Here is a 56,305-nt window from a genome sequence, read left to right on the forward strand (position 1 = left end):
GGCGAAACCGGCAAGGCGGCTGGTGCGCTTAAGTCTGCGATCGCCGCGAATCCTGCTCAGGAAAAGCGCCTGCGTAGCGAAGCCGCGCTCCTTTCCGTGCCGGGCGCCTGACGCGCACATCCACGGCTCTTGTGTCCGCCCCCCACCAGGCCTAGATTACACTCATGGGTCAGCACCATCATCACCACGAATTTTCCGGCGATTCGCTTGCCGCTGCCGCGCAACGGGCGCTGGAGGACAAGGGCGAGCAATGGACGCCTATGCGGGCCGCCATCTTCGATGCGCTTGCCGGAGAGAGCAAGCCCGCCTCCGCCTATGATATCGCCGATGCCGTGTCGAAGGCGCGCGGCAAGCGTGTTGCCCCCAACAGCGTTTACCGCATCCTCGACCTGTTCGTGACGACCAACCTCGCGACGCGGGTCGAAAGCGCCAACGCCTATCTCGCCAATGCGCATCCCGGTTGCTTGCACGATTGCATCTTTCTCGTCTGCAAGAGCTGCGGGCAGACCACCCATGTTGATGACGACGCGCTTACCTCGAACGTGCGCGCCCGCGCCGGGGCGGAGGGTTTCGCTGCCGACCGCCCGGTTATCGAAGTGCTCGGGACGTGTGTGGACTGCGCCTGACGCCCCCTTTTTTCAGGCAACTTCATTCGACAGCGGCAGGCAAAAGGGCTATTGGGGGCTTTGGAGACCGAAATTTCGATGGACCATCGCCCCACTACGCCCCTGCTTGATCAGGTGAACGTTCCCGCCGATCTGCGTGCATTGAAGCCCGAACAACTTCGCCAGCTTGCTGATGAACTGCGGCAGGAAACGATTTCGGCGGTGGGCGTCACCGGCGGCCATCTGGGTTCCGGTCTGGGTGTGGTAGAGCTGACGACCGCTATCCATTACGTCTTTAACACGCCGCAGGACAAGCTGGTGTGGGACGTCGGCCACCAATGCTATCCGCATAAGATTCTGACCGGCCGGCGCGACCGCATCCGTACACTGCGGCAGGGTGGGGGGCTGTCCGGCTTCACAAAGCGGTCCGAGAGCGAATATGATCCGTTCGGCGCTGCGCACAGCTCGACCTCTATCAGTGCTGCTCTGGGCTTTGCGATCGCCAATAAGATGCAGGGCCGCCCCGGCAAGGGCATCGCCGTCATCGGCGACGGCGCGATGTCGGCAGGCATGGCCTATGAGGCGATGAACAACGCGCGCGACGCGGGCAACCGCCTGGTTGTCATCCTCAACGACAACGACATGTCGATCGCCCCGCCGGTCGGTGGCCTGTCCGCCTACCTCGCCCGTTTGGTGTCGAGCCGGGAATTCCTGACCGTGCGTGACGTGCTGCGCAAGCTCGCCCGCAAGTTGCCCCGTCCGCTTCATAGCGCTGCGAAGAAGACCGATGAATTCGCGCGCGGCATGGCGATGGGCGGCACCCTGTTCGAGGAACTGGGCTTCTATTATGTCGGGCCGGTCGACGGGCATAATCTCGATCAGCTTATCCCCGTGCTGGAAAATGTGCGCGACGCCGCCGAAGGGCCCTGCCTCGTCCATGTCGTCACGCAAAAGGGCAAGGGCTATGCCCCGGCGGAAAACGCCGCCGACAAATATCATGGCGTGCAGAAATTCGATGTCGTCACCGGTGCGCAGGCGAAGGCCCCGCCGGGACCGCCCAGCTACACCAATGTCTTTGCCCAGGCGCTGATTGCCGAGGCCGCACGTGACCCGAAAGTCTGTGCCATCACAGCGGCCATGCCGTCCGGCACGGGTCTCGACAAATTCGCCGACGCTTATCCTGATCGAACTTTCGATGTCGGGATTGCGGAGCAGCATGCCGTCACCTTCGCGGCGGGCCTCGCAGCCGAGGGGATGCGCCCGTTCTGCGCGATCTACTCCACCTTCCTGCAGCGCGCTTACGATCAGGTCGTGCATGATGTGGCGATTCAGAATCTGCCGGTACGCTTCGCGATGGACCGCGCCGGTCTGGTGGGCGCGGACGGATCGACCCATGCGGGCAGCTTCGACATCACCTATCTCGCCACGCTGCCCAACATGGTGGTGATGGCGGCCGCCGACGAAGCCGAACTGGTCCACATGGTCCACACCTGCGCGCTGCACGACAGCGGGCCGATCGCGGTCCGCTATCCGCGCGGTAACGGTACGGGCGTTGCGCTGCCTGCCACGCCGGAACGGCTCGAAATAGGCAAGGGCCGCATCGTGCGCGAAGGCAAGAAGGTCGCGATCCTCTCGCTGGGCACCCGTCTGGAGGAAGCGCTGAAGGCTGCCGATGCGCTCGACGCGCGCGGGCTTTCCACTACGGTTGCCGACCTGCGGTTCGCCAAGCCGCTGGACGAGGCGCTGATTCGCCGTCTGCTCACGATCCATGACGTTGCCGTGACGGTGGAAGAGGGCGCGATCGGCGGCCTTGGTGCTCATGTGCTGACGCTCGCCAGCGATGAAGGGCTGACCGACGCGGGGCTGAAGCTGCGCACGCTGCGCTTGCCCGACATCTTCCAGGATCAGGACAAGCCCGAGAAGCAATATGCCGACGCAGGGCTGGACGCCGCCGGGATCGTCACCACTGTGCTCACCGCGCTGCGCCACAACAACACCGGCATCGAAGAAGCGGGAGCCCGCGCCTGATCGGCGACCGCACATGCTGAACACCCTGCGTACCGTCGTCCGTTTCTGGCTTAGTCGGTTGGAACGTTGCACCGGCCGTTCTCTGTTGCCCGCCCGGGTGGAAGCGATCACCAACTATCACCGGATCGACGACCGGCTCGCGACGGGTGGTCAGCCGAATGTGGCGCAGATTGATGCGATCGCGAAAGCCGGTTATCGCACGGTCATCAATCTCGCCCCCTCTTCCTCCCCCAATGCGCTCCCGGACGAGCAGGCGCTCATTGAAGCGGCGGGGATGGCCTATATCCACATTCCCGTCGTTTGGGCGGATCCGACGCAAGCGGATTTCGACCGCTTCTGTACGGTGATGGCCGAACATTCCGGCGAGCGCGTATTCGTCCATTGTGCCGCCAACATGCGAGTCTCCGCATTCATCTATCGCTATCGTCGGGACGTGCTGCGCGAGGTTGATGCGATCGCGCGCGCCGATCTCCATCGCCTGTGGCAACCGACCGGCGTGTGGGCAGAATTCATCGCGCTTCGCGGCTCGTCGCAATGAGCAGCGCGCGCCGCATCGGCCTGCTCGGCGGATCGTTCAACCCGGCGCATGGCGCGCACCGGGCAATCTCGTTGTTCGCGTTACAGGCGCTGGCGCTCGATGAAGTCTGGTGGCTGGTCTCTCCCGGAAATCCGCTGAAACCCGGCAAGGACATGGCGCCGTTGCCTGCTCGACTCGCCCGCGCCCGCGCGGTCGCGCGCCGTGCGCCAATACGCGCAACTGCGATCGAGGCGCAGCTTGGCACGCGCTACACCGTCGACACGCTGCGCGCGCTCCAGCGTCGTTACCCCCGCAAGCGCTTCATTTGGCTGATGGGCGGCGACAACGAACAGCAGTTCGGCCAGTGGAAGGACTGGCGCGGCATAGCCCGCACCATGCCCATTGCCGTGATCGCCCGTCCGGGCTATGATGGGCGCGTTCAGGGTTCATCGGCCATGAACTGGCTGCGGCGCTTCGTCCGGCCCGCGCGCCATTGCAGGAACTGGACGGACTGGAGACCGCCGGCGCTCGTGCATTTGCGCTTTCGCCCTGATCCACGATCGGCGACCCTGCTCCGGCAGGCGGACCCCCTCTGGCATCGCGAATATGATGGGGTGTGGGTGCGCGATCCGCTCACCCATGCCCTTGTAACGCCGGTTTCCGGCACCATGTCCGGGAATGCCCCGGCCAACCACAGGAGTGACATTGACTAGCGCCCAACCCGCCGCTCACCCGGCACCCACGGCTTCCCCGGCCCGCGCACCCGCTGCGCAAGACGATTCGGTCGCCGCCCTGCACGCCCTCGTGCTGCAATCGCTCGACGACGATCAGGCGCAGGAAATGGTCACCATCCCGCTCGAAGGCAAAAGCAGCATCGCCGATCATATGGTGATAGCGAGCGGCCGTTCGTCGCGGCAGGTCGCGACCATGGCGCAGAAGCTCGCCGAACGGATCAAGCGCGAGACCGGCCGCATCGCGCGGATCGAGGGACTGCCCGTCGCCGACTGGGTGCTGGTCGATGCGGGCGATGTCATTGTCCATCTTTTCCGCCCGGAAGTGCGCAGCTTCTACAATCTCGAACGCATGTGGGGCTTCGTCGACGACGCGCCGGGGGCGGTTGCGAATTGAATCCAAGCCCCGTTCGGGCTGAGCCTGACGAAGCCCTGTACTTTCTGACACGAGAAGTGCAGCCCTTCGACAAGCTCAGGGCGAACGGTAAGGAGAGCAGGGGGCATGCTGCTGCACATCATTGCGCGGGGCAAGATCGGCCGCTCGCCTGAAAGCGAACTCGTTGACCGCTATCTGAAGCGCGTCACTTGGCCCACCCGCATCACCGAACTGCCTGACACCGGCGGCAAGGTTCCTCCGCCCACCACTCCCTCCGTCACGGTGCTGCTCGATGAAAAGGGGCAACAGCTCACCTCGATGGAACTGGCCCGTCGCATGGAGCAATGGCGCGATACGGGAATGCGCGAGTGCCGCTTCCTGATCGGCGCAGCGGATGGCTTCGGGGACGCCGAGCGAGCGGGGGCCGACCTTCTTATTGCCTTCGGTCGTATGACCTGGCCGCACATGATGGCGCGCGCCATGCTCGCCGAACAACTCTGGCGCGCAACAAGCATCCTTGCCAACCACCCCTATCATCGCGAAGGATGATACGATGCGGGGCGGGTGGATCTTGGCGGGCGGACTGGCGGGCAGCGCACTGCTCGGCTGTGCCGCGCTCGCGCAGGATATCGTCACCACCGGCCACGCCACCAGCATCGCGCGGGAACAGCAGGCGCTGCGCGACGCCAACGGGCAGGGCCGTGAAGCCCGCGCCCGCGCTCTGCGTCTTGATGCGCAGGCCAAGCGGGCCACCGCGCAGGCCGATCGCGCCCGCGCGCAGGCCGCAGCGCTCGCTGCCCGCATCCAGGAAAGCGAAGCCGCCATCCGCGCCGGGCAGGCGCGCATTTTCATCATCAACCGGCTGACCGCGCAGCAGGCCGCCCGCCTCGCCACGCAACAAGGACCAATCGTGCGCCTCACCGCGGCATTGCAAAGCCTTGCCCGCCGTCCTCCGGTGCTTGCGCTGCTCCAGCCGGGCAGCATGAGCGACGCGGTGCACATGCGCTCTGTTCTCGCCGTCACCCTGCCGGAGATCGAGCGCCGCACCGCGGGCCTTCGCGCCGAACTCGCCCGCAGCCGTCAGTTGCGCGCGATGGCGGTGCAGGCGAACGACGCCCTGGGGGCCAGTCAGCGCGCGCTCGCCAGCCAGCAGCAGCAGCTCCGCCGCATCGAGACCGAACGCCGCCTCGCGGCGCGTGGCCTGTCCTCCAACGCCACACTCGAAACCGAACGCGCTATCGCGCTGGGCGAGAAAGCGCGCGACATCGCGGAACTCATGGATACGCTGGAGGACGCAGGCGCGGTGCGAGACGACCTCATCAGCCTGCCCGGCCCGGAACTGCGTCCCGATCGCCCCGGCAGTACGGCCACGCCCTCGGGCGAGGTGCGGGTCACGAACAACCGCGCCCCGGCCTATCGTCTGCCGCTGGTCGGCGCGCTGGTTACCGGAATGGGGGAAATGTCCGACAGCGGTATCCGCGCGCGGGGCCTCACCATCGCTGCGCAGCCCGGCGCGCAGGTTGTTGCACCGGCCGGCGGTCATGTCGCCTTCGCGGGTTTTTACCGAGGCTTCGGCCAGATTGTTATCATCGACCATGGGCAGGGCTGGACCAGCCTTGTCACCAATCTTGGCCGCCTGTCGGTCGCGGCGGGGCAGGGTGTGGCGCAGGGCGACCCGATCGGCACCGCGACGACGGCCGTTGCCCCGTCCGTCACGGTCGAATTGCGGCGGCAGGGGCGGCCTGTGGATATCGTCGCGATGCTGGGCGCGCGGTAAGGGTATAGGCCTACGCTACCCCGTTCGGGCTGAGCTTGTCGAAGCCTCGTATTTTTCTTCAAAGTAAGTGCAACCCTTCGACAGGCTCAGGGCGAACGGGTATTTTTGATTCGGAGTGGAATCTCCAAACTCCCGCTTTGCGCCCGCGCGTTTATGTCCCTATATTGGCGCGCAGATCGTCATCAGGACCACCGCTTCATGAAATCCGTGCTGCTTCGTAATGCTATTGCTCTGGGCGCGCTGGCGCTGATACCCGCGACCACCGCCGCGCTCGCCGAAGCGGAGGGCAACAGCTATGCCGCGCTCGACGAGTTCATGGATGTGTTCCAGAAGGTCCGCAGCGACTATGTTGAGAAGGTCGATGACGAGACGCTGATCAAGGGCGCGATTTCCGGCATGCTCGCCAGCCTTGACCCGCACAGCAGCTTCCTCGACACCAATGATTTCGCCAATCTGCGCACCCAGACGGAGGGCAGCTATGGCGGTCTGGGGCTCTCCGTCACGATGGAGGACAGCGCGGTCAAGGTCATCGCGCCGACCGAGGATACCCCCGCGTTCCGCGCCGGGATCAAGGCGGGCGACTATATCACCCATCTCGATGGCGAGCTGATCTATGGCGGTACTCTCGATGAAGCGGTGCAGAAGATGCGCGGCAAGCCTGGCACGCCTATCAAGCTCACCATCGTACGCCCCGGCCGCGACAAGCCGATCGAGGTGACGCTGGTTCGGGAGATCATCGATATCAAGCCTGTCAAATGGCAGGTGAAGGACAATATCGGCGTCATCAAGATCATCAGCTTTTCCAATCAGACCGGCGCGGATGTGAAATCGGCGATCAACAGCATCAACAAGTCGCTGGGCCGCAGGCCGGTCGGCTATGTGCTCGACTTGCGGTCCAACCCTGGCGGCCTGCTCGACGAAGCTGTGTCGGTGTCCGACGTGTTCCTCGAACGCGGCGAGATCGTGTCCCAGCGCGGACGGCAGAAGGGCGACATCGAGCGCTATTACGCGAAATCGGGTGACGATACGCAGGGAGCGCCGGTCATTGTGCTGGTCGACAACGGATCGGCCTCAGCATCGGAAATCGTCGCGGGCGCCCTGCAGGATCAGCATCGCGGACTTGTCATGGGCGAACGGAGCTTCGGCAAGGGCAGCGTGCAGACGCTGCTGCCGCTCTCCGCCACCACCGCGCTGCGCCTCACCACTGCGCGCTATTACACGCCATCGGGCCGCAGTGTTCAGGAAGGTGGGATCAAGCCCGACATCCGCGTGCCGCAGATTTCCGATCCTGACTACAAGACGCGCCCCAAATTCCGCGAAAGCGACCTGCGCCGCCACCTGATCAACGAGATCAAGGCCAACGACCCGACGCTGGAAGAGGACGCCAAGGAAGATCCCCGCTTCGCGATGACTACCGAAGAGCTGAAGAAGAAGGGCATCGACGACTTCCAACTCTGGTACGCGACCCAGACGATCGGCCGCCTCGCCACCACGCCGGTGCCTGCTGCTAAAACGGCTGGAACCAAGGGCGCGGCGAAGAAGGTCGCATCGCGCTGAACGTCATGCCAGCGTGGGCTGGCACATCGGGCATTAATGCCCGCGTCAACCAGCCGTTCGCCCTGAGCCCGTCGAAGGGCCGTACTGTTCTTTAGGAAGGACTCGGCTTCGACAAGCTCAGCCCGAACGGGGGTGGGAGCCAGCCGGAGTTATGGGCCTGAGATACCAACCTGCGCTGGTATGACAAAGGTCACCCCAACGCCGCCTGCTTTTCCTCCGCCAGTCGGTCCAGCTCCGCGCGGCTCATTTTCTGCGCCTGCGTCTTCAGTTGCCCGCACGCCGCCGAGATGTCGCGCCCGCGGGGAGTGCGCACCGGGGCGCTGATCCCGCTTTCGAAGATGATCTCGGAAAAGCGTTTCACCCGTTCGGGGCTGGAACATTCGTAGATCGCGCCCGGCCACGGGTTGAACGGGATCAGGTTGACCTTAGCGGGCAGCTTGTAATGGCGGATCAGCCGCACCAGCTCGCGCGCGTCGGCATCGCTGTCGTTTTTGTCCTTCAGCATCACATATTCGAAGGTAATGCGCCGCGCGTTGTTCGCCTTGGGATAATCGGCGCACGCCTGCAGCAGCTCCTCAATCCCGTATTTGCGGTTGATGGGGACGATCTCGTCGCGGACTTCCTTGGTCACCGCATGAAGCGAGACGGCGAGGTTGACGCCGATTTCTTCGGCCGCGCGCGCCATCATCGGCACCACGCCGCTGGTCGACAGCGTGATGCGCCGCTTGCTGAGCGATAGTCCGTCGCCGTCCATCACGACCTTTAGCGCGTCGCGGACATTCTCGAAATTGTAGAGCGGCTCGCCCATGCCCATCATCACGATGTTGGTCAGCATCCGGCCATCGGCGGTGTATTGGGGGGCGTCGTCATCGTCCTCGTCGGTCCCCGCCGCCATCGTGCCTTTCGGCCATTCCCCCAGCGCGTCGCGCGCCAGCATGACTTGCCCGACGATCTCGCCCGGTGTCAGGTTGCGCACCAGCCGCATCGTGCCGGTGTGGCAGAACCGGCAGTTGAGCGTGCAGCCGACCTGGCTCGACACGCAGAGCGTCCCCCGGTCCGCATCGGGGATAAACACCATCTCGTAATCCTGCCCATCGTCGGAGCGCAGGAGCCATTTCCGCGTGCCATCGCTCGACACCTGCGCCTCGACCACCTGCGGCCGCCCGATGACGAAGCGTTCCGCCATCCACCCGCGCATCGGCTTGGCAAGATCGGTCATCCTCTCGAAGTCCGTTTCACCGCGATGATAGAGCCAGTGGAACAGCTGTTTCGCGCGCAGCTTCGCTTGCTTCGGCTCCAGTCCCTTGTCCTCCAGCTCCGCACGGATCTGCTCGCGTGACAGTCCGAGCAGGTCGCTGCGTCCATCGGCGCGGGGGGTAATCGTGCGGGGCACGGGAACTGGATCGATATGACCGGGTATTTGCATGGTGGGCATATAGAAGCGCGGAAGCCAACCCGCCACCCCTTTCACCCGTTGAAGGAAAGCCGCATGGATCGTTTCTTCACCCGCATCTCCACCGCTGTGTCTTCTGCCGTAGGCCAGCCCTGGGCGTTTATCGTCGCGCTGTTGTTCATTATCGTCTGGGCGCTGTCAGGCCCGCTGTTCGGCTTTTCGGATACGTGGCAGCTGGTGGTCAACACATCGACCACGATTGTTACCTTCCTGATGGTGTTCGTCATCCAGAACAGCACCAACCGGGATGCCGCCGCGATGCAGGCGAAACTCGACGAACTGATCCGCGCCGATGATGACGCGCGCGACGCCTTCATCGGCATCGAGCATATGACGGACGCGCAGCTCTGCAAGATTCGCGAGGCGCTGGAGAAGGAGGTGCAGGCCCGCGCCGAAGAGGCCGATGTCGCGCGCGACGCCGTGTCCCGCCTGATCCGCCGGTTTTAACCCCCCGCGCAGCCGATCGCCGCCGCGTCCATCGCCGTGGCCGCGCCGCGCAGCGTGTAGGTATCGGCAAAGCCACGACCGTCACGCCCAGTCGCCGCCACGCTCATGCTCTTGGCGCTGCGCATCGCGGCGAGGATGGCGGCATCAGCCCGCTTGTCCGGCGCCCAGGCATCGGCATTGCCCGCCACAAGCGCAAAGCGCCGGTCGCCGATGCTCAGCGTCGTCTGGGTATTGGGCGCGCGCTGGCGCGACAGCCGGATGTGAATCTGACCGCGCACGCCCTTGCGCGGCCATGTGCCGACGCTGGCAAAGGGACGCCACGCCGCTGAGGTTGACGCTTGTGCGGGCGCGGCAATCGCGTAGCAGCGCGGTACGGACGCATCGCGGAACGCCGCCCAGCGGTCGAACACGCCGAGCGAATCGCGCGCCGAAGCGCTTCCCACCGGGACGAGAAGCACTATCAGGAACAGAGGGACCGCCTTCATTCCTCCCGGCAAAGCGCACATCGTCATGATTTGCAAGCATGGCGCACGTCTATCCACAAGGAATCTGCCTCTCCCGCTTGCAGCCGCGCGGATTGTTGTTCATGAAGACAGCGCAGGAAATAGCCCCCCGATCCGAGAATCGGGTTCCACAGGGTACAGGCCATTGGGTACAGGGAAGCGGGACTAAGAATGAAGGCAACCATCGAACGCGCTACGCTGCTCAAGAGCCTGAGCCACGTCCAGTCGGTGGTTGAGCGCCGCAATACCATCCCCATCCTTTCCAACGTGCTGATCGAAGCGGCGGCCGACGGCACCATCCGTCTAATGGCGACCGACCTCGACTTGCAGATCGTCGACAGCGTGCAGGCGCAGGTCGAAGTAGCGGGCGCGACCACTATCTCCGCGCACACTTTGTTCGACATCGCGCGCAAGTTGCCGGAGGGCAGCCAGGTTTCGCTCGAGGCGGCCGAGGGCAAGATCCTGATCCAGGCAGGCCGCGCGCGGTTCAACCTCTCGACTTTGCCACGTGACGATTTTCCGGTGATTGCGGCGGGCGACCTGCCCACCAGCTTCGAGCTGCCCGCGAGCACGCTGATCCAGATCATCGACAAGACTCGCTTTGCGATCTCGACCGAAGAAACGCGCTATTATCTCAACGGCATATTCTTCCACGTCTCGGAGGACCCGCAGCCGGTGCTGAAGGCCGCCGCCACGGACGGCCATCGTCTCGCCCGTGTCACCGTGCCCCGCCCTGATGGCGCGGAAGGGATGCCGGACATCATTATCCCGCGCAAATGCATCGCCGAGCTGCGTAAGCTGCTTGATGAGGTCGACGGCAGCGTCGAAATCTCGCTGTCGGCCAGCAAGATCCGCTTCGGCATCGGCAACGCGATCCTCACCAGCAAGCTGATCGACGGCACCTTCCCGGATTACAGCCGTGTGATCCCGACCGCGAACGACAAGCTGCTCAAGATCGACCCGCGCAGCTTTGAAGAAGGCGTCGATCGCGTCGCCACTATCGCCACCGAAAAGACCCGCGCGGTCAAGATGGCGCTGGATCGCGACAAGATCACGCTGTCCGTCACCAGCCCGGAGAACGGCACGGCGGCGGAAGAAGTGCCCGGCGACTATCGTTCGGACACGTTCGAGATCGGGTTCAACGCGCGCTATCTGCTCGATATTCTCGGCCAGATCGACGGCGATGTCGTGGAACTCCACCTCGCCGACGCGGCCGCCCCGACGCTGATTCGGGAGAACGACAAGTCGCCCGCGCTCTACGTCCTCATGCCCATGCGGGTTTAGGGACTCTCAGTTCTGGAGCATAGCCTTTCGCCCTGAGGTGGGACTGAGTTTATCGAAGTCCCGTATCGAAGGGCCGATGCTTCGATACGCCATTTCGACATGCTCAATGACACTCAGCACGAACGGACTGATGGAAAGCAAAGAGGTCACTTCCGAGCTTTGTCCACCGCGTCCTTGAGCGCGTCATAGCCCACCGCGCCGTTGAGGATCTGGTTACCCACCACAAAGGTCGGCGTTCCGCTCGCGCGCAGTTCCTGCGCCAGCGCGACATTGGCTGCGATCTCGCGGTCATAGGCCGGGTTGGTGAGCGCCGCCTCTGCGCTCTTGCGGTCGATCCCGACCCCGGCCGCCGCGGCCATGATTGTTTCCCGCGTCACGCGTCCGGCATTATACAGCGCTTTGTGAAACGGCACATAGCGCCCCCGCTCGGCGGCGAGCAGCGAGACCTTGGCCGCCTCGGCGCTTTCGGCCGACAGGATCGGCAGCTCGCGATAGACGACCTTCACCTTGGGGTCGTTGACCACCAGCTTGGCCAGATCGGGCAGCGACGCCCGGCAATAACCGCAGGCATAGTCGAAGAATTCCACCACCGTGACATCGCCGTTCGCGGCACCTTCCCACGCGCCCGCATAGGGCGTCTCGATCGCGCTGCGCTTGGCGGAGATCGTATCGCCGGTCCGCTTGGCGCTCAGCCGTTCCATCGCCTCAGGCAGGATTTCCGGGTGGGCGAGGATATAGTCGTGCACGATCCGCTCGATCTGTTCGCGCTGCAAACCACCGACCTGCGCGGCTGGAGCCGCCGTCTGTACTGCCAGCGCCGCCGCCGATCCCGCCGCCACCGTCACCAAAATCCCCAGCATGATCTGTATCGTCCTGTTTGAAAGTGCCGCGCCCAAGCCCGGCCGTTCGCGCTCGTCGCCCGGTGCGCTCATTTGCCCTTCTTCTTTTTCTTGGTCGCGTCGAGTTCCGACCGGGCTACCATCGCAATGTCCTGCGCGCGCAGATAATCGGTCGTCCCTTCTTTGAGACCCGCCATTGCCGCCTCGGCACTGCGCAGCGCGACCGGATAGTCGCCCATCATCGCCCGGCTTTCCGCCGTTGCCAGCGCGGCGCGGGGCATGTCGCCGCGATGCTCGTAGATGACGCCCAATTGATACCAGGCGAAGGGATTTTCCCGGTCCTTGTTGACCGCCGAGCGCAGCACAGCCTCGGCTTCCGCGAAATTCTTCGGGTCTTCGGTGGCGATCAGCGCGTGGCCGAGCAGCACGGCGATCAACGGCTGGCTTCCCGTCGTCCGGACCGCCTCACGCAACGGTGGGATCGCATCGGCGGGTCGACCGCTTTCCAGCAGCACCTGCCCGCGCAGTTCGAGGAAATAGGGGTCGTGCGGCGCGGCCCTCAGCAGCGCGTCGGTCTCCGCCAGCGCCTTGTCGGGATAGGCGCTCTTGTGCCACGCATAGGCGCGCGCATAATGCGCTGGAATCGTCTGGTCGCTCTCGGGATAGATACGCAGCGTCTGTTGCGGGTCGGAGACGAAGCCGAACAGCTTCGCCTTGATGCGCTGGAAACGCGCCTCCATTTCGGGTGGTGTCTTCGCATTCCAAGCCGCGTCCGGCTCATAGGCCTCGCGCATGATCGCGATCCGCTCGCCGGTCAGCGGGTGGGTGCGCGCATAGCCATCGTCCTGCGGGATCGCGAGCCGGTATTCGAGGTTCTGCAATTTCTGCATGAACGCGATGGATCCCTTGCCGCTGATCCCCGCCTTGCTGAGATAGCGTGCCCCCGCCGCGTCGGCGCTGGCTTCCTGTGTACGGGAAAAGGCGAGATATTTGCCCATCGCCGCCTGCTGGCCAGCGGCCATGACGCCCATCCCGGCCTCGCCGCCGCCCGCCGCCATGACCGCAGCGCCGAGCACGAGGCTGAGCAGCGTGATACCGGTCGCCGCCTTCATGCCCTCGCCCGAGCGGATGATGTGTCCTCCCTCGATATGGCCCAGCTCGTGCGCGACGACGCCCTGTACCTGGTTCAGGTTGTCAGCGGCGGTGAACAAGCCGCTGTGAATCCACACGATTTGCCCGCCCGCGACAAAGGCGTTGATTTCTGGATCGTTGATGAGGAGCACCTGTACATTGCCCGGCGCAAGCCCCGCCGCCTGCACCAGCGGCGCGGACGCGTCGGCCAGAAACGCCTCGGTCTCGGCATCGCGCAGAATCTGCTGCGCCATCGCGGGACGGGCGACCAGCGCCATTGCGAGCAGCAGCGCCGCAACCGCGCGAACCAGACGGAGCAAGGGAGCAGGGAAGGGGTAGGGGTAGGGGTAGGGGTAGGGCATCGTGGCGCTCATGCCCGCGTCAACCTGAACAGGCCGTGACGCGCCCGCATGCCTCCCGAGAGGAGCGGGCGCGTCCACAGATATCAGTTGCCGAAGGTGCGCTGCCACCAGCCACGCCGGGGCGGGCCGTCGTCTTCTTCCTCGGCCTGCGCGGATCCGGATTCCGCCAGTGGGGCGGTCGCCGTCTCTGCGAGCGGGGCGGGTTCGACCTCCGCGTCGGCTGGAGCGGATGTCACCACATCTCGTGCCGGTGCGGCGTCCAGAGCGATGGCGTCCGCCTTTTTACGGCGCGTGCGCTTGGGCTTGGCATCCGCCTCGGGTGCAGCTTCGGCTTCAGCCGCTGCTGCTGGCGCTTCCGGAGCCGTTTCCGCAGCCGGAGCTTCCACGGCAGCATCAGCCTTTTTGCGTCGCGTCCGCTTGGGCTTTGCCTCGGCTTCCGGGGCAGCGTCTGCCTCGGCTGCCGGTGCGGCCTCGGGAGCCTCCGCTTCGACCGCCGGAGCGGTTTCGGCATCCGCCTTGCGGGCACGGGGACGACGGCGCGTCTTGGGCGTCGCTTCCTCGGCGGAGGCAGCGGTCTCCCCTGCATCCTCGGCTATCGGCTGCGCATCTACGCTCGCTTCGGCGTCGCCTGCGTCATTGGCCGCTTCCTCGGTACCCTCGGTAGCCTCTACGGCACCGGCCTCGCCACCGGCACCGCGTCTGCGACGGCCGCCGCGACGGCCACGCCGGTTACGACGGCGGCTTTCGCCCGCTTCGCCACTTTCCTCGCCCTCGACTGCGTCGACCGCTTCACCGTCCTGCTCTTCGCCATCGGCGTTCTGTGCTTCGGTGCGTTCGCCACGCTCCTGCCCAGCGCCGCCCTGGCCTTCGCCTTCCTCGCGGCGTCCGCCACGACGGCGACGACGGCGACGACGGCGACGGTTGGCGTCCTGCTCTTCCGGACTTGCGCCCGATTCCCGATCTGCGCGGGCTGCGGCTTCTTCCGCTTCCTCGTCTTCCAGATCCTCGTATGGCAGGTCTGCGTCGTCTTCCTCTTCGTGCACGATCGGCGTGTAGCTGACGACCTGCGTCGGGCGCGGGCCGCTGGCCTCGACCGACATGCGCGCGCCCTCGACTTCGCCGTCCGACAGGATGGTGATCATCACGCCATAGCGGTGCTCGATCTCGCCGATCTCATGCCGCTTGTTGTTGAGGACGTAGAACGCCGCTTCCTGGCTCGCGCGCAGGGTGATGATCGATCCCTTGCCGCGCGCCGCTTCCTCTTCGAGCATGCGCAGCGCGGAAAGGCCTGCCGACGATGCCGTGCGGACAAGGCCGGTGCCCTCGCAATGCGGGCAGACCTTGGTCGACGCTTCCAGCACGCCAGTGCGCAGGCGCTGGCGGCTCATCTCCATGAGGCCGAAGCCCGAAATACGGCCCACCTGAATGCGCGCCCGGTCGTCCTTCAGCGCATCCTTCATCGCCTTCTCGACCTTGCGGACGTTGCCATTGACCTCCATGTCGATGAAGTCGATGACGACCAGCCCGGCCATATCGCGCAGGCGCAACTGGCGGGCAATCTCGCGCGCGGCCTCTAGATTGGTCGCAACCGCCGTCTGTTCGATGCCATGCTCGCGCGTGGAACGGCCGGAGTTGATGTCGATCGACACCAATGCCTCAGTCGGGTTGATGACCAGATAGCCACCGGATTTCAGCTGCACGACCGGATTGTACATCGCGGCGAGCTGGTCCTCGACCCCGTGCCGCTGGAACAGCGACACAGCGTCGGCATATTGCTGCACCTTGCGCGCGTGGCTCGGCATCAGCAGCTTCATGAAGTCCTTCGCTGCGCGATAGCCTTCCTCGCCCTCGACCATCACCTCGTCGATGTCGCGATTGTAGATGTCGCGGATTGCACGCTTGATAAGGTCGCTGTCGTTGTGGATCAGCGCGGGTGCTTCGCTCTTCAGCGTCTTCTCGCGGATCTCGTCCCACAGCCGCGCGAGGTAGTCGAAGTCGCGCTTGATCTCCGTGCGGGTGCGCTGCAAGCCCGCCGTGCGCACAATGCAGCCCATCGACGGCGGCAGGCTCATCTCGGCAATGATGGACTTCAGACGCTTGCGGTCGGCCGCGTTGCTGATCTTGCGCGAAATCCCACCGCCATGCGACGTGTTCGGCATCAGCACGCAGTAGCGGCCCGCGAGCGAGAGATAGGTGGTCAGCGCCGCGCCCTTGTTGCCGCGCTCTTCCTTGACGACCTGCACCAGCAGCACCTGACGGCGGCGGATGACATCCTGGATCTTGTAGCGACGGCGCAGCGCCATGCGGCTGCGGCGTAGCTCATCGGACGCTTCGTCGTTCGCGCCACGACCCCGGCGGCGGTTGGGGCGAGGGGCTTCCTCGCCGCTTTCATCCGCACCTTCGGCATGCTCATGGTCGTCATGCGCATCGTCATGGTCATGCTCTTCGTCATGACCCTCGGCCGCTTCGTCGTCGGCGTCGTCGCGCAGTGCGGCTTCCTCGGCGGCATGACGCGCTTCCTCGGCGAGCAAGGCTTCGCGGTCTTCCTTCGGGATCTGGTAGTAATCCGGGTGGATTTCGGAAAAGGCCAGGAAGCCATGACGATTGCCACCGTAATCGACAAACGCCGCCTGAAGCGACGGTTCGACCCGCGTGACCTTGGCTAGATAGATGTTTCCCTTGAGCTGTTTGTGCTCGGCGGATTCAAAATCAAATTCCTCGATCCGGTTTCCCTTGACGACCGCGACACGGGTTTCTTCCCGGTGGCGCGCATCGATCAGCATACGCATATTCATTCATTATACTCCCGGCATGGCGGGGTCGGGATGTCGCCCGGCGGGCCATGCGATTGACAGGGGACGGCTCCACGCCGCGTGCCGAAAGGGGCACGCGCGCGAGCGACGTCCGGTTATTGTGACGAACTTTTGCCTCTGCTGCATGGTCATGGTCGGCGATGGTGCCGGACCGGAAAAGCGCCAGCCATGCCCCGGCGCCCATCGCAGGGCTGGGGTTGGACTGGGAAAAATGACTCATGCGGCGTCAACCTGTTGAATATCGCGGCCGCTGTCCGCATCCGGTCAGCGCGCGATTATGATGGTTCCCTGTGCCGCTCGCGGATTGCGAAGGACGCGGGAACCGGTCATGGCTAGCACCAGTGGGGACCATGAGCAACATGCGGTGGTGTTTTTTTGGTCCACCGCCCGCGAACTCGTGGGTTTTCGGGTGCTTCATTACGGTTACAGGCGAAAGATGAATAAATTTCTTCTCTAGGGATGTGGTGAAGTTCTTATTAACCATGACCTTTTACATCGGTCACGGTGGCCCGAGTGGGCCGAGACGGCGTGCGCGAACGATCCAGACAGGATTGGACACCCCGCCAACGAAGGGTGAGGCAGGACGAATGACTTTCCGCTGGACGGCACAGGGCGCGATTGGGCAATGTCGCGGGATGATCCCCGCCCTTGCCGCTCTCGCGCTGACGACCGGTCTGCTGTTCACGGCTACTCCTGGCATTGCCGGAGAGATCACCGGGCTGAATCTGAATGGGGACGAACTTGTGCTGCGCTTCGATGCGCCGGTTTCGGGTGCGTCCGCGCTGGTGCTGGATGGCCCCCGTCGCATCGCGCTCGACATCGACGGCGTCAACGCGCCGCGTACCGCGGTCAGCCGCGCCAGCGTCAACAGTGCGCGCGTCGCCAATGTACGGCAGGGGCAATATTCCAGCACGACAGCGCGCATTGTGCTGGATCTTACCGAGCCGGCTGTGCTTGCCTCGGCCCGTTTTTCGCCTGATCGGCGTTCGCTGACGGTTGCGCTGCGCGATGTTGATGCCGCCGGATTTTCCAGCGCCGCCGCCAGAGGACGCAGCCCGATCGCCACACCGGACACCGCACTCGTACCAGTGATCGATTTCGCGCGACCCCCGCGCCAGACCCACAGCATCACCGTGCCGATCCCGGCGGCCGGACGGCCACTCGCGTTGCCGCGCATCTATGGCCCCGCCGAACCCGGCCGCCCGCTGGTCGTCATTGACGCTGGCCATGGCGGGCATGATCCCGGCGCGATCAACAAGGAAAGCGGCAAGCGCGAGAAAGATATAACCCTCGCCATTGCGCGGAGCATCCGGGACGAGCTGGTCAAGTCGGGCCGTGTGCGCGTCGCCCTGACGCGCGAGGACGATCGTTTTCTGGTGCTTCAGGAGCGCTATGGTATCGCGCGCAAAATGAACGCCGACCTGTTCATTTCCATCCACGCCGATTCGGCCGACACCAGCGAAGCGAGGGGCGCAACCATCTACACCCTGTCGGAAACCGCGTCCGACCGCGAAGCCGCCAGGCTCGCGGCGCGCGAGAACCGGGCCGATGTCATCAACGGCGTCAATCTCGGCGGGCAGAGCAGCGACGTTTCCTCGATCCTCATCGATCTCACCCAACGCGAGACAATGAACGTCTCGGCCGATTTCGCGCAATTGCTCCAGCGTGAGGCGTCCCCCTATGTCGCCTTCCGTCCCGGCTATCACCGTTTTGCCTCGCTCGTCGTCTTGAAGGCGCCGGACATGCCCTCGGTGCTGTTCGAGACCGGCTATATCAGCAACGCGCAGGACACGGCCAAGCTCTCCTCCGCCGCAGGCCAGCGCCAGATCGCGCAGGGCGTTGCCAAGGCGATTGAAGTCCACTTCGCCCGCCGCCTGGCCATGAACTAGATTTGGCTCATTCCCGACTAACCTAGCACTGGCCAAGGCCGGAATATTTTCCTAGAGCCTCTCCACCATGGAAGAGGCACAGCCCGGACAATCCTTCAGGGACCATTTCGCCTACCGCCTGAAACGCGATGCATCGGGTGCGCGCGTCGGGCTGGGCGAAGCGTGGCGCAACCGCTGGTTCCGCCGCGCCGTTTATGCCGCCGGAGCGTTTCTGCTGTTCATTGGCCTGTTCTGGCTGCTGGTCGCGCGCGACCTGCCCGATGCCTCGGCGCTGGCGAGCTACGAGCCGCCGCTCCCCACCATCGTGCGCGACGTCAATGGCGAGCCGATCCACAGCTATGCGCGCGAACGCCGCGTGCAATTGCAATATGACGATTATCCGCCGCTGCTGATCCGCGCCTATCTGGCGGCGGAGGACAAGACCTTCTTCAGCCATCACGGCGTCGACATCCCCGGCTTCATCGGCGCGGTGTTCGACTATGTCACGAAGATCGGATCGGGCGAGCGCGCCAAGGGCGGATCGACGATCACCCAGCAGGTCGCCAAGAACCTGCTGATCGGTGACGAATACAGCCCGACGCGCAAGATCAAGGAAATGATCCTCGCTTATCGCATCGAAAATGCACTGAGCAAGCAACAGATCCTCGAACTCTACCTCAACCAGATCTTCCTCGGCCGAAACGCCTATGGCGTGCAGGCGGCGTCACGCGCCTATTTCGACAAGGATGTGAACCAGCTCGCGCTGCATGAAATCGCGTATCTGGCGATCCTGCCCAAGGGACCGTCCAACTACCGCCCCGAAAGCGAGACCGGCCATGCCCGCGCGATCGAACGGCGCGATTATGTGCTGCGCGAAATGCGCGACAATAATTGGATCACGCCCGCGCAATATAGCGAGGCCGCTGCCATGCCGCTGGGCACCGTGCGCCAGATGGGATCGCCGTACGGAAACGAAGGCGGTTATTATATGGAAGAAGTTCGTCGCCGCCTGATCGCGCAGTTCGGCGAGACGGCGAAGGATGGGCCGAACAGTATCTACGCAGGCGGCCTGTGGGTGCGCACGCCGCTCGATCCCGTTATTCAGAAGCACACCGCCGATGCCCTGCGCGCGGGCCTGCTGCGTTACGATGTCGGCCATGGCTGGTCCGGTCCGGTCGGGACGATCACCATGGACGACCAGTGGCGTCGTCGCCTCGCCGGGGCGTTTGTGGGCGTCGACTACAACAACTGGAAGGTCGCGGTCGTCGTTTCGCGCGAGGGCGGCGCGGCGCAGCTTGGTTTCGCCGATGGCACCACGGGCGTCCTTCCCGCCTCCGCCGCACAGGCGGGCTATCGCAAGACCGGTGGCCCAGCGTTCAACGCGATGAAGCCGGGTGACCTGATCGTCGTCAGCCCCACCGGCGGCGGCAACTGGCAGTTGCGCAACATCCCCGAAGTGTCCGGCGGCATGATGGTGGAGGCAACGCGCACGGGCCGCGTTTATGCGATGCAGGGCGGTTTCGACGCGCGCCTGTCCTCCTACAATCGCGCAACGCAGGCGCAGCGCCAGCCCGGATCGACCATCAAGCCATTCGTCTACGCCGCCGCGCTCGACAACGGCATGACTCCGGCATCGATCATCGTTGATGGGCCGTTCTGCGTCTATCAGGGCGGGCGGCTGGGGCAGAAATGCTTCAAGAATTTCAGCGGCGCGGGCGCGGGTCCGCAGACGATGCGCTGGGGCGTCGAGCAATCCCGCAACCTGATGACCGTGCGCGCCGCATCGACCACCGGCATGGACCGCGTCGTGCGCACCATCAAGGCGATGGGCATCGGCGACTATCAGCCCTATCTCGCCTTTGCGCTGGGTGCGGGTGAAACCACGGTCGAGAAAATGGTCAACGCTTATGCGATGCTCGCCAACCACGGCCGACAGCTACAGCCCAAAGCGATCGATTATGTGCAGGATCGCCGCGGCCGCGTGATCTGGCCGGAAAAATGGCGCCCCTGCGAAGGCTGCAACAGTGTCGACTGGGATGGGAAACCCATGCCCCGCTTTGCGCCGGAAGGGCGACAGGCGATGAACCCGATGACCGCCTTTCAGGTCGTCCACATCACCGAAGGCGTCATCCAGCGCGGCACCGCGACCGTGCTGCGCGATCTGGAACGCCCGCTGTTCGGCAAGACCGGCACGACCAACGGCCCGACCAATGTCTGGTTCGTCGGCGGGTCGCCGGATATCGTCGCGGGGGTCTATCTCGGGTACGACACGCCACGTTCGCTGGGTGGCTATGCGCAGGGCGGACGGATCGCCGCGCCCATCTGGAAGCAGGCAATGACACCTGTGCTCGAAGCCATGCCCAAGACGCCCTTTATCGCCCCGGCGGGCATCCGCATGGTGCGCATCGACCGTCGCTCGGGCAAGCGCGTCTATGGCGCTTGGCCGACGGACGATCCCAAGGCGCCGGTCATCTGGGAAGCGTTCAAGCCGGAAACCGAACCGCGCCGCACCATTCGCAAGGAAGAAATCGCCGATCAGCAGAAGGCGCGGGCCAATGCCGGAGCGTCCGGCGGAACACGCGGCAGCGACAATGATTTCCTGCAAAGCCAGGGCGGAATATACTAACCCTTTGAAGACGCGGGCAGTGGCCCGCATGGAGAGCGAGAATGCGCGCAGAAGCGCAAGCCTATATCGACCGTATCGACGCCGCCCTCGACCTGCTGCGCCGCTTTCTGGACTGGGACAAGGCGTTGCGCCGCCTGGACGAGCTCAATGCGCGCGTCGAAGATCCGACTTTGTGGGACGACCAGAAAAAGGCGCAGGAGGTGATGCGCGAGCGCACACGTCTGGACGCCGCCATTTCCGCCACCCGGGCGATCGAGAGCGAGAAGAATGACACCGCCGAGCTGATCGAAATGGCGGAGGCGGAAGGCGACAGCGCGATGGTTGACGAGGCCGTCGCCGCGCTTGCCGCGCTTGCCGAGCGTGCGGATCAGGACAAGGTCAAGGCGCTGCTCGCCGGGGAAGCGGACACCAACGACACCTATCTGGAAATCCATGCGGGTGCGGGCGGCACGGAAAGCCAGGACTGGGCCGAAATGCTCCAGCGCATGTACCAGCGCTGGGCCGAGCGGCGCGGCTACAAGGTCGAACTGGTCGATTATCACGCGGGCGAGCAGGCGGGCATCAAGTCCGCGACGCTGCTCATCAAGGGCGAAAACGCCTATGGCTACGCCAAGACCGAAAGCGGGGTCCATCGCCTTGTGCGCATCTCTCCCTATGACAGCAGCGCGCGGCGCCACACCAGCTTCTCATCCGTCTGGGTCTATCCGGTCATCGACGACAATATCGACATCGAGATCAACGAGGGCGACCTCAAGATCGACACCTATCGCGCATCCGGCGCGGGCGGGCAGCACATCAACACGACCGATTCGGCGGTGCGCATCACGCATATCCCGACCGGCATCATCGTCGCCTGCCAGAACCAGCGCAGCCAGCACAAGAACAAGGCGGAAGCGATGAACATGCTCAAGGCGCGCATGTACGAGGCGGAACTGCAACGGCGCGAAGCCGAGGCCAGCGGCGAATATCAGGCGAAGACCGAGATCGGCTGGGGCCACCAGATCCGTTCCTATGTACTGCAACCCTATCAGATGGTGAAGGATCTGCGCACCGGCGTTGTTTCCTCCGCGCCGGACGATGTACTCGACGGCGCACTCGACCCGTATATGGCCGCCGCGCTGTCACAGCGTGTGACCGGCGAAAAGGTCGAAGTCGAGGACGTCGACTGATGCGCGTCCCGGCGCATCTCCTATGTGCCGGGCTGCTCCTGCTGGGCGGATGCGACGCGTTCGGCAATGGAGAGGATGAGGATCGTCCGCAATCCGCGCGCGATTTCCCCCAGGCCGACCGTCCGATTGCGCCCATCGTGTCGACCCGCTGGTCGAGCGAGGAGGCGCGCGACCGCGTCAACGAGGCGCGCGACATCATGGATCAGGCGGGCATACGGCCCGGCATGACGGTTGCCGACATCGGGGCGGGCGAAGGCTATTACACCGTGCGTCTGGCGGAACGGGTTGGCGCGCGTGGTCGGGTGCTGGCACAGGACATCGTGCCGGAAACGATCGATGCGCTCGGCCGCCGCATTACACGCGAAAACTGGGAAAATGTCAGCGTGAAGCTTGGCCGTGCCGACGATCCGATGCTGCCAGCAAACAGCTTCGACCGCGTTTTCATGGTCCATATGTACCACGAAATTACCGAGCCTTATGCCTTTCTGTGGCATCTGTTCCCGGCGCTCAAATCCGATGGCGAGGTGATCGTCGTCGATGCGGATCGCCCGACGCAGCAGCATGGCACGCCGCCACGCCTGCTCACCTGTGAGTTCCGCTCCATCGGCTATCAGCTGATTGAGGTCGTGCCGAAATCCTCCGCGGGCGGATACATTGCGCGCTTCCGCAAGGTAGGCGCGCGGCCTGATCCGATCGCCATTCGTCCCTGCGAATGGGTTAAGCGGTAGAGACGGAGTTGAGCTGCAGCCTTACAGCTTCTCGCTGATCGAACAGGCGGCCGGGCCGAGGATGACCACGAACAGCGTGGGCAGAATGAACAGGATCAGCGGCACCGTCATGATCGCGGGCAGTCGTGCCGCTTTCTCTTCCGCCTTCATCATCCGTTCGTGCCGGAATTCCGCCGACAGCACCCGCAGCGCGGACGCCAGCGGCGTGCCGTATTTCTCGGTCTGGATCATGGTCGTCACGACGCCCCGCAGCGCATCGAGCTTCACGCGTTTGGCGAGGTTCTCGAACGCCATGCGTCGCTCGGTGAGGAAGCTCAGTTCGATCGCCGTCAGCTGAAACTCGTCGCCCAGCTCGGGATAGGCGCGACCCAGTTCCCGTGCCACGCGCCCGAAGGCGGCATCGACGGTCAGGCCCGCCTCGGCGCAGATCACCAGCAGATCGAGCGCGTCCGGCATACCGCGCCGGATCGCGGTCGCGCGTTTTGTAATGAGGTTGTGCAGGTAAATGTCCGGCGCCTTGTAGCTGATGAGCAGCGCGCCCGCGAACACCATGAAGCGCTTGAAGTCGCTCCAGTCCGGCTTGATTCCGACGACATAGAGCAGGAACGCCGCGCCGCCGCCGAACACGATTGGCAGAGCCAGCCGCCCGAAGATGATGGCGATGGCCAGATCCTTGGAGCGGATGCCCGCCTGCGCCAGTTTTTCCTGCGCGGTCTTGAGCTGGTCGTCCTGAAGAACCTTCATGCCCTGCAACAGCGAGCGCATCCGGTCGGTGCTCTCGCGCTGGTGGACCAGCTTCGCGCGGCGCTTCGTGGTGGAGGCGGTAATCCCGGCCTTCAACTGTTCGCGCCGTTCGTTCAGGGCCTTGACGCGCTTCGCCATCGGATCGCGCACCGTGCTGGCAAGATAGATCGCAAAGATGGCGGCCACGGTTGCCATGGCGGCAAGCACTGTCGCCACGTCCGAAGCGGTCATGCCAAACAGCATCGAGCTGGGCGGGGGAGGGGTGGGAGCCATCGCGTCAGATCTCGAAATTGATCATCTGGGCCATGATGAACACGCCGATGCCCATCCAGCACATGCCGCCGATGCCGACAAGCTGCATCAGGCTTAGCCCGAACAGCCCATTGGGATCGGGGGTGTAGAACGACTCCATATAATGGAAGTTGATCCAGCTGATCAGGCCAAAGACGATGAACGGCAACGACCCGATGATATAGGCCGAAGCCTTGGATTCCGACGACATCGCGTTGATCTTCAGCTTCATCTGTGCGCGCTGGCGCAGCACGGTGGCGAGGTTGGCCAGCGTTTCCGCCAGATTGCCGCCCGTTTCGCGCTGGATCGTCAAGGTGATGCAGAAGAACTGGAACTCCGCGGTGCCCAGCCGTTCGGCGGTTTCCGCCAAGGCCTGGTCCATTGTCTTGCCGATGCGGATGCGTTCTGTGACGAGGCGGAATTCCTCGCCCACCGGCCCCGGCAATTCGGTCGAAACGGTCTGGAGCGTTTCGGCGATGGGCAGGCCCGACCGCAGACCGCGTACCATCAGTTCCAGCGCATCGGGGAATGTCATGGTGAATTTCTTCACGCGCTTGGTGATCAGCCGCCCGACATATTTATGGGGAAGGATCAGCCCGCTCGCGGTGCCGACGAACAGGGCCGTCAGCGGCGCCCAGCCCCGGAACAGACCGATGCCAATGACAGCGATCATCACGAGCGCGCAGGCACCCGCATATTGGCTCAGCGTCCACTTCTTGCCCGTCATACGCAGCCGCTTGGTCAGGTTCTCGGGGTTGGGGATCAGCGAGACGAGGATCTGCGATTGCTTGGCTGTGCTGCGCGAGGCAACCGCCTTGCGCATGCGCTGCTCCATGTCGGCATCGGCTCCGCCGTGGCGGCTCGTCACCGCGCTGAGCCGCCGGTCCATCGCCCGCGTCGCGGACGGACCCGAAAAGGCAAGGAACAGCATGAACAGCATGCTGCCCAGCATCAGGATGATCAGGATCAGTTTCGGGTCCATCGTCATTCCCTATTCGATCCCGGCGCGCGCGCGGGAGGGCGCGGCGTCACGGATCGGGTTCACCCCTGGGCGTCTTCCGCCTGTAACGCCTTCTTGCCCTTGGGCAGGCGGTCTTTCAGGCCGCTGAGCTTGCCCAGGAGAGACTGTCCGGCGCCCGCTTTGCCTGCTGTCGAGGCAGAGCTTTCGTCGACGCTCGCCAGCACCTTCACCGTCGCTTCGATATACGCAGCGCCAGCCTTGTTGCCCTTCGCCACTTCGGCAAAAGCCTTTCCAAGCTTGGCGGCCTGCGCGGCGAGGCGCGCATCGAACGGGATCAGGATGTCGATCTTGCGTTCGATCGACTGCTCGAAATCCTTGCGGCTAATCTCCAGCGCATTGGCCTGCATCTTGTTGGTGACGACCAGCACCTTGCTCTGCGGCGCGTTGGTCTTGAGCCAGGACAGGATGCGGATCGCGTCGCGTGCGGATGCGAGTGTCAGTTCTGTTACCACGACCGCTACACCCACTTCGCTCATCAGCTGCGGAAACTGGATCAGCATCGGCCGCGGCAGGTCGATGACACTGCAGTCGAATGCGTTGCGGAATTCTTCCTGCAATTGATAGAAGGCCCCGCCGTCCGTCAGCATCGGTTGGCTGATCGGCGCTTCGGCCGAGAGGATCGCCAGCTTGTCCGAGGCGCGCACCATTGCGCGCTCGATGAAGAGCCCATCGATGCGGCTCGGATTGTCGATCGCGTCGGTCAGGCCACGGCCGGGTTCCAGGTCCAGCGTCAACGCGCCGGTGCCGAAATGCAGGTCGAGGTCGAGCAGCGCGGTCGAGCGCTTTTCCTTGTCGCTCAGGATCCATGCCAGCGATGTCGCGAAGGTCGAAGCCCCCACACCGCCGCGTGTACCGATCACGGCCACACCGACGTGATTGCGCCCCGTCGCCGCATCGAGCTTGGGCGCCATGAACGCTGCCTGGGCGCTGGCCAGCGCATCGCGCAGATGGTCGGAGTGGAGCGGCTTGAGCATGTAATCCTGAATGCCGCTGGCGACCAGGTCGCGGTACAACCGCACATCGTTCACCTGCCCGCACGCGATCACGATCGTGCCGGGCTCACATACTTCGGCAAGGCCGTTGATGTCGTTGAGCGGATCGCTCGATTCGGACATGTCGACGAACAGGATCTGCGGGCTGGTATTCACCGACAGCGTTTGCACGGCATTGCGCATACCTCCGAGATAGACCTTTTCGGCCTGCCAGCCCATTTCGATGGCTACGGATCGGACAATGCTCGCGCTTGCCTCGTCACAGACATAAGCCTGAAACATGTCGCGTGCGCCGGGTTTCCAGGGGGCGTTCATGGTCAGTTTCCTGTCAGGGTCTGAAGCGCACCGGCGCCGGTCAACGGCTTGGTGCGATAGGTTTCGATCGCGCGGCTCGACGCAGCCGTCCGCAGATCGCTGGTGGCGGTTTTGCCGCGCACCAGATCTTCCGGGTTGGCCACCATGGCGGCGAGATTGGAATTGCTCGCGCAGCCGTAGTTGGACGATGCCCCGCCGACCACGTCATTTTCCTGTTTCGAATTCCAGTTGGGGCATCCCGGAACGGACGCGATGGACCGCCGCATGATCAGGCGCACCGCGCCCGGAGGAGCCTTGCCCGCCTGCGCGGTGGGGTCTTCCTCGATCAGCATGCCGCGGCCGCCCAGTATATCGGCGATCCCGTCGCGCACATTGGGTGCAATAAAGGCGTCGTCCGTGGCGATGGCGACATGATCGCCATAGCCCACATTGAGTGAGTCGAGCCAGCCGAGCAGCCGCGCGCGTTCTCCGGCGGAGAGGGTACTGCCGTCATTGGCCTGCACGTCATAGAGATAATATTGAAACTGCACCACCGGCTGGTGGACGGAGTCCACGCTGCGGTTGAACGGATTTTCCTTCGCGGCGACCGTCATCGGCATCGCGGCCAGCAAAAGGGCCGCGAGAGACAGCGGGCGGAAGAGGGGCGATGTGCTCTGCATGATCGTGGTCCTTGCCGTCAGAAGCTGAAGCCGGGGGTGGGTGCCGTATCGGCCGACGCCGTGCGTTTCGGCTTGGCGGTCTTGCCGCGCTTGGGCGCATCCGCGGCCGCTTGCGGGGCCACGGGTGCGGTCGCAGGGTCGGCGGGCCGGTTAGCGGGAGCGAGGCTGGGCACGGGTGCTTTCGCGCCGTTGACACCATCCGACCCCTGCTGGAACAGCAGCCCCTGCAACTCCGTCGCATTGCGGAAGCCGTCGGTCGGTGTGCGGATGTCGGCCGCGTTGACCGGCCGGACGAGATAGGGCGTCACGACGATCACCAGTTCGGTCTCGTTGCGCTGGAAGCGGCGCGACTTGAACAGGCTGCCCAGGATCGGGATGTTGCCGATGCCGGGAACCTTGTCGATGGCGTTCGCAGTGTCGTTGTTGAGCAGACCGGCGATCATGAACGACTGGCCCGATCCCAGCTCGACGGTCGTTTCCGCCGTGCGGGTCCGCAGCGCGGGGACCGAACTGCTGATCGAGAAATCAAGCGAAGAAACCGTCGGGCGAACCCGCAGCGAGACGCGGCCATCGGAGAGCACCGTCGGCGTGAAGGCAAGCTGCACACCATATTGCTTGAATTCGATGCTGTTGCCCTGGGTGCCGTTCGACACCTGATAGGGATATTCGCCACCCGCGAGGAAGCTGGCCGTTTCGCCGGATAGCGAGGTCAGGTTCGGCTGCGCAAGGGTGGTGGCAAGGCCGTTCGACTCGGCCAGATCGAGCGCACCGGCGAGATCCATGCCGAACAGCTTGGCGATGAAGCCCACCGTGGTGGAATTGTCGCTTGGCTGGTTGAACAGCCACCTGCGCGAGATGTCCCCTGGAAGGCCGCCAACGGCCGCGCCCTGATCCGTGATCGCGCTGCGTGTCGAGCGGCCGAGATAGCCGGAAAAGCTACCGGAGCCAGTGCCCAAACCGGTAAAGTTCGTGCCGACCTTGTGGACCAGCGTCCGATTGACCTCGGAAATCTTGACCTGCAGGTTCACCTGCAGCGGCGTCGCCGTCTGCAGGCGGCCGACCACCGTGGTCTTCTCCTTGGGATCGGTTACGCGCCCGTTGAGGAATGCGTCGACAAGGCGCTCGGCCTCGGCGGCGTCTTCCGGTGCCTTCACCGTGCCGGTCAGCAGCGTGATGCCGTTCATGTTGGAAACGGTAATGTCCGCATCGGGCAGGGCGAGTTTCAGCATCTGGTCGATGCTGGTCAGGTTGTTGCCGATCCGCACAGTCGCGGAATATAAGACCTTCCCGGTCTTAGATGTAACGAAGATCGTGCTTTCGCCCGGCAGCTTACCCATCAGGTAGAGCTGGTTCTGCGAACGCACATGCACATCCAGCACTTCGGGCTTGGCGATCACCACGTCCGACATGCTCGATGCCAGGTTGATGACCTTGCTCTCACCCACGGAGAGGAGAATGACAGGCTGGCGGCTGGTCTCCGCCGATGCCGCGTTTAATGCGCTGGTTGGCATCGCCACACCGGCAAGGCCGAGCGCGAAGGCACAAGCCGTTGCGGAATGACGAACGATCAAGCTGGTCCGTTTCATCTTACTTACCCCCACTGACGGCGACATCGGTCACCGTGGTGCCACGGGCGATATGGACGATTGGTCCAATCCCCACCGCACCCGTAATCGCATTGCCCATGGTTGCGCCCATCTGGACGGCGCCCTGCACCACGGCTGGCGGTACAGTCCGCCGCTGGAACCGGGACACGTCGCCACCCGTGGCGAACGTCGAACCCTTGTCGACTGGCCCTGCGGCAATTTTCGCCAGCGCCTTTTTCTCGGCAGAGGGATCATTGCTGTTGGGCAACGGCACGCTGCCGTCGGCACCCGCGATCGCCGCATCCAGATCCGCCGTGTTGTCCGCGATTGAGCGGAGCGAGAGCGAGAGCGAACCCACCGTCTGCGCGACTGCGATCTTCTCGGCGATCTTGGGCGTCACTTCGAGCGTGACGGTGGAATAGGTACGCACTTCCGGCTTGCCGTTCGCGTCCATTGGATCGGTGCGCTGGTCGGTGGCGAGTACGCGCAGATTGCGCAGGATGGTTTCGGCGACCTTCAGCGACTGGCCGCTGTCGCCGCCACCGCTGATCGCCTGGGTCAACATCAGGTCGATGCGGTCACCCGGAAAGATGAAGCCCGCAACCGAGCTGTTGGCAGACACGGGAACGGTGATCGCCCGCATGCCCGGACCAAGCGCCGCCGCCATGAAGCCGCGATCACCCGGGCGGATGATCGTGCCCTGCGTCAGCGGCTGGCCAGCGGTGATCGGATTACGCACCACGCTGCCCGCAAGCACGCTCGCGTCTTCCTTGCCCTTGATGAAATAGGCGTTTTCGACCAATTCCTTGGGCCAGGGCTGGTAGCGCACGCTTTCGGCGTCGAGGATGGTGCCGACCGGCAGCGCCTTGGTCGCCACGAGGACGAGCGGACCGTCCGGCGCGGGTGGCATGGACGATGCGGCAGCGTGGGGGGCACTGCCCCCATCGCCGGAAAACATCGATCGCGCCATCAGCGCGGTCGTGATTGCTATGATCAGCGCTCCTGCGAGCAGGACAGCTTTTCTGACATCCATGACGAAACCCCGTCTACAAAAAATCAGCGCTTCCCAGCGCCCGAAACCCGAATATTACGCAAAGTGGTTAATTATCCGTTCGCCTATCAGCCACAGCCCGGCGAGCGAGATTGCAACGCCATAGGGAACCTCCGGCTGACCCAGCCGTCGCGTCATCCTGTGGTGGATCAGCGTGGCCATCGTTACGACCCCGCCCAGCACGGCCATCAGCAGCAACAGGAAAGCAAGAGCCTGCCACGGAAACCACAAGGCCACAGCCGCGAGCAGCTTGACGTCGCCGCCGCCCATCATGCGCAACGCAAACAGCGCGGCAAACAGCGTGAACATGCCGATGCCGAGCGCGATTTGCAGGACCATGTCCGGCCACGCGGGAATGCCGCACGCCAGCCAGTACAGGGGCGCCAGCGCTGCGATCACGATATTGAGCCGGTTGGAGATGATGCGCGAGCGCAAGTCCGTCACCGCCGCAGCAATCAGCAAAGCGGCAAGCGCGGTGAGCAACGCAAAAATGAAAAAATCCCCAGCCATGGCACGTCGGTCTAGGGACAAGGCCTTACCAAATCGTTATCGCGGCGTTAATTCCACGACCACCATCCTCCACCCGGATTGCCCTGCCACCGATATGCCCACCGATTTCCCTCATTTTGATGCGCTGATTATCGGTGCTGGCATGGCCGGGGCCAGCCTGGGTGCGGAGATCGCGGCCGACATGGCAGTGCTGATGATCGAACAGGAAGACCAGCCCGGCTATCACGCCACCGGCCGGTCTGTGGCGTTCTGGTCGGAAAGCTATGGCGGGCCGCTCGTCCGTCCCTTGACGCAGGCATCACTGGCCGCGCTTGCCGATCCCGATCCCGCCTTTTCGGAAGACAGCTTCCTGTCGCCACGGGGCGCCGTGCATATCGGGAACGCGGATGACGCCACTTTGCGCGACCGGATGATCGCTGCCTTCGCCGATAATGACCTGCTCGTCCCTATGGATCGTTCGGCGCTGGAAACGCGCATTCCCGGCCTGCGCCCCGGCTGGTCGACGGGCGTTTGGGAGGCCAGTACCGCCGATATCGATGTCGCCACGCTGCATGCGGCCTATCTCCGGCAATTTCGGCAGCGGGGCGGAACGCTGTGGACGGACGCTGCCCTCACATCTGTGGAACGGTCGTCGCGCGGCTGGACGGTGCTGACGGCGGCGGGCGCCTGTACGGCTGACATTCTGATCAACGCGGCGGGTGCTTGGGCCGATCCGGTGGCGCGGCTGTGCGGTGTGGCGCCCCTTGGAATCCAGCCCCTGCTGCGAAACGTCGCGCAATTGCGCACCGATCCCGCCGCACCCGCTGACCTACCGCTTGTGCTTGATCTGGCGGAGCAGTTCTATTTCAAGCCTGCGGGCGGAGGGCGCATCTGGCTGACGCCCCATGACGAACATCCGGCTTTACCCTGCGACGCCGGTCCGGATGATCTGGCGATCGCCACCGCTATCGCCCGGTTCGAGCAGGTCGTCGACTGGAAGGTCGAGGCGGTCGAGCGAAAATGGGCGGGCCTGCGCAGCTTTGCGCCGGACCGCTTGCCGGTCTATGGATTTGATCGGCGTACGCCCGGATTCTTCTGGTTCGCGGGGCAGGGCGGTTTCGGGATCCAGACGGCCCCCGCCGCTGCCCTGCTGGCGAGGGCGCGACTGACCGGGGCAGCGCCCCATGCCGCCCTGAGCGGTATCGATCTCGATCGCTACGATCCGGCGCGGTTCGGTTGAGGGTTTCTCTTCCTTTCCCCGCTTATTGACGATAGCCTGCACACGGACATCACCTGGTGGGAGGGTATCATGGCTCATAAATTCGTGATCGAGCAGAACAAGGCGGGCGAATATGTCGCCAAATTCAAGTACAACAGCGAAACGATCTTCTGGACCGAAGGCTACAAGACCAAGGCGTCGGCACAAAATGCCATCGATTCGGTCATCAAGAATGGTCCGGGGGCGCCCGTCGAGGACGCCTGATTCGCGCATCGCGCCTCTCCGGCCTGCCGGGACGTGAGCGTCCTGGGTGCGATCATCGCGGGCGGCGCGGCGCGGCGGTTCGGCAGCGATAAGGCGGCGGCGCTGCTCCGTGGTGTGCCGCTGATGGATCATGTCGCCCGCGCGCTTGCGCCGCAGGTCCCCGAAATCGTGGTGGTGGGTCGCCAGTGGGCGGGCATGACCTGCGTTCCCGATCGTCCCCAGGCGGGTGAGGGTCCGCTCGGTGGCCTATGCGGGGCGCTGCACTACGCGCAGAGCAAAGGATATGGCGCCGTCCTTACCGTGGGCTGCGACACTCTTCCCGTGCCAACTGATCTTCTCAAAGGGTTGGGGGAGGGGCCTGCCGTTGTCGCCACGCAATGGCTGTTCGGGCTCTGGCCCGCGTCGCTGGCCGCAACACTGGAAGCATGGCTGGCCGAGCAGCCTGACCGGTCGATCAAGGGATGGATGCAGCACACCGGTGCACGCAGGGTTGAGTGCGACGCACGCTTCGTGAACATCAACACGCCCGAGGGGCTGGCTGAAGCCGCATTGCAGCTCGACCCCGAACTACCCTAGTCGAAATAACCCAGCTCGGCCTGCATATCGACCGCATCGATAATCTTGCCGCCGGCCATGAAGACGGCCGTGGTGCAGGCGAGCGCCAGCAGCTTTCCGGTCCAGCCGGGGTATTGCATCATGTAGATGACGCCCCGATCCGCCGCGCCAAGCGCCAGCGCGTAGATGATGAGGAACGCCTCGAACTTCGTCTTTATGGTAAACAGGCGTTTGATGGTCCGGAACATGGCTTTTTCTGAGCAAGGGTCATGCCAGCCACGGAAATTCGTGCCTTAGATGGTTAACGCGTTCGTAACTGTCAGCCCTGCCGACAGTCGACATGGTTAACTGGGGTGCAATTCGACCGGGCGCGAATGAGCCAGGGTCAGATCAGGTGCGCGAATTCCGCCAGCAGGTCGCGGTACAGCTTCTTCTTGAAAGGCACGATCAGGTCCGGCAGGCTGTGTGGATCGATCCACTGCCAGTCGCGAAATTCCTGATGTGGGGTGGCAATGTTGATGTCCGCATCGGTGCCCAGAAAGCGCATCAGATACCAGATCTGCCGCTGCCCGCGATACTTGCCGCCCCAGATCTGCCCGACCAACTCGTCCGGCAGGTCGTAGAACAGCTCTTCCTTGCTCTGCGCAATGACCTTGACCAGATCGGCAACGATGCCGGTCTCTTCGCCCAGTTCCCGCATCGCCGTGTCGCGCGGGTCTTCGCCGGGATCGATGCCACCCTGCGGCATCTGCCACGCCTCGACCTTGCTATCGAGGCGCTGGCCGACAAACACTTTTCCGTCCATGTTGACCAGCATCATGCCGACACAGGGGCGGTAGGGAAGGGACGTGTTCATCGGACTGCGCTAACTCATGACCGTTGGAATGGTTCTGCCGTGCGCGACGAAAGTGCGCCGCCGCCCTCTAGCGTTAACGACTGGCGAATGCCAGCCCGGAACGCACGGTCTGCACTGTGCCGCAGCACCGCGACCAGCCCATCCGCGCCGTTCGGTTGCTTTCTCTGGTACTTGCGGCACGGTTTCGCCATTGTTGCCGTGGGAAAAGCGCGCTATCGACCACCCCGACTAATTCTTTTTTGATGACGGGCCGGGCAAGGCGTAGGGAACATGCAGTTTTCCCCCACTGCCAAGAAAATACAGGATAGGTGCTATGGCGAGTGTCGCCCCTCTTTCTCCTCCGATCGATCCGGCTGACGACCAGTCGCTCGAGTCGGTTGTCGTCCGCTTTGCGGGGGACAGCGGCGACGGGATGCAGCTGACCGGCGGGCAGTTTACCCTTTCGACGGCGCTGGCGGGCAATGATCTTGCGACATTCCCGGACTTCCCGGCCGAGATCCGGGCGCCGCAAGGCACGCTCTTCGGCGTGTCCGCTTTCCAGATCAACTTCGGCTCGACGGACATCACGACCGCTGGCGATGCGCCCGATGTGCTGGTCGCGATGAACCCGGCCGCGCTCAAGACCAATGTGAAGGATCTGAAGCCTGGCGGCCTCATCATCGCGGACGAGGGTGAGTTCAACGACCGCAACCTTGCCAAGGCGAAATATGAGGCGAACCCGCTGACGGACGGGTCGCTGGCGCAATGGCAGCTCCTCTCGCTCAACATTTCCCAGCTTACCCTCGACAGCGTCAAGCCCTTTGGTCTTGGCAACAAGGAAGCGCTGCGCTGCAAGAATATGTGGACGCTGGGTCTGGCGCTGTGGATGTTCGATCGCGATCGCCAGCCGATCGTTGCCTGGCTCAAGGCGAAGTTCGCCAAGGCCCCGGAACTCGCCGACGCCAATATCGCCGCGCTCGATGCGGGCCATGCTTATGGCGAAACGGCGGAGATCAGCGGCGAAGGTCTGGGCCTCAAGCAGCATCATGTGCCGTCCGCCGCCGTGCCGTCGGGCCTCTACCGCACCGTGACCGGCGCCGAAGCCATCTCGCTGGGCCTTGTGGCTGGAACGCAGCTTGCCGGATTGCCGATGTTCTTCGGCGGCTATCCGATCACTCCTGCCAGCGCGATCCTGCATCACCTGTCCCGCCTCAAGGAATATGGCGTCACGACCTTCCAGGCGGAGGACGAGATCGCGGCGATCGCCTCGGCCATCGGCGCAAGCTATGCCGGATCGCTTGGCATCACCAGTTCGTCCGGGCCGGGCATCGCGTTGAAGGGTGAGGCGATCGGCCTTGCCATCATGACCGAGCTGCCGCTTGTTATCGTCAACTCGCAGCGCGGCGGCCCGTCCACCGGCCTCCCCACCAAGACCGAGCAGTCGGACCTCTATCAGGCGGTCTATGGCCGTAATGGCGACGCGCCCATGCCGGTGATTGCTGCGCGCTCGCCCGCCGACGCGTTCGAATGCGCTATCGAGGCATGCCGGATCGCCGTGCAGTATATGACCCCGGTCATGCTGCTGACCGACGGCTATATCGCCAACGCTGCCGAACCGTGGAAGGTGCCGGACATGGCCACTTTCGCGCCCTTCCCGGTGACGTTCATGGACACTGCGCAGGAAGGCGGCTTCCTGCCCTATGCCCGCGACGAAAAGCTGAAACGCCCGTGGGTAAAGCCCGGCACGCCCGGCCTGATGCACCGTATTGGCGGCATCGAAAAAGGCGTCAACACCGGCCATATCGAATATTCGCCTGCCAACCATCAGGCGATGACCGACATCCGCCAGAACAAGGTGCTCGGCATCGCTGACAGCCTGCCCGATCAGGATGTCTCGCTCGGCACCGACAGTGGCAAGCTGGTGGTGGTGGGCTGGGGATCGACCTTCGGCCCGATCCACCAGGCGGTGCGCCGCGCCCGCGCCAAGGGCCGCGACGTCTCGCATGTCCATATCCGCCATATCTGGCCGCTGCCCAAGAATCTGGGTACGCTGCTCAAGGGCTATGAGAAGATCATCGTGCCGGAAATGAACACTGGCCAGTTGAAGACCGTGCTACGCGACCAGTATCTCGTCGATGCCAAGCCGCTCAACAAGGTGTCGGGCCAGCCGTTCCGGATTGCGGAAATCGAGGCGGCGATTGAAGATGCATTGAAATAAGTCCGTCACCCCAGCGAAGGCTGGGGTCTCAAGAGGCGGGAGATGCCAGCCTGCGCTGGCATGACGGGAAAGGAAGACAATTATGAACGATATGACCCCCGTAGCGAAGATGACGCCCAAGGACTGGGAGACCGATCAGGAGGTCCGCTGGTGCCCCGGTTGCGGCGACTACGCGATCCTGAAAGCGGTTCAGCGCACCCTGCCGGAAATCGGCGCGCGCCCGGAAAGCACGGTGTTCGTCTCGGGCATCGGCTGCTCGTCGCGCTTCCCTTATTATGTGGAAAGCTATGGTTTCCACACCATCCATGGCCGCGCGCCGGCGGTGGCTACGGGCGTCAAGCTCGCCAACCCGGAACTCGACGTGTGGATCATCACGGGTGATGGCGACGCGCTCTCGATCGGCGGCAACCACACGATGCACATTCTGCGCCGCAATCTCGATTGCCAGATCCTGCTGTTCAACAACGAGATCTACGGCCTGACCAAGGGCCAATATTCGCCGACCAGCCGTGAAGGCACACGCAGCCCTTCGACGCCGTTCGGTTCCGTCGACCGCCCTGCCAAGCCCGCCGCTTTCGCTTTGGGCAGCGGTGCGCGGTTCGTCGCGCGCGGGTTCGACGTCAGCAAGAACCTTCCCGATGTGCTCAAGGCCGCTTATGCCCACAAGGGCGCGGCGTTCGTGGAAATCTTCCAGAACTGCATCGTCTATAACAAAGACGTGTTCGCCGACTTTACCGAGAAGAAGAACGCGGATGACGGCCAGCTCTGGCTCGAAAACGGCAAGCCGATGCTGTTCGGGAAGGGCGCCAAGGGCATTGCCCTCGATCGTGAGGCCCTGACCCTCAAAGTGGTCGATGTCGTCGATGGCGACTGGCAGGCGGCCGACGTGATCGTCCATGATGTCACCAATCGCTCGGTCGCGCACATGTTGGTCGAAATGCCGTTCGGCAGCTTCCCGATGGCGCTGGGCGTGCTCTATGACGATCCCGCTCCCAGCTTCGAAAGCGCTGTCGTCGCCCAGAACGAGCAGGCCGCCAAGGGCAAGACACCCGACCTGCAAAAGCTGGTCAGCCAAGGGCAGACTTGGACCGTTGGCTCCGGCGCGGAAACCGACGCCGCCGAAGCGGGCAGCGCGGGGTCAGGGCCGGAGCTATAAGCTCCGCCTGCCTCAGAAATACAATGAGCGTCCCAATATCGCCGCGAAGGCGATCAGGATTGCCGCGCCGCCGATAATGACAGGCCGGTTACGCGCAAGACTGAACGGCTTTGGCGCGTCCAGAGGTGCGATCGCATAGCCCACAGAAATGAAACCGGCGAGTCCGCCGAAGGATGATGCCACCGCCGACATGATCGTGATGATCAGCCCGACTGGGTTGAGCAGGCCGACAAGAATAGCCCCGGCCCCGGCTCCGGCATAAAAACCGTGCGCAATTGTCTTGCGCACCGCGTCGGTTTGAGGGCCAGTCCCGATCATGCCGTTAAGCGATCGGATGGCGGCGCGTACCAGCAGAATATAAGCGGCAATGCCGAAAAGCAGTTCGCCCACCCGGATGACGACCGGCATGGGCAACCCCTCAAGCCCGCCGCCTTCCCCTGTGCCCAGATCGCCAAAGCCCGATACGCCCGAAAAGGCAAAATAGCCCGCCGCGACGAAGGCTTCACTCACCCATATCAGCCACAGGACCAGCCGCGCCCTGTCCTGTGTCGCGCGCGTCCACAACGCGTAAGCCCACACGGCAAGCACGGCATTAACGGTAACGCCGGCGCAGGACACGACAACGCTCCGCCAGCCGGCCAGCCCGGTACAATCGACATAGTAAGCGCCGATCGTCGCGACATGGCCGCCCAGCGCCGCACACGCCACCGCGTGGCCACCGATCTCATGCCACATGGTCAGCAGCGGGTGAATGGCCATGGATAGCCCTAATATGGTCAACAGATCGACGTTTGGTTTCATCGCGCGGTCCCCGCTGGTTTCCCGCAGCGTATCGGGCCGACGATGATGGAGCCAGGATGAAAAAGGCATCCTTGCGATGAATTGAGGGATACCCGATTTGCCTTTCGCGCGTTAGGCACGGGCATGTCCAAACCGACCCTCCTCTGGCTGCGCCGTGACCTGCGCCTGCGCGATCAGGCTGCGCTCCTTGCGGCGGTGGAGGAGGGGCCGGTCATTCCGGTCTACATCCTGGACGATCACGGGCCGAAGTACCGCATCATGGGCGCAGCGTCGCGCTGGTGGCTGCACCATAGCCTTGCGGCGCTCGACGCCGCGCTGCGCGCCAGGGGATCGCGGCTGATCCTGCGGCGGGGCAAAGCCGCCGATGTGCTCGCGGCGCTTGCGGACGAAAGCGGCGCGGGGCGTGTTCATGCCATCGCCCACTATGAACCCTGGTGGCGCAATGCAGAACGGGACGTTGCCAAGCGGCTCGATCTGGTCTGTCATGACGGCAACTATCTGCTCCCGCCCGCGACGGTGAAAACCGGTTCGGGTGGCCCGTACAAGATTTTCACGCCTTTCTCCCGCGCCGTTGTGGAGCATATGCCGCCGCCCGCCCCGCGCCCCGCGCCCGCACATATGTCCGCGCCCGACCACTGGCCGAAGAGCGAAACGCTGGACGAATGTAGCCTGCTGCCGACGAAGCCCGATTGGGCGACCGGTATGGCGGAGGAATGGACGCCCGGGGAGGAGGGCGCGCACGAACGGCTCGACGACTTCGTGGACAAGGCGTCCGATTATGACGAGGCCCGCAATCTTCCCTCGCAGGAGGGATCGTCCCGCCTGTCGCCGCATCTGCATTTCGGCGAGATCTCGCCCGCGGCGGTGTGGCATGCCCTGCGCGGCCGCAGCGCGGGGGTGACGACCTTCCGCACCGAAATCATCTGGCGTGACTATGCGCAGAACATCATCCTGACCTACCCCGACTACGGCAAGGCCAACGGGAAAGCGGCCTTCGACACGCTCCCATGGCGCTCCACATCGGAGGCGCGCGCCGACATCTCCGCATGGAAGAAAGGCCTGACCGGCTACCCGATCGTCGATGCGGGCATGCGGCAGCTGTGGACGAGCGGCTGGATGCACAACCGCGTGCGGATGATCGCGGCGAGCTTCCTCATCAAGCATCTGCTGGTCGACTGGCGGGTGGGCGAGGCGTGGTTCTGGGACACGCTGGTCGATGCCGACTACGGCAATAACTCGGTCAACTGGCAGTGGGTGGCGGGCAGCGGTGTCGACGCCAACATGTTCGGTCGCATCATGGCGCCGCTGGTCCAGTCACCGAAATTCGATGCCGGGGACTACATCCGCCAGTGGGTGCCCGAACTCGCGCACATCCAGGGTGACGCCGTGCATGATCCCGATGCCCATGGCTGCCGCCCCGCCGACTACCCCGCCAAGATCATCGGCCACCGCGAAGCGCGGGAGCGGGCCTTGGCGGCCTACCGACACGTCAAGGGCTGAACGGCCGCACCCGTGCCACATTCGCGGTCAGGAACAAAGCTGGCGGCGCGCCTCTTCATATTCTTCGATCAGCCGCTCGATCAGCTGCGCAGCGGGCAGGATCGATTCGATCGCCCCGATGCCCTGACCCGAGCCCCATATGTCCTTCCATGCCTTGACTGCGGTATCCCCGCCGAAGTTCATTGCGCTGGGGTCGCTTTCCGGCAGATGGTCGGGGTCCAGCCCGGCCGCGACGATCGACGCGCGCAGATAGTTGCCATGCACGCCGGTGAAAAGGTTGGTGTAGACGATATCGTCCGCGTGCCCATCGGCGATGCCCTGCTTGTAGGCCTCGACCGCGTTGGCTTCGCGGGTCGCGATGAACGCGCTGCCGATATAGGCGAGGTCGGCGCCTAGGGCGCGCGCCGCTAATACCGAGCGGCCATGCGCGATGGCGCCCGACAGCGCCAGCGGCCCGTCGAACCACTGGCGGATTTCCTGCACCAGCGCGAAGGGTGACTGCGTGCCCGCATGTCCCCCGGCACCCGTCGCGACCGCGATAACGCCGTCCGCGCCCTTCTCGATCGCCTTGCGCGCGAACCGGTCGTTGATGACATCATGGAACACGACGCCGCCCCAGCCCTTCACTGCGGCGTTCACGTCCTCGCGCGCACCCAGCGACGTGATGACGATCGGCACCTTCCATTTGGCGCAGGTCGCCATGTCCTCTTCGAGTCGGCTGTTGGATTTGTGAACGATCTGGTTGACCGCAAACGGAGCAGCGGGGGCATCCGGATGATCGCGGTCCCATGCCGCGCGGGCCTCGGTAATCTGGTGCAGCCATTCGTCGAGCTGGCTCTGCGGTCGCGCGTTGAGAGCCGGAAAGCTGCCGACGATACCCGCACAGCACTCCGCGATGACCAGCTCCGGCCCGGAGACGATGAACATCGGCGCGGCCATGGCGGGCAGGCGCAAAGTGTCGAACAACGGCGTGGGCAACGGCATCAAAACTCCCCCGGATTGGATGATGCGGCGTAACAATCACCAAACCGGGGAGGTTGCAACCCCCTAGGCGCTCGCCAACGCCACGCCGTTCGCCGCCGAGAGCACCGCTTTCACGGATGCCGTAGCGACATCGCTATCGAGACCCGCGCCAAAAAATGTGCGGCCATCCGGCGTCCGGCACTCGACATAGGCGGCGGCGTTCACATCCGTGCCTGCGCCGACCGCATGTTCGCTATAATCCGCGATCTCCAAATCGACTCCGAGTTCCTCGCGCAGCGCACACAGGATGCTCGACAACAAGCCATTGCCGCGCCCGGAAATGCTGCGTTCCTCGCCGTCCAGCGTGATCCGCCCGACGAAGATGCGGTCGCCGGCCGCCCCGCTTTCCTGATAGTCGACCAGCTCGAATCGCTGGCCTTCGGTCAGGCGATAATGCGACTCGAAGGCCTGCCAGATGTCGTTGGCGTTAAGCTCGCGGCTGGTCTGATCCGCGACGCCCTGCACCACGCGGCTGAAATCGGCCTGCATACGCTTGGGCAGTTTGAGGCCCTTGTCCTGTTGCAACACCCACGCGACGCCGCCCTTGCCGGACTGCGAATTGACGCGGATGACCGCTTCGTAGTTGCGGCCCAGATCGGCGGGATCGATCGGCAGATAGGGTACGTCCCACAGCTGGTCGTTGCGCGCTTCCTGCGCCGCAAAGCCCTTCTTGATCGCGTCCTGATGGCTGCCGGAAAAGGCGGTGAACACCAGCTCGCCCGCATAGGGATGGCGCTGGTGCACGGGCAGCTGGTTGCAATATTCGACCGTCTGGATGACCTCGTCGATGTCCGAGAAGTCGAGCAGCGGGTTCACGCCCTGCGTGTACAGGTTGAGGCCGACTGTCACCAGATCGCAATTGCCGGTGCGCTCGCCATTGCCGAACAGGCATCCCTCGACCCGGTCCGCACCCGCCATCAGACCCAGTTCCGCCGCCGCGACTCCGGTGCCCCGGTCGTTATGCGGGTGCAGGCTGATGACCACGGCGTCGCGCTTGCTGATGTGGCGGCACATCCACTCGATCTGGTCGGCGTAGATATTGGGGGTCGCCGCCTCGACCGTGGCGGGCAGGTTTAGGATCAGCGGCTTTTCCGCCGTCGGCTGCAGGATGTCCATCACCGCCTCACAGCATTCCAGGCTGAAATCCAGCTCGGCGGTGGAGAAGGTCTCGGGCGAATATTCGAAATGCCAGTCGGTGTCCGGGCGCTTGGCCGCCTCGTCGCGCAACAGTTTGGCGGCATCGATAGCGATCTTCTTGATCTCGTTGCGCTCCATGCCGAACACGATGCGCCGCCATGCGGGCGACACCGCATTGTAGACATGGACGATCGCGCGCTTCGCGCCCTCCAGGCTCTGGAACGTCGTCTCGATGAGGTCGCGTCGCGCCTGGGTCAGCACCTGAATCGTCACGTCGTCGGGGATCGCGCCGGAGCGCACCAGCCCGCTAATGAAATCGAACTCGGTTGCGCCCGCGGACGGAAAACCGACTTCGATCTCCTTCAGTCCGACCTTGATCAAAAGTTCGAAGAAGCGCTGCTTCTTTTCCGCGTTCATCGGGTCGATCAGCGCCTGATTGCCATCGCGCAGATCGGTGGAGAGCCAGCGCGGCGGCTTCGTGATCGTGCGGCTCGGCCATTGCCGGTTGGGCAAATCAACCTGCGGGAACGGACGGTATTTCTGTGAGGGGTCGGACAGCATCATGACATGAAATTCCTGCAACAACGAACGGCGCGAGAGCCGGAGCGACTAGGACGAAGGTGAAATGCCCTTAGGCGGTCGCGCGGCCGTCAGCGGCCAGCACCAGAGACACGCCTAAGGGCGTGTAAGTCGTAGAAGAAGGCAGGACAGGGCGCGAGCGGTCTGCATGATGCTCGCGCCTTAGCGGTAACGGGCGGGGAATGTCCACCCTTTTGTTGCGGGGGGAGGACGAAGCCGGACCGGTCGCAAGGGGCCACACGATCCGGCTTCACCGCAGACTATTTGTCGAATTCGGCGACGATCTTCAGCTCGACCGCGTCGCCGACCATCGGTACGGCCATGCCCAGGCCGAAGTCGCTGCGCTTGATTGCGGCGGTTGCGGAAAAGCCGATCATTTCCTTCTTCGACATCGGGTTCGTGCCCGCGCCCACGAAGCTCGCGTCGAGTGTCACGGGCTTGGTCACGCCATGGATGGTGAGGTTGCCGGTGATGTCCGCGTCGGTGCCATCGATCTTGACGCTGGTCGATTCGAACGTGGCATTGGGGAATTTCGCGGCGTCGAAAAACTGCGCGCTCATCAGATGCTCATCCAGCTTGGCGATACCGGTGCGGATATTCGCGACCGGAAAGCTGATGCTGACCTTCGCATCGGCGGGCTTTTTCGGGTCGAGGGTCAGGCTGCCGGTGGGCATGGCGATGACGCCAACATTGTTGGTGATGCCCATGTGATTATACGCAAACAGCACCTGCGTATGCCCGGGGTCGACAGCATAGGTTCCACCGGTAACCCGTGCCGGGTCCGCTGCGCCGGGGGTGGCGGGCGCTCCGGCCTGCGCAACGAGCGCGGCGCTGGTGAAGAGGCCGATGGCGGCTATGGCGGCAATGGGGAGGGTTCGCATGGACAGTCTCCTGAAAAGGAAAGGGGGGACCCGCTCTATAGCCGGTCCCCCCTGTCTGTGCCAGACGCCGTTGCGCACGGATTACCCGCGCGCGACGAACCGTGTCAGTTCTTTTCTTTGTCGACCAGCTTGTTGGCGCCGATCCAGGGCATCATCGCGCGCAGCTGCGCACCGGTCTTCTCGATCGGGTGCGCGGCGGCAAGCTTGCGGCTGGCCTTCAGCTCCGGCTGACCAGCGCGGTTGTCGAGGATGAAGCGCTTCACGAAACGACCGGACTGGATGTCGGCCAGCACGCGCTTCATTTCCGCCTTCGTCTCATCGGTGATGATGCGCGGGCCGGTGTGGATGTCGCCATATTCCGCGGTGTTGCTGATCGAATAGCGCATGTTGGCGATGCCGCCCTCATACATCAGGTCGACGATCAGCTTCACTTCGTGGAGGCATTCGAAATAAGCCATTTCGGGGGCATAGCCCGCCTCGACCAGCGTTTCGAAACCGGCGGTGATCAGGTGAGAAAGACCACCGCACAGCACGGCCTGCTCACCGAAAAGGTCGGTTTCGCACTCTTCCTTGAACGTCGTCTCGATGATGCCCGACCGGCCGCCGCCGACGCCCGACGCATAGGATAGGGCGACGTCATGCGCGTTACCGGTCGCATCCTGATGCACCGCGATGAGGCAGGGGACGCCGCCGCCGCGCACATATTCGCTGCGCACGGTGTGGCCGGGGCCCTTGGGCGCGATCATGAACACGTCGATGTCGGCGCGCGGCTCGATCAGGCCGAAATGCACGTTGAGGCCATGGGCAAAGGCGAGCGCCGCGCCGGGCTTCATGTTCGCGTGCAAATCATTCGCATAGATCGCCGCCTGATGCTCGTCGGGGGCAAGGATCATCAGCACGTCGGCCCATGCGGCGGCGTCGGCATTGCTCAACACTTTGAAGCCCGCGCCTTCGGCCTTCTTGGCAGTCGCCGAGCCGGCGCGCAGGGCAATCGCGACTTCGGCAACGCCGCTGTCGCGCAGGTTCTGCGCATGGGCATGGCCCTGGCTGCCATAGCCGACAATGGCGACTTTCTTGCCCTTGATCAGGCCGATATCTGCATCACGATCGTAATAAACGCGCATTTTCATCTCTTTCTGTTGATTGGGTTCGCCCGGACGGGCGGGGGATGGAAAACGATACTGCTTAGGAAATTCAGGAGGCGTCCTTGCCCCGAATGATGCCAACCACGCCGGTGCGGCCGACCTCGACCAGACCGATACCGCGCATCAGGTTGACGAATGTATCGACCTTTTCGGTCGTGCCGGTAATCTCGAAAACGAAACTCTCGGTCGTAGTGTCGACGACCTTGGCGCGGAACACTTCGGCAAGGCGCAGCGCCTCGATCCGGTGCTCGCCTGTGCCGGCGACCTTCACCAGTGCCAGTTCGCGTTCGACGAACGGGCCGTTGTCGGTCAGGTCAGCGACCTTGTGCACCGGCACCAGACGGTCGAGCTGAGCGATGATCTGGTCGATCACGCGGGGCGGGCCGTTGGTGACGACGGTGATGCGGCTGATCGAATGATCGGCCGTGATGTCGGCGACCGTCAGGCTGTCGATATTGTACCCGCGCGCGGTGAACAGGCCCGCGATCCGCGCGAGGATACCCGCCTCGTTCGCGACCGTCAGCGACAGCACATGGCGCTCGGTCTTTTCTTCCGCAATGTGCATTACTCGTCTTCCCCGTGTTCTTCCGTGTCGTGACGCACGGACAGCATGCCCGTCATCGCGTAGTGCCAGTCGCCGTCCAGCCGGTGGGCGATCCGCACCGGAAAGCCGACGAAGGCGTCATAAATCTTGGTCAGGCGCTCACCCACATAGCGCGGGCTGACCAGCACCCGGCCATGGTGCACATCGTTAAGGTCGTAGCCGTGGTCCAGCATGACCTCCCATTCTTCCAACTCGTCGATGGCATAGTCGATCGTCCATCCGGTGAGTTCGCTCGTGCCATTGGTCCGCTCGAAATCCCATGGCTCGCTCACATGGATGCGCAGCTTGAGATGAGCGGTCATGATCCTGCCTTTCCCTACACCAGAGCCTTGGCTTCGTCGTTCATGGTGCCCGAGACCTGGCTGGGGTCAAGCAACATATCCGTATGTGCCGCCCCGGACGGAATCATCGGGAAACAGTTGGACAGGCGCGCCACGCGGCAATCCACCATCACCGGCCCGGGCGTTTCGATCATCTGGCGAATGCCCGCCTCCAGTTCCTGCGGCCCCTCGATGCGGATGCCGGTCCAGCCATAGGCTTCGGCCAGCTTCACGAAATCGGGCAGGCTGTCGGAATAGCTGTTGGAATAGCGGCTTTCATAGGTCAGTTCCTGCCACTGGCGGACCATGCCCATATATTCGTTGTTGAGGATGAAGATCTTGACCGGCAGGCGATATTGCGTCGCCGTGCCCAGTTCCTGAATGTTCATCTGGATCGATGCGTCACCCGCGATGCAGACGACGAGCGAGTCCGGATTGCCCATCTGCGCGCCGATCGCCGCCGGGAAACCATAGCCCATCGTGCCGAGCCCGCCCGACGTCAGCCATTTGTTGGGATCGTCGAAGTGGTAATGCTGCGCGGCCCACATCTGATGCTGGCCGACCTCGGTCGTGATGATGACATCCTTGCCGGTTGCACGCGTCGCCGTGAACAGGTCCGCAATGGCCCGCTGCGGCATGATCTCTATGCCGTCCTCGATATACCCGAGGCTCTTGCGGGCCCGCCATCCGGTGATGCGGCTCCACCACTCGGTCAGGTCGGCGGGCTTGTGCGCTTGCGCTTTCAACCCCGCGATGATCTCCGCCATCGCCCCGCCGACATCCGCGACGATGGGCAGGTCGACGACGACATTCTTGTTGATCGAGCTGCGATCGATGTCGACATGGATCTTTTTGCTTTCGGGCGAGAACGCGTCCAGCCGTCCCGTCACCCGGTCATCGAAACGCGCGCCCAGACAGATGATCAGGTCCGCCCGGTTCATTGCCATATTGGCTTCATAGGTGCCGTGCATGCCCAGCATCCCCAGCCATTGCGGCGAGGAGGCCGGGAAAGCGCCCAGACCCATCAGCGTCGACGTCACCGGCGCGCCGGTCATCTCCGCCAGCTCGCGCAGCAGTGCGCTGGCCTCTGGCCCCGCGTTGATAACGCCACCGCCGGTGTAGAGGATCGGCCGCTCTGCCTGTGCGATCATCTCGACCGCGCGCGCAACGGCGGCCGCGTCGGGCTTGACCTGCGGGCGATAGCTGGGGTGCTCGTTCGCATCGGGCTTGCTATAGGGCGCGGTGGCGACCTGCACGTCCTTGGGAATGTCGATAACGACCGGTCCCGGTCGCCCGGACGTCGCGATATGGAACGCCTCATGAATGATGGCGCCGAGCTTCGCGGGCGACTTCACCAGATAGTTATGCTTGGTGCAGTGCCGTGTCAGGCCGACCGTGTCCGCTTCCTGAAACGCATCGGTGCCGATCAGGTGCGTGGCGACCTGTCCGGTGATGACGACCATCGGGATCGAATCCATCAGCGCGTCGGTGATGCCGGTGATGGCATTGGTTGCGCCCGGACCGGACGTCACCAGCACGACGCCGGGCTTGCCGGTCGAACGGGCGTAGCCCTCCGCCATATGCGTCGCGCCCTGCTCGTGGCGGACGAGAATATGCTTGATCGTGGGGTGATTATAGAGCGCGTCGTAAATCGGCAGCACGGCGCCGCCGGGATAGCCGAACACGACTTCGACCCCCAGATCCACCAGGCACTGCACCAATATATCTGCGCCGCTGCGTTCGGCCACGCTCATTCTCCTTATGGGATGTCGGATCCGCCCCCAACCCCCCGCGCGCATTGCGCGAAGCGGGGTTGATTGGCAAGTCCGACAATGGACGGCGCGTCTATGAGAAACAAAATTCTATGTCAACAATTAAATGAGTAATTTTATTACGTTTTCAATAGATTTTTTGTTATCGATTGGTTCGTGAACCTGCGGCCATTCAGCGGGTAGCTGCCGGGAAAACCACGTATATTGCCGCTTGGCATATTGCCGGGTCGCGAGAGTCGCGCGTGCGATCGCGTCCTCCCGGCTCCAGTCCCCGTTCAACCATCCGGACAGCTCCGGCACGCCGATCGCGCGCATGACCGGAAGCTCGGGCGACAGGGTGCGGGCGAGCAACGCTTCCACTTCCTCTATTGCGCCCCGCTCCATCATCAGGGCGAAGCGTTGGTCGCACCGCTCCGTCAGCCAGTCGCGCGGTGGGAGGAGGACAACCGGGCGCAGGTCGATGCTGTCGCCAATTCCACCGGCTTTCTGCTGGCGCCACCACAGGATGCTTCGCCCGGTGGAGCGCACGACTTCGAGCGCACGGGCCACGCGGGCGCTGTCCGCCGGGGCGAGGCGGTGCGCGCTTTCCGGATCTTCGCCGAGCAGCGCCGTATGGGCATCGGCGACCGGCATCGCGCGGACCTCGGCCCGGATCGCCGGATCGATGTCGGGGATCGGCGCGATCCCGTCCAGCAGGGTGCGGATGTAAAGCCCAGTCCCTCCGACCAGAATGGGCAACCGCCCCGCTCTGTGCGCCTGCGCGATTTCCGTCTTTGCCTCATCCGCCCAGCGCGCAGCGGAACAGGCCTGCGCCCCGTCGATATGGCCAAACAGCCGGTGCGGCGCGCGCGCCATGTCGCTGGCGTCCGGCCGGGCGGACAGCACCGCGAGGTCGCGATACACCTGGCTCGCATCGGCGTTGACGACCACGCCGTCGGTCGCTTCGGCGAGCGCCAGTGCAATCGCGCTCTTGCCGCTGGCGGTCGGCCCGGCGATAAGCGCGACGCGGGGGCGGGCGGATTCGTCCTGCTGTGCTGGATCGGGAGTGCTCATGTTCGTCGCCACCTTAGTCGCAAGCAACGCCCTGGGGCAGGGGGATATTGACGAAGCCGCCGATCGGCTCGGCGACGCCGGTTGCAACCCCGATGTCTGGACCGTGACCGCACCGGACAAGGCGGCGGATCTGTTCTTCACGCAGGATCCTGCCGCCGCGCGTGCCGCGCTCGCAACGCTGCCCAATCACATTGACGTCATCGTCCAGCCGGTCGCCGGGCGCGAGAAGAAGCTGATCGTCGCCGACATGGATTCGACGATGATCACGATCGAATGCATCGACGAATTGGCCGACTATGCCGGGATCAAGGCTCAGATTGCCGACGTCACCGAGCGTGCGATGCGCGGCGAGCTGGATTTCGCTGAGGCATTGAACGCTCGCGTCGCCCTGCTCGCCGGGCTGGATGAGGCGATGATCGACCGGTGCCGCACCGAGCGTGTCCGCATCATGCCCGGCGCTAAGGCGCTGGTCCGCACCATGGCGGCGCGCGGCGCGCACAGCGTATTGGTTTCGGGCGGCTTCACCCGCTTTGCTGATCCGGTGGGAAAGGAGATCGGCTTTGCCCGCGTCGTTGCCAATGTGCTCGACATTGCGGACGGCGCGCTCGCCGGGACGGTACAGACGCCGATCGTCGACAGCGCCCGCAAGCAACATGAGCTGGAAACGGCGATGGCCGAACATGGCATCGCCCAGCCGCTTACGCTGGCGGTGGGCGATGGCGCGAACGACATCCCGATGCTCGCCGCCGCAGGGCTCGGCGTTGCCTATCACGCCAAGGAAAAAGCGCGCGCGGCGGCGGATGCCGAAATCCGCTATGGCGATCTGTCCGTTCTGCTTCATGCGCAGGGCATACCGATGGACCAGTGGGTGAGGGAATAAGCCGCGCTCCCTCTCTGGACAGTTGCGGGCGAGCGGCCTAACCGGCTCTCACCCCGCCAGACGAGAAAGCGATTCCCATGACCGTGCACGCCCATCAGTCGATCCTGATCGTCGATTTCGGGAGTCAGGTCACGCAATTGATCGCCCGCCGCGTGCGCGAAGCCGGGGTCTACAGCGAAATCGCCCCCTTCAACGCCGCCGCTGAAGCGTTCGATCGCCTCAAGCCCAACGGGATCATCCTTTCGGGCGGTCCGTCCTCGGTGATGTGGGACGACAGCCCGCGCGCGCCGCAAGCCTTCTTTGACGCCGGCATCCCGATCCTGGGCATCTGTTACGGCCAGCAGACGATGATGGAGCAGCTGGGCGGCAAGGTCGAAGGTGGCGAGGGTGGCGAATTCGGCCGCGCGTTCATCGACGTGACCGGAACCTGCACCCTGTTCGATGGCCTCTGGGCCCCGGGCGAAAAGCATCAGGTTTGGATGAGCCATGGCGACAAGGTCACCCGCTTGGCCGATGGCTTCGAAGTCGTCGCCACCAGCGAGGGCGCGCCCTATGCCATCGTCGCGAACGAGGCGAAGCGCTTCTACGCGATGCAGTTCCACCCGGAGGTCGTCCACACCCCCGACGGCGGCAAGCTGATCGCCAATTTCGTGCGCCATGTCTGCGGCTGCGCGGGCGACTGGTCGATGGCCGAATTCCGCGCCACCAAGATCGCCGATATCCGCGCGCAGGTCGGCAAGGGCCGCGTGATCTGCGGCCTGTCAGGCGGGGTCGATTCGGCGGTGGCCGCCGTGCTGATCCACGAAGCGATCGGCGACCAGCTCACCTGCGTGTTCGTCGATCACGGCCTGATGCGCCTTAATGAAGCGGAGCAGGTTGTTGCGCTGTTCCGCCAGCATTACGGCATCAACCTCGTCCATGTCGACGCGAGCGAAACCTTCCTCGGCGGCCTCGCGGGCGTCACCGATCCGGAAGCCAAGCGCAAGTTTATCGGCAAGGCGTTCATCGACCTGTTCGAGGAACAAGCCCGGGCCGTCGGCGGCGCGGACTTCCTTGCACAGGGCACGCTGTATCCCGACGTGATCGAAAGCGTCAGCTTCACCGGCGGGCCGTCCGTGACCATCAAGAGCCACCACAATGTCGGCGGCTTGCCCGACCGCATGAACATGAAGCTGGTCGAACCACTGCGCGAGCTGTTCAAGGATGAAGTGCGCGTTCTCGGCAAGGAACTCGGCCTGCCCGACATCTTCGTCGGCCGCCACCCGTTCCCTGGACCCGGCCTCGCCATCCGCATTCCCGGCGAGGTCACGCAGGAACGCTGCGACATCCTGCGCAAGGCGGACGCCGTCTACCTCGAGGAAATCCGCAACGCCGGGCTTTACGACGCCATCTGGCAGGCTTTCGCCGTCCTCCTCCCCGTGCGCACCGTGGGCGTGATGGGCGACGGGCGGACCTATGATTGCGTCTGCGCCCTGCGCGCCGTGACCTCCACCGACGGAATGACCGCAGACATCTACCCCTTCGACGCGGCCTTCCTCAGCCGCGTCGCCACCCGCATCATCAACGAGGTGAAGGGCATCAACCGCGTCGTGTACGATTATACCAGTAAGCCCCCCGGCACGATCGAGTGGGAGTAATTCGGATCTAGCGACCATCCGGGGGATGGTCGTCCGAATTACTCGGTCGCGCAAGCGACCGCAGCCTTTTGCCGCAACACCATGACCAAGGACCCATCATGACCCGCACCCTCATCTCTTCCGGTTCCCCCTTTGAAACGCAGGTCGGCTACAGCCGCGCGGTGGTGCAGGGTGACTGGTGCTTCGTGGCGGGCACGACCGGCGCGGACCCGGACACCAAAACCTACCCCGAATCGGTCGCCGAGCAGGCACGCCACGCGCTCAACACGATCGAGGCGGCGCTGGAAAAGGGCGGCTTCGCCCTCGCCGATGTCGTGCGCGCCAATTATTACATCACGGATCCGAGCTATTGGGATCTCATCGGCCCGGTGCTGGGCAAGGCATTCGGCGAAGTCCGCCCGGCGGCGACCTGCGTCGTCGTGCAGCTCATCAAGCCGGAAATGAAGATCGAGATCGACGTGACGGCGCTCAGGAAGAGCTGACGGCCGCCGGATGCTCGCTCTCTCCTGCCATTGCGGCGAGGTGACCCTCGTCATCGCGCGAAAGCCCGACTTCATCCACGCCTGCAACTGCACCCTATGCGCCAAGACCGGTGCGCATTGGGGCTATTTCGATCCATCAGAGGTCACCGTCACCGGAACGGCAAGCGCCTATTCCCGCACCGACAAGGGTGATCCCGCCGTCGCCATTCGGTTTTGCGGGCATTGCGGATCGACCACCCATTTCGCGATGACGGAAAGCGGCGCGGCGCGCTATGGCAACAGCATGATGGGCGTCAATATGCGCCTCGCCGATGAGCAGGACCTCTCCGGGGTCGAGCGACGCTACCCGGACGGACGGGGCTGGTCCGGCGAAGGAGCGTTCAGTTATGTGCGGGACCCGGAGATCATTGGCGGGGCCGACGTCTAAAGAGGGACAGGCAAGATCTAGAGAAGGAATTCCGCATGACCATCACCATGTACGGCATCCCCAATTGCGACACGATCAAGAAAGCCCGCACCTGGCTGGACGGGCAGGGAATTGCCTATCAGTTCCACGACTACAAGAAAGCCGGGGTGGACGCCGCCGCTCTGCGCGGCTGGGTGGAGGAACATGGCTGGGAAGTGCTGCTCAACCGGGCGGGCACGACGTTCCGCGCACTGCCCGATGCCGACAAGCAGGGGATGGATGCCGACAAGGCCATCGCGCTGATGCTCGCCAACCCCTCGATGATCAAGCGGCCGGTGCTCGATCTGGGCGACCGGCGGATCGTCGGTTTCAAGCCGGATATCTATTCCGCCGCACTGGGATGAAAAATCTCAACCACCTGACTTGAATTTTGCGGCGGCGGAGCCGAATGTGCCGCCATGCTTTCGCAAAAGACCCGGTACGCCATCCGCGCACTCCAACATCTGGCTGATCATTATGGCAAGGGGCCGGTTCCCCTCACCGACATCGCCGACACGCAAAACATTCCGTCCAAATTCCTGACCGTCATTCTCTCCGAAATGTCGCGCGAAGGATTGGTGGCGACGCAGCGCGGGCGGGATGGCGGCTACTGGCTTGCGCTTCCTCCCGTCGATATCAGCTATGGCGACATCGTGCGGCTGACGCGCGGGTCGCTGGCGCTCACCCCCTGCGCGAGCCGCTTTGCGCATGAGCAATGCAAGAACTGCCTGCCCGAAAGCGAATGCCGACTCCACCGCGTGATGCTGCGTGTGCGCGACGAAACCGCCAGGGTGCTCGACGGGATCAGCCTTGCCGAAGTGCTCCCCTTTCCGGACGTCGCACGCGAAAGCGTCTAGGACTCGCCCTCTCCGCCCTTTGGCGCTAGGGATGAACCATGTCGACAACCTTCACGCTGGAAAGCAGCACCAGCCGCGCCAATCCCACGCCCGCTCCCATGAAGCGCCTGACCGTGCCCGCCATCCGCGCGCGCAAGGTGGATGGCGCGACGGCGGATCCCATCGTGATGCTGACGGCCTATACCGCGCGCATGGCGCAGTTGCTCGATCCGCATTGCGACATGCTGCTGGTCGGCGATTCGCTGGGGCAAGTGGTCTATGGCTTGCCATCAAGTGTGCCGGTGACGCTCGACATGATGTGCGCGCACGGCGCGGCGGTGGTGCGGGGCAGCTATCACAGCGTTGTCGTGGTCGACATGCCGTTCGGAACCTATGAACAGTCGCCGGAACAGGCCTTTGCCAGTGCCGCGCGTATCCTCAAGGAAACCGGCGCGGCCGCCGTCAAGCTGGAAGGCGGCGAGGCGATGGCGGAGACGATCGCATTCCTCTCCGCACGCGGCATTCCGGTCTGCGCCCATGTCGGCCTGACGCCGCAGGCGGTGAATGCGCTGGGCGGCTATGGCGCGCGCGGGCGCAGCGAGGCGGAAGCCGACAAGATCCTAGCCGATGCACGCGCCGTGGCCGATGCGGGCTGTTTCGCGCTAGTGATCGAAGGCGTTATGGAACCGCTCGGCGTCGCGATCACGCAGGCGGTGGCCTGTCCCACCATCGGTATCGGCGCATCGGCGCAATGCGATGGGCAGGTACTGGTCATCGACGACATGCTGGGCATGTTTGAGCGGGTGCCGCGCTTCGTGAAGCGCTTCGCCAACGTCGCCGACACCATAAGCGCGACCGCGGCGCAATACGCGCAGGCGGTGCGCGACCGCAGCTTTCCCGGCGAGGAGCAGGTCTATCGCCCGAAAAAATAGGCGCGGCCCGGCCCGTCCCACCGGCATGGGCGTTTGGCACTTGGCCAAATTCCCAACAGCCTCTAAGGTCCGCGCGCTCTACCCCGTTTTCCTGTTGGAGAAGTGCCTTGGCTCTTACGCCATCGACTGACGAAGCCTTTTTGCGCGAAGTGGATGAAGCGGTCCGGCAGGACCAGCTTCGCACCGCGTGGCAACGCTATGGCCTGATGATCGTCGGCGCCATTGTTGCGGGGCTCGTGCTGTTTGGCGGCACTCTTTACTGGCGGCAGCATACGCAGCAGGAATCGGGCAAGGTCGCCGAGCAGGCGGGCGATGTCGTCGATGTCGTCGTGCGCGGCGGCACACCGGACCCCAAGGCGCTGGCCGCGCTCGAGAAGGCGGACCAGCCCGGCTATCGTGCCGCAGCCGCGCTCCTCAAGGCCGCCGATACTGCGAAAAAGGGCGACCGCAAGGCTGCAGCCGCACTCTATGGTCAGATGGCGGCCGACACCAAGCTCGCCCAGCCTTACCGCGATCTCGCTCTGGTACGGCAGGTGGCGCTCAATTTCGATACCATGACCCCGCAGCAGGTTGTCGACACGCTCAAGCCGCTCGCCGTGGCGGGTGAGCCTTGGTTCGGCAGTGCGGGCGAGATGACCGCCATCGCCTATATGAAGATGCGCAAGCCCGACCTTGCCGGGCCGATATTCGCTGCCATTGCAAAGGATGAACAGGTGCCGCAGACCCTGCGCGGCCGTGCACGGCAGATGGCAGGGTTGCTCGGCGTTGACGCCGTGGCGCCGCAAGAATGACGATCGAGAGGATGAAGGCCCCCATGCACATGACGTCGACCGGGAATAAAAAGATGCTGTCCCACGCGCGCCCGTTCCTGATGATCGCCCTGGTGGCCGCACTGTCGGGTTGCGGCATCATCGGCGGCGGCAAGAACAAGGGCCCCAAGACTCCGGTCGTGGGTGATCGTATCTCGATCCTGTCCACCGAGCAGGGCGTCGTTGCCGATCCGACGCTGGCCGGTGTGCCCGTTTCGCTTCCCGATCCCGTTGTGAACGCCGATTGGGCGCAGCCCGGCGGCAACGCGTCCAAGATGATGGGCCATGTCGCGCTGGCGACCTCACCGCAAAAGGTCTGGACCGCTTCTGTCGCGGGCAGCACGCCCCGCGCGCGCCTCGCCGCGCCGCCGGTGGTGCTCGGTGGCAAGCTGTTCGTGATTGATGCCGACGCCAACGTGGTCGCGTTTGACGCGAAAAGCGGTGCCAAACTGTGGCAGGCATCGATGCCTGCCGAGGGCAACGGCCGTTCGCTGTTCGGCGGCGGCGTCAGCGCTCTGGGCGACCGCCTGTTCGTGACCACCGGGGTGGGCGATGTCGCCGCGCTCAACGCGGCGAACGGATCGGTCATCTGGAAGAAGCGCATTGGTGGACCGCTGCGTGGATCGCCCACGCTCGCCAATGATCATGTCTATGTGATGAGCCAGGACAACCAGCTCTTCGCGCTCAACCAGAGCGACGGCGAGACGCAGTGGACGGAGTCCGGCACGGTGGAAACGACCGGCGTGTTCGGCGTCGCCGCGCCTGCCGCAGGGCAGGGCACGGTCATCGCGGGCTATAGCTCGGGCGAACTGACCGCCTATCGCTACGAGAACGGCCGAAGCCTGTGGGGCGACGCGCTGTCACGCACCAGCATCTCCACATCGGTCGCCGCGCTGGCCGATATCGACGCCGACCCGGTGATCGACCGGGGCCGCGTGTTCGCCATCGGGCAGGGCGGGCGCATGGCGTCCTACGAACTGGTCAGCGGCCAGCGCCTGTGGGAAATCAACATCGCGGGCATCTCGACCCCGACCGTCGCGGGCGAGTGGGTTTTCGTGGTGACCGATGATGCCAAGCTGCTGTGCGTTTCGCGCGCATCGGGCAAGATCCGCTGGATCAGCCAGCTGAAGCGGTGGAAGAGCGAGAAGAACCGCAAGGGCGCCATCCGCTGGACCGGGCCGCTGCTCGCCGGTGGTCGTCTGATACTGGTGTCCACGCAGGGCGATGTCGTCTATGCGGACCCCGGCAACGGCGATCTGGTGTCGAAGGGCGACGCGGGTGATTCCCTGTCGCTGCGTCCCATCGCTGCCGACAACATGCTCTATTTCCTCACCGACAAGGGGCGTATCATCGCCTTCCGTTGAGGCTTGATTGAAGGACTCGAGTACATGCTGCCCATCGTTGCCATAGTCGGGCGGCCCAACGTCGGCAAATCGACGCTTTTCAACCGGCTGGTCGGCAAGAAGCTCGCGCTGGTCGACGATCAGCCGGGCGTCACGCGCGACCGGCGGGAAGGGGAGGCGAACCTGCTCGACCTCCACTTCCGCATTGTCGACACAGCCGGCTATGAGGATGAAGACCCGCAGAGCCTGCCGGGGCGCATGCGCCGCCAGACCGAAGCCGCCGTGCGCGACGCCGACGTTGCGCTCTTCATGATCGATGCGCGCGCCGGGTTGACCCCGCTGGACGAGGATATTGCCCGCTGGCTGCGCGAGAGCGATACGCCGGTCATCCTTGTCGGCAACAAGGCGGAAGGCAAGGCGGCCGAAGACGGCCTCCTCGAAGCGTGGAGCTTGGGGCTGGACGAGCCGCTCGCGCTGTCGGCCGAACATGGGCAGGGTCTGGCCGAACTCTATCAGGCGCTCATGCCGCATATCGAGCGGGTCGAGCAGGAAATCGCGCAGGCTCGTGCGGACGCCGGTATCGTCGAAGCCGAGATCGATCCCGATGACGAGGAAGCGCAGGACAACGCCCCGCTGAAGCTCGCCATCGTCGGGCGTCCCAATGCGGGCAAGTCGACGCTCATCAACCGGATCCTGGGAGAGGAGCGCCTGATCACCGGCCCGGAAGCGGGCATCACGCGCGACAGTATCGCGATCGATTGGGACTGGACCGATGCCGACGGGCGTGTGCGCACCGTCCGCCTGATCGACACCGCCGGGATGCGCAAGCGCGCCAAGGTGCAGGACAAGCTCGAAAAGCTCGCCGTTGCCGATGGCCTGCACGCGGTGGATTTTGCCGAAGTGGTCGTGCTGTTGCTCGACGCGACGCTGGGGCTGGAGGCGCAGGATCTGCGCATCGCCGACCGTGTGCTGAAAGAAGGGCGCGCGCTCGTCATCGCCATTAACAAATGGGATGTCTCGGCCAACGGTTCTTCGCTTTATCAGGGTATCCGCAAGGCGCTGGACGAAGGCTTGGCGCAGGTGAAGGGCGTGCCGCTGCTCACCGTCTCGGCCGCGACCGGCAAGGGGCTGGACGACCTGCTCCAGACCGCGTTCGAAACGCGCCGCATCTGGTCGCAGCGCGTCTCCACCGGCCTCCTAAACCGCTGGTTCGAGCATGCTCTGGAAACCAATCCACCGCCCGCGCCCGGCGGCAAGCGCATCAAGCTGCGCTACATGACGCAGGCGAAGACGCGTCCGCCCGGTTTCGTGCTGTTCGGGACGCGGCTGGAGCTGCTGCCGGAAAGCTATAACCGCTACCTCATCAACGGCATCCGGCGGGAACTGGGCTTCGGCGCCGTCCCCGTCCGGCTGATGTTGCGCAGCGCGAAGAATCCCTTCGGCAAGGACTGATGGACGACGATCTGCCGATCGATCCAGTGATTGTGGACGCGCGGGGGATGCGCTGCCCCTGGCCGGTGCTGCGCGCGGAGCGGGCCTTGCGCATCGCTCATGCGGTCAAGATCATTGCGGACGATCCGATCGCGGACGGCGAACTGGCCGCATTGGCACAGGCGCGCGACTGGCGCTTTGTCCGCCTGACGGGAATTCAGTTTATGCTTTGGAAACAATGATTTGCACTTATTGCGAGCAGCGCGGTAACCCAAAGTTTACGGATAGACTCTAGATTCGCCGCGAAGACAAGTGCCATGGCTGGATGGTACGGGAGCGGCTGACCATGAATGTGGAACTGATCGATCGGCAGGAATATGAGCTCGCGCGGCTTGGCCTTGGCGATGCGTTCATCCGCATTCTGGGTTATTTTCGCGAAGATGGCACCAAATCGGTCGACGCCGTGGAACAGGCCATGCGTGCCCG

General features: G+C 64.1%; 56 protein-coding genes (2 of these 56 cut by a window edge). 33 read left to right on the plus strand and 23 right to left on the minus strand.

The window, feature by feature from the left end:
• The 9 genes from FHS92_RS12555 to FHS92_RS12595 form a co-directional block, all read left to right on the plus strand.
• Positions 1-111 carry the 3' end of a tetratricopeptide repeat protein gene (locus FHS92_RS12555; RefSeq protein WP_184081074.1) on the plus strand. The gene continues 834 nt to the left of window position 1, outside the view, so the window shows 111 of its 945 coding nt (coding positions 835-945); its start codon lies off the left edge, out of view; the stop codon is at positions 109-111.
• A gap of 53 nt (positions 112-164) precedes the next feature.
• Positions 165-626 (plus strand): Fur family transcriptional regulator, encoded by a 462-nt coding sequence (locus tag FHS92_RS12560; protein WP_184081075.1) that lies wholly within the window; start codon positions 165-167, stop codon positions 624-626.
• Between the two features lie 78 nt (positions 627-704).
• Positions 705-2,633, plus strand: coding sequence for a 1-deoxy-D-xylulose-5-phosphate synthase (dxs, locus tag FHS92_RS12565; RefSeq protein ID WP_184081076.1), 1,929 nt, complete (start codon positions 705-707; stop codon positions 2,631-2,633).
• 13 nt (positions 2,634-2,646) lie between these two features.
• The gene (locus FHS92_RS12570; RefSeq protein ID WP_184081077.1) at positions 2,647-3,171 is read left to right on the plus strand and encodes a protein tyrosine phosphatase family protein; all 525 of its coding nucleotides are present in this window, start codon (positions 2,647-2,649) and stop codon (positions 3,169-3,171) included.
• Entirely contained in the window at positions 3,168-3,863 is a 696-nt protein-coding gene (locus tag FHS92_RS12575) for a nicotinate-nucleotide adenylyltransferase (RefSeq protein ID WP_184081078.1), read from the plus strand. Before FHS92_RS12570 ends, FHS92_RS12575 begins: the two co-directional genes overlap by 4 nt.
• A 79-nt stretch (positions 3,864-3,942) precedes the next feature.
• Entirely contained in the window at positions 3,943-4,278 is a 336-nt protein-coding gene (rsfS, locus tag FHS92_RS18380) for a ribosome silencing factor (protein ID WP_281377822.1), read from the plus strand.
• Between the two features lie 105 nt (positions 4,279-4,383).
• Positions 4,384-4,806, plus strand: a complete 423-nt coding sequence (locus tag FHS92_RS12585) for a 23S rRNA (pseudouridine(1915)-N(3))-methyltransferase RlmH (protein ID WP_184081080.1) — start codon at positions 4,384-4,386, stop codon at positions 4,804-4,806.
• A 4-nt stretch (positions 4,807-4,810) separates the two neighbouring features.
• Positions 4,811-6,034, plus strand: a complete 1,224-nt coding sequence (locus FHS92_RS12590) for a murein hydrolase activator EnvC family protein (protein ID WP_184081269.1) — start codon at positions 4,811-4,813, stop codon at positions 6,032-6,034.
• A gap of 198 nt (positions 6,035-6,232) precedes the next feature.
• Positions 6,233-7,591: a S41 family peptidase gene (locus FHS92_RS12595; RefSeq protein WP_184081081.1), complete on the plus strand. Its 1,359-nt coding sequence runs from the start codon at positions 6,233-6,235 to the stop codon at positions 7,589-7,591.
• Positions 7,592-7,781: 190 nt separating this feature from the next.
• Here FHS92_RS12595 and rlmN read toward each other — a convergent pair whose 3' ends face one another.
• Positions 7,782-9,026, minus strand: a complete 1,245-nt coding sequence (rlmN, locus tag FHS92_RS12600; RefSeq protein ID WP_184081082.1) for a dual-specificity RNA methyltransferase RlmN — start codon at positions 9,024-9,026, stop codon at positions 7,782-7,784.
• A gap of 54 nt (positions 9,027-9,080) precedes the next feature.
• On the opposite strand from rlmN, the gene FHS92_RS12605 reads away from it, so the two are divergent.
• Entirely contained in the window at positions 9,081-9,491 is a 411-nt protein-coding gene (locus tag FHS92_RS12605) for a low affinity iron permease family protein (RefSeq protein ID WP_184081083.1), read from the plus strand.
• On the opposite strand, the gene FHS92_RS12610 is transcribed toward FHS92_RS12605, so the two are convergent.
• Positions 9,488-9,976 carry a hypothetical protein gene (locus FHS92_RS12610; RefSeq protein WP_184081084.1) on the minus strand — a complete coding sequence of 163 codons (489 nt, stop codon included), beginning with the start codon at positions 9,974-9,976 and terminating at the stop codon, positions 9,488-9,490. The genes FHS92_RS12605 and FHS92_RS12610 overlap by 4 nt on opposite strands.
• A 189-nt stretch (positions 9,977-10,165) precedes the next feature.
• Here FHS92_RS12610 and dnaN point away from each other — a divergent pair, with 189 nt between their 5' ends.
• The gene (dnaN, locus tag FHS92_RS12615; protein ID WP_184081085.1) at positions 10,166-11,278 is read left to right on the plus strand and encodes a DNA polymerase III subunit beta; all 1,113 of its coding nucleotides are present in this window, start codon (positions 10,166-10,168) and stop codon (positions 11,276-11,278) included.
• Positions 11,279-11,424: 146 nt separating this feature from the next.
• On the opposite strand, the gene FHS92_RS12620 is transcribed toward dnaN, so the two are convergent.
• The 3 genes from FHS92_RS12620 to FHS92_RS12630 form a co-directional block, all read right to left on the minus strand.
• Entirely contained in the window at positions 11,425-12,138 is a 714-nt protein-coding gene (locus tag FHS92_RS12620) for a DsbA family protein (protein WP_184081270.1), read from the minus strand.
• A gap of 68 nt (positions 12,139-12,206) precedes the next feature.
• Positions 12,207-13,526 (minus strand): M48 family metalloprotease, encoded by a 1,320-nt coding sequence (locus FHS92_RS12625; RefSeq protein ID WP_246351994.1) that lies wholly within the window; start codon positions 13,524-13,526, stop codon positions 12,207-12,209.
• A 167-nt stretch (positions 13,527-13,693) separates the two neighbouring features.
• Entirely contained in the window at positions 13,694-16,405 is a 2,712-nt protein-coding gene (locus FHS92_RS12630) for an Rne/Rng family ribonuclease (RefSeq protein ID WP_221231042.1), read from the minus strand.
• A gap of 605 nt (positions 16,406-17,010) precedes the next feature.
• Here FHS92_RS12630 and FHS92_RS12635 point away from each other — a divergent pair.
• The 4 genes from FHS92_RS12635 to FHS92_RS12650 all read left to right on the plus strand — a co-directional run bounded on the left by FHS92_RS12635 (position 17,011) and on the right by FHS92_RS12650 (position 22,814).
• On the plus strand, positions 17,011-18,312 hold the full coding sequence (locus FHS92_RS12635) for an N-acetylmuramoyl-L-alanine amidase (protein ID WP_184081086.1): 1,302 nt from the start codon (positions 17,011-17,013) through the stop codon (positions 18,310-18,312).
• A gap of 67 nt (positions 18,313-18,379) precedes the next feature.
• A complete protein-coding gene (locus FHS92_RS12640) occupies positions 18,380-20,917 on the plus strand; it encodes a penicillin-binding protein 1A (protein WP_184081087.1) in 2,538 nt (845 codons plus the stop codon).
• A 41-nt stretch (positions 20,918-20,958) separates the two neighbouring features.
• Complete coding sequence (prfB, locus tag FHS92_RS12645) at positions 20,959-22,086, plus strand: peptide chain release factor 2 (RefSeq protein ID WP_184081088.1); 1,128 nt, start codon at positions 20,959-20,961, stop codon at positions 22,084-22,086.
• Complete coding sequence (locus FHS92_RS12650; protein WP_184081089.1) at positions 22,086-22,814, plus strand: class I SAM-dependent methyltransferase; 729 nt, start codon at positions 22,086-22,088, stop codon at positions 22,812-22,814. Before prfB ends, FHS92_RS12650 begins: the two co-directional genes overlap by 1 nt.
• Positions 22,815-22,835: 21 nt before the next feature.
• On the opposite strand, the gene FHS92_RS12655 is transcribed toward FHS92_RS12650, so the two are convergent.
• Genes FHS92_RS12655 through FHS92_RS12685 form a run of 7 tightly spaced genes read right to left on the minus strand, consistent with a single transcriptional unit; the run spans position 22,836 to position 29,983 of the window.
• On the minus strand, positions 22,836-23,831 hold the full coding sequence (locus FHS92_RS12655; protein WP_184081090.1) for a type II secretion system F family protein: 996 nt from the start codon (positions 23,829-23,831) through the stop codon (positions 22,836-22,838).
• 4 nt (positions 23,832-23,835) lie between these two features.
• The gene (locus tag FHS92_RS12660) at positions 23,836-24,831 is read right to left on the minus strand and encodes a type II secretion system F family protein (protein WP_184081091.1); all 996 of its coding nucleotides are present in this window, start codon (positions 24,829-24,831) and stop codon (positions 23,836-23,838) included.
• Positions 24,832-24,890: 59 nt separating this feature from the next.
• Positions 24,891-26,177 (minus strand): CpaE/TadZ family protein, encoded by a 1,287-nt coding sequence (locus tag FHS92_RS12665; RefSeq protein WP_184081092.1) that lies wholly within the window; start codon positions 26,175-26,177, stop codon positions 24,891-24,893.
• A gap of 2 nt (positions 26,178-26,179) precedes the next feature.
• Positions 26,180-26,836 carry a CpaD family pilus assembly lipoprotein gene (locus tag FHS92_RS12670; protein WP_184081093.1) on the minus strand — a complete coding sequence of 219 codons (657 nt, stop codon included), beginning with the start codon at positions 26,834-26,836 and terminating at the stop codon, positions 26,180-26,182.
• Positions 26,837-26,853: 17 nt separating this feature from the next.
• Entirely contained in the window at positions 26,854-28,422 is a 1,569-nt protein-coding gene (locus tag FHS92_RS12675; protein ID WP_184081094.1) for a type II and III secretion system protein family protein, read from the minus strand.
• A 1-nt stretch (position 28,423) separates the two neighbouring features.
• Positions 28,424-29,455, minus strand: a complete 1,032-nt coding sequence (gene cpaB / locus FHS92_RS12680; RefSeq protein WP_184081095.1) for a Flp pilus assembly protein CpaB — start codon at positions 29,453-29,455, stop codon at positions 28,424-28,426.
• 54 nt (positions 29,456-29,509) lie between these two features.
• Complete coding sequence (locus tag FHS92_RS12685) at positions 29,510-29,983, minus strand: A24 family peptidase (RefSeq protein WP_184081096.1); 474 nt, start codon at positions 29,981-29,983, stop codon at positions 29,510-29,512.
• Between the two features lie 94 nt (positions 29,984-30,077).
• On the opposite strand from FHS92_RS12685, the gene FHS92_RS12690 reads away from it, so the two are divergent.
• The 3 genes from FHS92_RS12690 to mobA all read left to right on the plus strand — a co-directional run bounded on the left by FHS92_RS12690 (position 30,078) and on the right by mobA (position 32,021).
• Positions 30,078-31,202, plus strand: a complete 1,125-nt coding sequence (locus tag FHS92_RS12690) for an NAD(P)/FAD-dependent oxidoreductase (protein WP_184081273.1) — start codon at positions 30,078-30,080, stop codon at positions 31,200-31,202.
• Between the two features lie 69 nt (positions 31,203-31,271).
• On the plus strand, positions 31,272-31,445 hold the full coding sequence (locus tag FHS92_RS12695; protein WP_184081097.1) for a YegP family protein: 174 nt from the start codon (positions 31,272-31,274) through the stop codon (positions 31,443-31,445).
• A gap of 33 nt (positions 31,446-31,478) precedes the next feature.
• Positions 31,479-32,021: an NTP transferase domain-containing protein gene (gene mobA / locus FHS92_RS12700; RefSeq protein WP_184081098.1), complete on the plus strand. Its 543-nt coding sequence runs from the start codon at positions 31,479-31,481 to the stop codon at positions 32,019-32,021.
• Here mobA and FHS92_RS12705 read toward each other — a convergent pair.
• Positions 32,018-32,248, minus strand: coding sequence for a hypothetical protein (locus FHS92_RS12705; RefSeq protein WP_184081099.1), 231 nt, complete (start codon positions 32,246-32,248; stop codon positions 32,018-32,020). The two genes, mobA and FHS92_RS12705, sit on opposite strands and share 4 nt — an antisense overlap.
• A gap of 137 nt (positions 32,249-32,385) precedes the next feature.
• Positions 32,386-32,856, minus strand: a complete 471-nt coding sequence (locus FHS92_RS12710; RefSeq protein WP_184081100.1) for an RNA pyrophosphohydrolase — start codon at positions 32,854-32,856, stop codon at positions 32,386-32,388.
• Between the two features lie 313 nt (positions 32,857-33,169).
• Between FHS92_RS12710 and FHS92_RS12715 the strand changes: the two genes are divergently transcribed.
• Both FHS92_RS12715 and FHS92_RS12720 read left to right on the plus strand, forming a co-directional pair.
• Positions 33,170-35,053 (plus strand): 2-oxoacid:acceptor oxidoreductase subunit alpha, encoded by a 1,884-nt coding sequence (locus FHS92_RS12715; protein WP_184081101.1) that lies wholly within the window; start codon positions 33,170-33,172, stop codon positions 35,051-35,053.
• Positions 35,054-35,135: 82 nt separating this feature from the next.
• Entirely contained in the window at positions 35,136-36,209 is a 1,074-nt protein-coding gene (locus tag FHS92_RS12720; protein WP_184081102.1) for a 2-oxoacid:ferredoxin oxidoreductase subunit beta, read from the plus strand.
• Positions 36,210-36,221: 12 nt separating this feature from the next.
• Here the strand turns inward: FHS92_RS12720 and FHS92_RS12725 are convergent, their stop codons facing one another.
• Complete coding sequence (locus FHS92_RS12725; protein WP_184081103.1) at positions 36,222-37,010, minus strand: hypothetical protein; 789 nt, start codon at positions 37,008-37,010, stop codon at positions 36,222-36,224.
• A gap of 123 nt (positions 37,011-37,133) precedes the next feature.
• On the opposite strand from FHS92_RS12725, the gene FHS92_RS12730 reads away from it, so the two are divergent.
• Positions 37,134-38,510: a cryptochrome/photolyase family protein gene (locus FHS92_RS12730; RefSeq protein WP_184081104.1), complete on the plus strand. Its 1,377-nt coding sequence runs from the start codon at positions 37,134-37,136 to the stop codon at positions 38,508-38,510.
• Between the two features lie 27 nt (positions 38,511-38,537).
• Here FHS92_RS12730 and FHS92_RS12735 read toward each other — a convergent pair whose 3' ends face one another.
• The 8 genes from FHS92_RS12735 to miaA all read right to left on the minus strand — a co-directional run bounded on the left by FHS92_RS12735 (position 38,538) and on the right by miaA (position 47,024).
• Positions 38,538-39,494, minus strand: a complete 957-nt coding sequence (locus FHS92_RS12735; RefSeq protein WP_184081105.1) for an NAD(P)H-dependent flavin oxidoreductase — start codon at positions 39,492-39,494, stop codon at positions 38,538-38,540.
• Between the two features lie 63 nt (positions 39,495-39,557).
• Positions 39,558-41,234 (minus strand): 2-isopropylmalate synthase, encoded by a 1,677-nt coding sequence (gene leuA, locus FHS92_RS12740; RefSeq protein ID WP_184081106.1) that lies wholly within the window; start codon positions 41,232-41,234, stop codon positions 39,558-39,560.
• Positions 41,235-41,509: 275 nt separating this feature from the next.
• A complete protein-coding gene (locus FHS92_RS12745) occupies positions 41,510-42,130 on the minus strand; it encodes a YceI family protein (protein ID WP_184081107.1) in 621 nt (206 codons plus the stop codon).
• Between the two features lie 104 nt (positions 42,131-42,234).
• Positions 42,235-43,254: a ketol-acid reductoisomerase gene (ilvC, locus tag FHS92_RS12750; RefSeq protein ID WP_184081274.1), complete on the minus strand. Its 1,020-nt coding sequence runs from the start codon at positions 43,252-43,254 to the stop codon at positions 42,235-42,237.
• 70 nt (positions 43,255-43,324) lie between these two features.
• The gene (gene ilvN, locus FHS92_RS12755; RefSeq protein ID WP_184081108.1) at positions 43,325-43,840 is read right to left on the minus strand and encodes an acetolactate synthase small subunit; all 516 of its coding nucleotides are present in this window, start codon (positions 43,838-43,840) and stop codon (positions 43,325-43,327) included.
• Positions 43,840-44,181 carry a hypothetical protein gene (locus FHS92_RS12760; RefSeq protein WP_184081109.1) on the minus strand — a complete coding sequence of 114 codons (342 nt, stop codon included), beginning with the start codon at positions 44,179-44,181 and terminating at the stop codon, positions 43,840-43,842. Before FHS92_RS12760 ends, ilvN begins: the two co-directional genes overlap by 1 nt.
• 14 nt (positions 44,182-44,195) lie before the next feature.
• Entirely contained in the window at positions 44,196-45,947 is a 1,752-nt protein-coding gene (locus FHS92_RS12765) for an acetolactate synthase 3 large subunit (RefSeq protein WP_184081110.1), read from the minus strand.
• Positions 45,948-46,073: 126 nt separating this feature from the next.
• A complete protein-coding gene (gene miaA / locus FHS92_RS12770) occupies positions 46,074-47,024 on the minus strand; it encodes a tRNA (adenosine(37)-N6)-dimethylallyltransferase MiaA (protein ID WP_184081111.1) in 951 nt (316 codons plus the stop codon).
• On the opposite strand from miaA, the gene serB reads away from it, so the two are divergent.
• The 12 genes from serB to FHS92_RS12830 all read left to right on the plus strand — a co-directional run.
• Positions 47,023-47,904: a phosphoserine phosphatase SerB gene (gene serB, locus FHS92_RS12775; RefSeq protein ID WP_184081112.1), complete on the plus strand. Its 882-nt coding sequence runs from the start codon at positions 47,023-47,025 to the stop codon at positions 47,902-47,904. The two genes, miaA and serB, sit on opposite strands and share 2 nt — an antisense overlap.
• A 77-nt stretch (positions 47,905-47,981) precedes the next feature.
• The gene (gene guaA, locus FHS92_RS12780; protein WP_184081113.1) at positions 47,982-49,541 is read left to right on the plus strand and encodes a glutamine-hydrolyzing GMP synthase; all 1,560 of its coding nucleotides are present in this window, start codon (positions 47,982-47,984) and stop codon (positions 49,539-49,541) included.
• A gap of 98 nt (positions 49,542-49,639) precedes the next feature.
• Positions 49,640-50,023, plus strand: a complete 384-nt coding sequence (locus FHS92_RS12785) for a RidA family protein (protein WP_184081114.1) — start codon at positions 49,640-49,642, stop codon at positions 50,021-50,023.
• Between the two features lie 10 nt (positions 50,024-50,033).
• Entirely contained in the window at positions 50,034-50,450 is a 417-nt protein-coding gene (locus FHS92_RS12790) for a GFA family protein (RefSeq protein WP_184081115.1), read from the plus strand.
• 35 nt (positions 50,451-50,485) lie between these two features.
• A complete protein-coding gene (locus FHS92_RS12795; protein WP_184081116.1) occupies positions 50,486-50,833 on the plus strand; it encodes an ArsC family reductase in 348 nt (115 codons plus the stop codon).
• Between the two features lie 54 nt (positions 50,834-50,887).
• Positions 50,888-51,325 (plus strand): RrF2 family transcriptional regulator, encoded by a 438-nt coding sequence (locus tag FHS92_RS12800; RefSeq protein ID WP_184081117.1) that lies wholly within the window; start codon positions 50,888-50,890, stop codon positions 51,323-51,325.
• Positions 51,326-51,363: 38 nt separating this feature from the next.
• Positions 51,364-52,236, plus strand: coding sequence for a 3-methyl-2-oxobutanoate hydroxymethyltransferase (gene panB, locus FHS92_RS12805; protein WP_184081118.1), 873 nt, complete (start codon positions 51,364-51,366; stop codon positions 52,234-52,236).
• Between the two features lie 107 nt (positions 52,237-52,343).
• Positions 52,344-53,027, plus strand: a complete 684-nt coding sequence (locus FHS92_RS12810; RefSeq protein WP_184081119.1) for a tetratricopeptide repeat protein — start codon at positions 52,344-52,346, stop codon at positions 53,025-53,027.
• Between the two features lie 53 nt (positions 53,028-53,080).
• Complete coding sequence (locus FHS92_RS12815) at positions 53,081-54,409, plus strand: outer membrane protein assembly factor BamB family protein (RefSeq protein ID WP_184081275.1); 1,329 nt, start codon at positions 53,081-53,083, stop codon at positions 54,407-54,409.
• 24 nt (positions 54,410-54,433) lie between these two features.
• Complete coding sequence (der, locus tag FHS92_RS12820) at positions 54,434-55,840, plus strand: ribosome biogenesis GTPase Der (protein WP_184081120.1); 1,407 nt, start codon at positions 54,434-54,436, stop codon at positions 55,838-55,840.
• Entirely contained in the window at positions 55,840-56,061 is a 222-nt protein-coding gene (locus FHS92_RS12825) for a sulfurtransferase TusA family protein (RefSeq protein ID WP_184081121.1), read from the plus strand. The genes der and FHS92_RS12825 overlap by 1 nt, the downstream gene beginning before the upstream one ends.
• Before the next feature lie 104 nt (positions 56,062-56,165).
• Positions 56,166-56,305: the start of an Hpt domain-containing protein gene (locus tag FHS92_RS12830; RefSeq protein ID WP_184081122.1), read on the plus strand. It continues 280 nt past the right edge of the window; 140 of the gene's 420 nt are visible here — the first part of the coding sequence; its start codon is at positions 56,166-56,168; its stop codon lies beyond the right edge, outside the window.

The organism is Sphingobium subterraneum (assembly GCF_014199435.1).
Classification (GTDB): Bacteria; Pseudomonadota; Alphaproteobacteria; order Sphingomonadales; family Sphingomonadaceae; genus Sphingobium; species Sphingobium subterraneum.

Excerpts from the sequence above, each read along its gene's own strand:
- FHS92_RS12725 (WP_184081103.1), bottom strand. The coding sequence starts at position 37,010 with ATGAAACCAAACGTCGATCTGTTGACCATATTAGGGCTATCCATGGCC.
- FHS92_RS12585 (WP_184081080.1), top strand. The coding sequence starts at position 4,384 with ATGCTGCTGCACATCATTGCGCGGGGCAAGATCGGCCGCTCGCCTGAA.
- FHS92_RS12620 (WP_184081270.1), bottom strand. The coding sequence starts at position 12,138 with ATGCTGGGGATTTTGGTGACGGTGGCGGCGGGATCGGCGGCGGCGCTG.
- guaA (WP_184081113.1), top strand. The coding sequence starts at position 47,982 with ATGACCGTGCACGCCCATCAGTCGATCCTGATCGTCGATTTCGGGAGT.
- FHS92_RS12670 (WP_184081093.1), bottom strand. The coding sequence starts at position 26,836 with ATGCAGAGCACATCGCCCCTCTTCCGCCCGCTGTCTCTCGCGGCCCTT.
- FHS92_RS12825 (WP_184081121.1), top strand. The coding sequence starts at position 55,840 with ATGGACGACGATCTGCCGATCGATCCAGTGATTGTGGACGCGCGGGGG.
- FHS92_RS12625 (WP_246351994.1), bottom strand. The coding sequence starts at position 13,526 with ATGGCGCTGGTCGCCCGTCCCGCGATGGCGCAGCAGATTCTGCGCGAT.
- FHS92_RS12730 (WP_184081104.1), top strand. The coding sequence starts at position 37,134 with ATGTCCAAACCGACCCTCCTCTGGCTGCGCCGTGACCTGCGCCTGCGC.
- FHS92_RS12705 (WP_184081099.1), bottom strand. The coding sequence starts at position 32,248 with ATGTTCCGGACCATCAAACGCCTGTTTACCATAAAGACGAAGTTCGAG.
- FHS92_RS12655 (WP_184081090.1), bottom strand. The coding sequence starts at position 23,831 with ATGGCTCCCACCCCTCCCCCGCCCAGCTCGATGCTGTTTGGCATGACC.
- miaA (WP_184081111.1), bottom strand. The coding sequence starts at position 47,024 with ATGAGCACTCCCGATCCAGCACAGCAGGACGAATCCGCCCGCCCCCGC.
- FHS92_RS12800 (WP_184081117.1), top strand. The coding sequence starts at position 50,888 with ATGCTTTCGCAAAAGACCCGGTACGCCATCCGCGCACTCCAACATCTG.
- FHS92_RS12795 (WP_184081116.1), top strand. The coding sequence starts at position 50,486 with ATGACCATCACCATGTACGGCATCCCCAATTGCGACACGATCAAGAAA.
- FHS92_RS12685 (WP_184081096.1), bottom strand. The coding sequence starts at position 29,983 with ATGGCTGGGGATTTTTTCATTTTTGCGTTGCTCACCGCGCTTGCCGCT.
- FHS92_RS12595 (WP_184081081.1), top strand. The coding sequence starts at position 6,233 with ATGAAATCCGTGCTGCTTCGTAATGCTATTGCTCTGGGCGCGCTGGCG.
- FHS92_RS12695 (WP_184081097.1), top strand. The coding sequence starts at position 31,272 with ATGGCTCATAAATTCGTGATCGAGCAGAACAAGGCGGGCGAATATGTC.
- FHS92_RS12660 (WP_184081091.1), bottom strand. The coding sequence starts at position 24,831 with ATGGACCCGAAACTGATCCTGATCATCCTGATGCTGGGCAGCATGCTG.
- FHS92_RS12665 (WP_184081092.1), bottom strand. The coding sequence starts at position 26,177 with ATGAACGCCCCCTGGAAACCCGGCGCACGCGACATGTTTCAGGCTTAT.
- FHS92_RS12610 (WP_184081084.1), bottom strand. The coding sequence starts at position 9,976 with ATGAAGGCGGTCCCTCTGTTCCTGATAGTGCTTCTCGTCCCGGTGGGA.
- FHS92_RS12790 (WP_184081115.1), top strand. The coding sequence starts at position 50,034 with ATGCTCGCTCTCTCCTGCCATTGCGGCGAGGTGACCCTCGTCATCGCG.
- FHS92_RS12675 (WP_184081094.1), bottom strand. The coding sequence starts at position 28,422 with ATGAAACGGACCAGCTTGATCGTTCGTCATTCCGCAACGGCTTGTGCC.
- rlmN (WP_184081082.1), bottom strand. The coding sequence starts at position 9,026 with ATGCCCACCATGCAAATACCCGGTCATATCGATCCAGTTCCCGTGCCC.
- dxs (WP_184081076.1), top strand. The coding sequence starts at position 705 with ATGGACCATCGCCCCACTACGCCCCTGCTTGATCAGGTGAACGTTCCC.
- dnaN (WP_184081085.1), top strand. The coding sequence starts at position 10,166 with ATGAAGGCAACCATCGAACGCGCTACGCTGCTCAAGAGCCTGAGCCAC.
- ilvN (WP_184081108.1), bottom strand. The coding sequence starts at position 43,840 with ATGCACATTGCGGAAGAAAAGACCGAGCGCCATGTGCTGTCGCTGACG.
- FHS92_RS12760 (WP_184081109.1), bottom strand. The coding sequence starts at position 44,181 with ATGACCGCTCATCTCAAGCTGCGCATCCATGTGAGCGAGCCATGGGAT.
- FHS92_RS12735 (WP_184081105.1), bottom strand. The coding sequence starts at position 39,494 with ATGCCGTTGCCCACGCCGTTGTTCGACACTTTGCGCCTGCCCGCCATG.
- der (WP_184081120.1), top strand. The coding sequence starts at position 54,434 with ATGCTGCCCATCGTTGCCATAGTCGGGCGGCCCAACGTCGGCAAATCG.
- panB (WP_184081118.1), top strand. The coding sequence starts at position 51,364 with ATGTCGACAACCTTCACGCTGGAAAGCAGCACCAGCCGCGCCAATCCC.
- FHS92_RS12715 (WP_184081101.1), top strand. The coding sequence starts at position 33,170 with ATGGCGAGTGTCGCCCCTCTTTCTCCTCCGATCGATCCGGCTGACGAC.
- FHS92_RS12745 (WP_184081107.1), bottom strand. The coding sequence starts at position 42,130 with ATGCGAACCCTCCCCATTGCCGCCATAGCCGCCATCGGCCTCTTCACC.
- FHS92_RS12575 (WP_184081078.1), top strand. The coding sequence starts at position 3,168 with ATGAGCAGCGCGCGCCGCATCGGCCTGCTCGGCGGATCGTTCAACCCG.
- FHS92_RS12605 (WP_184081083.1), top strand. The coding sequence starts at position 9,081 with ATGGATCGTTTCTTCACCCGCATCTCCACCGCTGTGTCTTCTGCCGTA.
- FHS92_RS12815 (WP_184081275.1), top strand. The coding sequence starts at position 53,081 with ATGCTGTCCCACGCGCGCCCGTTCCTGATGATCGCCCTGGTGGCCGCA.
- FHS92_RS12570 (WP_184081077.1), top strand. The coding sequence starts at position 2,647 with ATGCTGAACACCCTGCGTACCGTCGTCCGTTTCTGGCTTAGTCGGTTG.
- prfB (WP_184081088.1), top strand. The coding sequence starts at position 20,959 with ATGCGCGCAGAAGCGCAAGCCTATATCGACCGTATCGACGCCGCCCTC.
- FHS92_RS12690 (WP_184081273.1), top strand. The coding sequence starts at position 30,078 with ATGCCCACCGATTTCCCTCATTTTGATGCGCTGATTATCGGTGCTGGC.
- FHS92_RS12710 (WP_184081100.1), bottom strand. The coding sequence starts at position 32,856 with ATGAACACGTCCCTTCCCTACCGCCCCTGTGTCGGCATGATGCTGGTC.
- FHS92_RS12560 (WP_184081075.1), top strand. The coding sequence starts at position 165 with ATGGGTCAGCACCATCATCACCACGAATTTTCCGGCGATTCGCTTGCC.
- FHS92_RS12630 (WP_221231042.1), bottom strand. The coding sequence starts at position 16,405 with ATGAATATGCGTATGCTGATCGATGCGCGCCACCGGGAAGAAACCCGT.
- cpaB (WP_184081095.1), bottom strand. The coding sequence starts at position 29,455 with ATGGATGTCAGAAAAGCTGTCCTGCTCGCAGGAGCGCTGATCATAGCA.
- leuA (WP_184081106.1), bottom strand. The coding sequence starts at position 41,234 with ATGATGCTGTCCGACCCCTCACAGAAATACCGTCCGTTCCCGCAGGTT.
- FHS92_RS12785 (WP_184081114.1), top strand. The coding sequence starts at position 49,640 with ATGACCCGCACCCTCATCTCTTCCGGTTCCCCCTTTGAAACGCAGGTC.
- FHS92_RS12720 (WP_184081102.1), top strand. The coding sequence starts at position 35,136 with ATGAACGATATGACCCCCGTAGCGAAGATGACGCCCAAGGACTGGGAG.
- FHS92_RS12590 (WP_184081269.1), top strand. The coding sequence starts at position 4,811 with ATGCGGGGCGGGTGGATCTTGGCGGGCGGACTGGCGGGCAGCGCACTG.
- FHS92_RS12635 (WP_184081086.1), top strand. The coding sequence starts at position 17,011 with ATGACTTTCCGCTGGACGGCACAGGGCGCGATTGGGCAATGTCGCGGG.
- FHS92_RS12650 (WP_184081089.1), top strand. The coding sequence starts at position 22,086 with ATGCGCGTCCCGGCGCATCTCCTATGTGCCGGGCTGCTCCTGCTGGGC.
- FHS92_RS12640 (WP_184081087.1), top strand. The coding sequence starts at position 18,380 with ATGGAAGAGGCACAGCCCGGACAATCCTTCAGGGACCATTTCGCCTAC.
- serB (WP_184081112.1), top strand. The coding sequence starts at position 47,023 with ATGTTCGTCGCCACCTTAGTCGCAAGCAACGCCCTGGGGCAGGGGGAT.
- ilvC (WP_184081274.1), bottom strand. The coding sequence starts at position 43,254 with ATGCGCGTTTATTACGATCGTGATGCAGATATCGGCCTGATCAAGGGC.